Source organism: Saprospira grandis str. Lewin (genome assembly GCF_000250635.1).
In the GTDB taxonomy this organism is placed as follows: Bacteria; Bacteroidota; Bacteroidia; order Chitinophagales; family Saprospiraceae; genus Saprospira; species Saprospira grandis.
On record NC_016940.1, the window covers coordinates 2,373,701 to 2,431,371 of the forward strand.

General features: G+C 47.6%; 42 protein-coding genes (2 of these 42 running past the window's edge). 17 read left to right on the plus strand and 25 right to left on the minus strand.

Annotation, left to right across the window (positions count from 1 at the left end):
• The 3 genes from SGRA_RS10580 to SGRA_RS10590 all read right to left on the minus strand — a co-directional run.
• A protein-coding gene (locus SGRA_RS10580) for a thioredoxin domain-containing protein (protein ID WP_187288168.1) crosses the window boundary here: on the minus strand, positions 1–752 show its start. The gene continues 1,555 nt to the left of window position 1, outside the view; 752 of the gene's 2,307 nt are visible here — the first part of the coding sequence; the start codon lies at positions 750–752; the stop codon falls past the left edge of the window.
• 204 nt (positions 753–956) lie between these two features.
• On the minus strand, positions 957–1,544 hold the full coding sequence (rdgB, locus tag SGRA_RS10585) for an RdgB/HAM1 family non-canonical purine NTP pyrophosphatase (protein WP_015692673.1): 588 nt from the start codon (positions 1,542–1,544) through the stop codon (positions 957–959).
• Between the two features lie 11 nt (positions 1,545–1,555).
• Positions 1,556–1,978, minus strand: a complete 423-nt coding sequence (locus SGRA_RS10590) for a DNA polymerase III subunit psi (RefSeq protein WP_015692674.1) — start codon at positions 1,976–1,978, stop codon at positions 1,556–1,558.
• Between the two features lie 419 nt (positions 1,979–2,397).
• Between SGRA_RS10590 and SGRA_RS10595 the strand changes: the two genes are divergently transcribed.
• Together SGRA_RS10595 and SGRA_RS10600 are read left to right on the plus strand one after the other, a co-directional pair.
• Entirely contained in the window at positions 2,398–3,486 is a 1,089-nt protein-coding gene (locus SGRA_RS10595) for a branched-chain amino acid aminotransferase (protein ID WP_015692675.1), read from the plus strand.
• A 536-nt stretch (positions 3,487–4,022) separates the two neighbouring features.
• Complete coding sequence (locus tag SGRA_RS10600; RefSeq protein WP_015692676.1) at positions 4,023–5,018, plus strand: calcium/sodium antiporter; 996 nt, start codon at positions 4,023–4,025, stop codon at positions 5,016–5,018.
• On the opposite strand, the gene SGRA_RS10605 is transcribed toward SGRA_RS10600, so the two are convergent.
• A complete protein-coding gene (locus SGRA_RS10605; RefSeq protein ID WP_015692677.1) occupies positions 5,015–5,461 on the minus strand; it encodes a hypothetical protein in 447 nt (148 codons plus the stop codon). The genes SGRA_RS10600 and SGRA_RS10605 overlap by 4 nt on opposite strands.
• Positions 5,462–6,002: 541 nt before the next feature.
• On the opposite strand from SGRA_RS10605, the gene atpB reads away from it, so the two are divergent.
• The 6 genes from atpB (at position 6,003) to atpG (ending at position 11,325) form a co-directional block, all read left to right on the plus strand.
• Positions 6,003–7,268: a F0F1 ATP synthase subunit A gene (gene atpB / locus SGRA_RS10615; RefSeq protein ID WP_015692679.1), complete on the plus strand. Its 1,266-nt coding sequence runs from the start codon at positions 6,003–6,005 to the stop codon at positions 7,266–7,268.
• A gap of 55 nt (positions 7,269–7,323) precedes the next feature.
• A complete protein-coding gene (gene atpE / locus SGRA_RS10620; protein WP_015692680.1) occupies positions 7,324–7,518 on the plus strand; it encodes an ATP synthase F0 subunit C in 195 nt (64 codons plus the stop codon).
• A 102-nt stretch (positions 7,519–7,620) separates the two neighbouring features.
• Positions 7,621–8,142: a F0F1 ATP synthase subunit B gene (atpF, locus tag SGRA_RS10625; RefSeq protein ID WP_015692681.1), complete on the plus strand. Its 522-nt coding sequence runs from the start codon at positions 7,621–7,623 to the stop codon at positions 8,140–8,142.
• Positions 8,143–8,170: 28 nt separating this feature from the next.
• Positions 8,171–8,731, plus strand: coding sequence for an ATP synthase F1 subunit delta (gene atpH / locus SGRA_RS10630; protein WP_015692682.1), 561 nt, complete (start codon positions 8,171–8,173; stop codon positions 8,729–8,731).
• Positions 8,732–8,735: 4 nt separating this feature from the next.
• Positions 8,736–10,340 (plus strand): F0F1 ATP synthase subunit alpha, encoded by a 1,605-nt coding sequence (atpA, locus tag SGRA_RS10635; RefSeq protein WP_015692683.1) that lies wholly within the window; start codon positions 8,736–8,738, stop codon positions 10,338–10,340.
• A 79-nt stretch (positions 10,341–10,419) separates the two neighbouring features.
• Positions 10,420–11,325, plus strand: a complete 906-nt coding sequence (gene atpG, locus SGRA_RS10640) for an ATP synthase F1 subunit gamma (RefSeq protein WP_015692684.1) — start codon at positions 10,420–10,422, stop codon at positions 11,323–11,325.
• A 71-nt stretch (positions 11,326–11,396) separates the two neighbouring features.
• On the opposite strand, the gene SGRA_RS10645 is transcribed toward atpG, so the two are convergent.
• From SGRA_RS10645 to SGRA_RS10670, 5 genes are all read right to left on the minus strand, one after another.
• Positions 11,397–11,864 carry a hypothetical protein gene (locus SGRA_RS10645; RefSeq protein ID WP_015692685.1) on the minus strand — a complete coding sequence of 156 codons (468 nt, stop codon included), beginning with the start codon at positions 11,862–11,864 and terminating at the stop codon, positions 11,397–11,399.
• Between the two features lie 33 nt (positions 11,865–11,897).
• Entirely contained in the window at positions 11,898–12,137 is a 240-nt protein-coding gene (locus SGRA_RS10650) for a hypothetical protein (protein ID WP_015692686.1), read from the minus strand.
• Positions 12,138–12,891: 754 nt separating this feature from the next.
• Positions 12,892–13,173 carry a DUF1294 domain-containing protein gene (locus SGRA_RS10660; protein WP_015692689.1) on the minus strand — a complete coding sequence of 94 codons (282 nt, stop codon included), beginning with the start codon at positions 13,171–13,173 and terminating at the stop codon, positions 12,892–12,894.
• Between the two features lie 2 nt (positions 13,174–13,175).
• On the minus strand, positions 13,176–14,252 hold the full coding sequence (aroC, locus tag SGRA_RS10665; protein WP_015692690.1) for a chorismate synthase: 1,077 nt from the start codon (positions 14,250–14,252) through the stop codon (positions 13,176–13,178).
• Entirely contained in the window at positions 14,239–14,856 is a 618-nt protein-coding gene (locus SGRA_RS10670; protein ID WP_245538539.1) for an HD domain-containing protein, read from the minus strand. Before SGRA_RS10670 ends, aroC begins: the two co-directional genes overlap by 14 nt.
• Positions 14,857–15,173: 317 nt before the next feature.
• Here SGRA_RS10670 and SGRA_RS10680 point away from each other — a divergent pair, with 317 nt between their 5' ends.
• Positions 15,174–16,805, plus strand: a complete 1,632-nt coding sequence (locus SGRA_RS10680) for a phospholipase D-like domain-containing protein (protein WP_015692693.1) — start codon at positions 15,174–15,176, stop codon at positions 16,803–16,805.
• Positions 16,806–16,878: 73 nt separating this feature from the next.
• Here the strand turns inward: SGRA_RS10680 and SGRA_RS10685 are convergent, their stop codons facing one another.
• On the minus strand, positions 16,879–17,886 hold the full coding sequence (locus SGRA_RS10685) for a hypothetical protein (RefSeq protein ID WP_015692694.1): 1,008 nt from the start codon (positions 17,884–17,886) through the stop codon (positions 16,879–16,881).
• A gap of 4 nt (positions 17,887–17,890) precedes the next feature.
• Positions 17,891–18,523 (minus strand): WbqC family protein, encoded by a 633-nt coding sequence (locus SGRA_RS10690; protein WP_015692695.1) that lies wholly within the window; start codon positions 18,521–18,523, stop codon positions 17,891–17,893.
• Between the two features lie 668 nt (positions 18,524–19,191).
• Here SGRA_RS10690 and hemA point away from each other — a divergent pair.
• Together hemA and hemC are read left to right on the plus strand one after the other, a co-directional pair.
• The gene (gene hemA / locus SGRA_RS10700) at positions 19,192–20,448 is read left to right on the plus strand and encodes a glutamyl-tRNA reductase (protein WP_041329623.1); all 1,257 of its coding nucleotides are present in this window, start codon (positions 19,192–19,194) and stop codon (positions 20,446–20,448) included.
• 237 nt (positions 20,449–20,685) lie between these two features.
• A complete protein-coding gene (hemC, locus tag SGRA_RS10705; RefSeq protein WP_015692698.1) occupies positions 20,686–21,582 on the plus strand; it encodes a hydroxymethylbilane synthase in 897 nt (298 codons plus the stop codon).
• Here hemC and SGRA_RS10710 read toward each other — a convergent pair.
• From SGRA_RS10710 to SGRA_RS10730, 4 genes are all read right to left on the minus strand, one after another.
• On the minus strand, positions 21,579–22,202 hold the full coding sequence (locus tag SGRA_RS10710) for a hypothetical protein (protein WP_015692699.1): 624 nt from the start codon (positions 22,200–22,202) through the stop codon (positions 21,579–21,581). The genes hemC and SGRA_RS10710 overlap by 4 nt on opposite strands.
• Positions 22,203–22,210: 8 nt before the next feature.
• On the minus strand, positions 22,211–24,523 hold the full coding sequence (gene porZ / locus SGRA_RS10715; protein WP_015692700.1) for a type IX secretion system anionic LPS delivery protein PorZ: 2,313 nt from the start codon (positions 24,521–24,523) through the stop codon (positions 22,211–22,213).
• 395 nt (positions 24,524–24,918) lie between these two features.
• Positions 24,919–26,946 (minus strand): tetratricopeptide repeat protein, encoded by a 2,028-nt coding sequence (locus SGRA_RS10725; RefSeq protein ID WP_015692702.1) that lies wholly within the window; start codon positions 26,944–26,946, stop codon positions 24,919–24,921.
• Between the two features lie 232 nt (positions 26,947–27,178).
• Positions 27,179–30,718, minus strand: coding sequence for a BamA/TamA family outer membrane protein (locus tag SGRA_RS10730; protein WP_015692703.1), 3,540 nt, complete (start codon positions 30,716–30,718; stop codon positions 27,179–27,181).
• 368 nt (positions 30,719–31,086) lie between these two features.
• On the opposite strand from SGRA_RS10730, the gene SGRA_RS10740 reads away from it, so the two are divergent.
• The 6 genes from SGRA_RS10740 (at position 31,087) to SGRA_RS10780 (ending at position 41,853) form a co-directional block, all read left to right on the plus strand.
• On the plus strand, positions 31,087–31,737 hold the full coding sequence (locus tag SGRA_RS10740; protein WP_015692705.1) for an MBL fold metallo-hydrolase: 651 nt from the start codon (positions 31,087–31,089) through the stop codon (positions 31,735–31,737).
• Between the two features lie 218 nt (positions 31,738–31,955).
• The gene (thiL, locus tag SGRA_RS10750; RefSeq protein WP_015692706.1) at positions 31,956–32,984 is read left to right on the plus strand and encodes a thiamine-phosphate kinase; all 1,029 of its coding nucleotides are present in this window, start codon (positions 31,956–31,958) and stop codon (positions 32,982–32,984) included.
• A 49-nt stretch (positions 32,985–33,033) separates the two neighbouring features.
• Positions 33,034–34,431 (plus strand): histidine--tRNA ligase, encoded by a 1,398-nt coding sequence (hisS, locus tag SGRA_RS10755; protein WP_015692707.1) that lies wholly within the window; start codon positions 33,034–33,036, stop codon positions 34,429–34,431.
• Between the two features lie 122 nt (positions 34,432–34,553).
• A complete protein-coding gene (locus SGRA_RS10760; RefSeq protein WP_015692708.1) occupies positions 34,554–35,567 on the plus strand; it encodes a T9SS type A sorting domain-containing protein in 1,014 nt (337 codons plus the stop codon).
• A 928-nt stretch (positions 35,568–36,495) separates the two neighbouring features.
• Positions 36,496–40,380 (plus strand): reprolysin-like metallopeptidase, encoded by a 3,885-nt coding sequence (locus tag SGRA_RS10770; RefSeq protein ID WP_015692709.1) that lies wholly within the window; start codon positions 36,496–36,498, stop codon positions 40,378–40,380.
• A gap of 273 nt (positions 40,381–40,653) precedes the next feature.
• On the plus strand, positions 40,654–41,853 hold the full coding sequence (locus SGRA_RS10780; protein ID WP_015692711.1) for a class I SAM-dependent methyltransferase: 1,200 nt from the start codon (positions 40,654–40,656) through the stop codon (positions 41,851–41,853).
• A gap of 181 nt (positions 41,854–42,034) precedes the next feature.
• On the opposite strand, the gene SGRA_RS10785 is transcribed toward SGRA_RS10780, so the two are convergent.
• The 10 genes from SGRA_RS10785 to SGRA_RS10835 all read right to left on the minus strand — a co-directional run.
• Positions 42,035–43,564 (minus strand): leucine-rich repeat domain-containing protein, encoded by a 1,530-nt coding sequence (locus SGRA_RS10785; RefSeq protein WP_015692712.1) that lies wholly within the window; start codon positions 43,562–43,564, stop codon positions 42,035–42,037.
• An 11-nt stretch (positions 43,565–43,575) separates the two neighbouring features.
• Positions 43,576–44,184 (minus strand): DUF4240 domain-containing protein, encoded by a 609-nt coding sequence (locus SGRA_RS10790; RefSeq protein WP_041329907.1) that lies wholly within the window; start codon positions 44,182–44,184, stop codon positions 43,576–43,578.
• A gap of 181 nt (positions 44,185–44,365) precedes the next feature.
• Positions 44,366–45,823 carry a pyridoxal phosphate-dependent decarboxylase family protein gene (locus SGRA_RS10795; RefSeq protein ID WP_015692714.1) on the minus strand — a complete coding sequence of 486 codons (1,458 nt, stop codon included), beginning with the start codon at positions 45,821–45,823 and terminating at the stop codon, positions 44,366–44,368.
• 29 nt (positions 45,824–45,852) lie between these two features.
• Positions 45,853–46,521 carry a phosphatase PAP2 family protein gene (locus SGRA_RS10800; protein ID WP_015692715.1) on the minus strand — a complete coding sequence of 223 codons (669 nt, stop codon included), beginning with the start codon at positions 46,519–46,521 and terminating at the stop codon, positions 45,853–45,855.
• 1 nt (position 46,522) lies between these two features.
• Positions 46,523–48,004, minus strand: coding sequence for an LptF/LptG family permease (locus SGRA_RS10805; RefSeq protein ID WP_015692716.1), 1,482 nt, complete (start codon positions 48,002–48,004; stop codon positions 46,523–46,525).
• A 284-nt stretch (positions 48,005–48,288) separates the two neighbouring features.
• On the minus strand, positions 48,289–50,292 hold the full coding sequence (gene yidC, locus SGRA_RS10810) for a membrane protein insertase YidC (protein WP_015692717.1): 2,004 nt from the start codon (positions 50,290–50,292) through the stop codon (positions 48,289–48,291).
• A gap of 160 nt (positions 50,293–50,452) precedes the next feature.
• On the minus strand, positions 50,453–51,571 hold the full coding sequence (locus SGRA_RS10815) for a hypothetical protein (protein WP_015692718.1): 1,119 nt from the start codon (positions 51,569–51,571) through the stop codon (positions 50,453–50,455).
• Positions 51,572–51,770: 199 nt separating this feature from the next.
• On the minus strand, positions 51,771–53,411 hold the full coding sequence (locus tag SGRA_RS10820) for a tetratricopeptide repeat protein (protein ID WP_015692720.1): 1,641 nt from the start codon (positions 53,409–53,411) through the stop codon (positions 51,771–51,773).
• A gap of 136 nt (positions 53,412–53,547) precedes the next feature.
• Complete coding sequence (locus tag SGRA_RS10825; RefSeq protein WP_015692721.1) at positions 53,548–56,067, minus strand: hypothetical protein; 2,520 nt, start codon at positions 56,065–56,067, stop codon at positions 53,548–53,550.
• Between the two features lie 386 nt (positions 56,068–56,453).
• A protein-coding gene (locus SGRA_RS10835) for a T9SS type A sorting domain-containing protein (protein ID WP_015692723.1) crosses the window boundary here: on the minus strand, positions 56,454–57,671 show its 3' portion. 183 nt of this gene lie beyond the right edge of the window; only the last 1,218 of its 1,401 coding nucleotides appear in the window; the start codon falls outside the window, past its right edge — the gene reads right to left on this strand; the stop codon is at positions 56,454–56,456.

A 57,671-nucleotide genomic window follows, 5' to 3' on the forward strand; every position in this document is an offset into this window, starting at 1 on the left:
TGTTCTTGGGCAATTTTGCGCATACCCGCCTCTAGTCCAGCCTTGAGGTAATTATTTACCTTCTCTTCGCCCAAAGCCTTTACAAAGTCGGCCTTCTTCGCCAATACCTTATCGTAGATGGGGCTGCTTTGGTCGGCAAAGAGCTCTTCAATGAGGCTAAAGTTTTCCTCTTGGGGCCAGTTCACTTCCTCTGCTTCTTCTAGTTGTTTTTGGGCCACTTCCTGCGCGCCAGCATAATCGCCACCATTCATCAGGGCATCCAAATAATTTTTCATTTCGCCTTTGCCCAATCCCTTTTTCGACTGATACTGCTTTTGTAGAGTATAGAGTTGTTTTTTGGGATCAATAGCGGCTTGGCCATCTTCTAGCAGGGCCTCGGCATCTTTGGCGCCCATTACCTTATGAACGAGCTCTCCTTCGGCAGAGAAAAACAGCAGAGTAGGGTAGGCGCGTACCTTATGGGTTTTGGCAAATTCGGGCCCTTCGCCCTTTTCCATATCAAACTTATAGTTGATAAACTTGGCATTGAAGAGCTCGCCCACGGCCTCATCGGGAAAGCTATTTTTAGCCATCCATTTGCAGGGGCCGCACCAAACGGCATAGGCATCCACAAAGATCATTTTCTTTTCCTTTTTGGCCTTGGCCAGAATATCGGCCCATTGGCCTTCAGAGAATTTAATGCCCTGCGCCCAGCTTTGGCCGGCACTAAAGAGCATAAAGAGCGCTAGGCTCCAAGAAATCAGTAGTTTCATACGAATATAATTATGAATGAGCGGGTAATTGTTTTGATTTGGGGCTGCCCCGCCCTGCGGGCGGGTCGGGCTGTGCGGGGGCTCGCTATTCGCTCGGCCCATCGCTTTTTTTCGCTTTGCTCAAAAAAGCTCGGTCTGGCCTTCGGCCACCCCCTACCATCCCTCAGCCGGGGCGCTTCGCGCCCTGCTAGATCCAATAGTACCTTATAGTTGGGCCAAAAACTGGCTCAGTTGGCGAACTGCCTGCCCTCTATGGCTAAGCTCTTGTTTTTCTGCTAGGGTCATTTGGGCAAAGCTGCGTTCATGTCCTTGGGGGACAAAAATGGGATCATAGCCAAAGCCCTTTTCGCCTAGGCGTTGGGGGGCAATTTTGCCGGGGGCGATACCTTCAAAATAATGGATATCATCTGGACCGAGATAGAGGCAGATGACGGTTCTAAATTGGGCACTACGATCTTGGGCCTGGGCCAATTCTTTTAGTAGCAAATCCATATTATCATCGGGATTTTTTTGTGGCCCAGCATAGCGGGCGGTATATACCCCGGGGGCGCCATTTAGGGCGGCTACTTCTAGGCCCGTATCTTCAGAAAAGCAGGGGTAGCCATAGTGGTCCCAGACGTATTGGGCCTTTTGTAGGGCATTGCCTTGCAGGCTATCTTGCTCTTCGGGAATATCTTCTAGGCAACCAATATCGGGCAGAGAGAGAAAATCGTATTGCTCGCCCAACTGGGCCTTGATTTCACGGATTTTGCCCGCATTGGCGGTCGCCATGACCAACTTTTTCTTTTGCATTGCTTCTGTCGTTATTTTTCTGAAGGGAAAATATCTTGTAAGGCCCGCCAAAGGGCCAGTTTATGCTGCTTTTGTAGGGCAATCTGTTGTAGGCTAATGCCCTGCAATAATTGTAGGCCCTGATAATGGACCAATTGATAGAGGGGCAGCTCGAGCCGCAAGCCCAAAACCGCTGTGCTGAGGCCAAAGAAAAAACAGGGCGCTAGGGGCTTTTCCTGCAACTGAAAACTTTGCTTTGGGGGGCAGGGGACAACTTCTACATCTTTCTCTAAAGATAAGCCCACCGCCTGCATGACCTTAGCCAAAAAATCGAGCTCCTCGGCCGTATGTTCTTGGGCCAAAAAAACATAAGCTTTTTGATTGGCGGCTAGCGAAAGCGGCCGCTGAGGAATCTGATAGAGTTCAGTTTCAAAGAAATTTAAATTAAACTTCATTTTATTGGCTTTTATGAAAGCGAATAGGCCTTTAATTGCTGTTTATCTTCCTCTTTGTCCAAGAAACTAAAGATAATAAACCGTCTGATTGGCCTAAAATATTATCAGTCAATTGGAAGTACTTCAAAATAATGCAGGAGCAATAAAAAGGTTGTACAAAATATTATTCCTATATATAGCTTATTATTTGTTTTTTATTCTAAACAAATGTTAATAGTTTTCTGTTAACAGAATTTTTTGTATCTTCACGATCCGAAAGCCATAGGCTAGTCCTGAGGAAGTAAAGCATTGTAGTGGGAAGCTATTCCGTGGAGATTTCTTTTTCTGTTAGGGTTCAAAAGTACGGAAAAAGCCGAAGAGTTTGGACTATTTGCAAGGCTGCGGCAATCATCTTTAACCTCATCTAATATATATATAGTATGAAATATCCAATTTCAGTGGAGCTGACGAAGCAATCTCGTCTGGCCGAGGTAGATTTTGATAATTTGATTTTTGGTCGTGTGATGTCAGATCATATGTTTGTGGCTGACTACATTGATGGCGAGTGGACCGATTGTAGAATTCTTCCTTATGGCCCCATGCCTATGAGCCCTGCTATTATGGGTTTGCATTATGGGCAGGCTATTTTTGAGGGGATGAAGGCGAACAAATCAACCAAAACGGGAGAGCCAATTTTGTTCCGTCCCGAATTGCATGTGGAGCGACTCAATCGTTCTGCTAAGCGTTTGGCCATGCCAGAAATCCCCGCCGAAATTTTCTTAGAAGGGGTACATCGTTTGGTCGATTTGGATCGTGACTTTATTCCTCAATCAGAAGGATCGGCCCTTTATCTTCGTCCGCATATGTTTGCTACAGATGCTTATTTGGGTGTTCGGGCTAGCGATACTTACCGTTTTGTGATTATGAGCTGCCCTGTAGGGCCTTATTACCCCAAGCCGGTTAAAATTAAGGTAGCCGAGAAATATGTCCGTGCTTTTCCTGGTGGAGTAGGCTTTGCAAAGGCTGCTGGCAATTATGCCGCTACTTTGGCCCCCGCTCTAGAAGCTAAGGAGCAGGGCTTTGATCAGATTTTATGGTTGGACGGTAAAGAGTTTAAGTATTTGCAAGAGTGTGGGACCATGAACATCTTTGTGGTCATTGATGGTAAGGTGATTACGCCTCCTACCACAGATGCTATTTTGGCGGGCATTACTCGCGATAGCTTGATTCACTTGCTAAAGGACAAAGGCTTTGAGGTAGAGGAACGCAATATTTCTATCCAAGAAGTAATTGAGGCCCATCAAGCAGGTAAACTAGACGAAATGTTTGGTTCTGGAACAGCGGCGGTCATTTCTCATATCTCCGACTTTAGCTACAAAGGCAAAAACTTTGAGTTGTCTCCCATCCAGGGCCGCAAAGTTGGTCCCATGGCCAAAAAGTTAATTCAAGATTATAAGGTAGACGCCGTAGAAGATACTTTTAATTGGTTGCTGCCTGTACGTACGACAAATAAAGAACTGTCTAAGTAAGTATAGTCAGTTTTTAGTAGAGCAAAGCTGCTTCTCTATTTTAGGGAAGCAGCTTTTTGTTTTGGGCCAAACTGCATTGTTGACTTAAAAAAAAAGGGGCATTCCTTTAAGGGCCTAGATAAAAAGTTATTTTTGTAGCATCTTGCTTTGGAGCGAGCAGGCGGCGAAGCCGTCTGCAGGCTAAAGGCCAAATAGAAGCCCTGTTACTTCTATCCTTTGATTTAATTTCCTGCTATTCTGCGTTATTTTTCTCCCCCATAGCTAAGGCTATGCCTTTAAAAAATGCCTTGACTAGCCTGAAATTCTAATCAAAGAATGGCCGAAGTGCCAGGACTTCCATTCGGCCTAGCGATGTGCAGCAGTGGCCGTCAGGCCAGACCAAGCGGGCGTAGCCCGCGCAGGGCCGAGCGAGCAGCGAGCTGCGAAACGTAGCGCCGACGAGCGCAGCGAGGCGGAGGCCCCCAAAAAAATAAAAAAACTAAATTTTCATCATTAGGTCCTTTTGGGCCAATTACTCATTGATACTGCTATTCTGTATGGATTTCATGACAATTTTCTTTCTCATTATTGGCTTTGTGTTGCTCATCAAGGGAGCCGATTATCTGGTAGATGGGGCTTCGGCGGTGGCCAAGCGCTTTGGGATTCCGGATATTATTATTGGTTTGACGGTGGTGTCTATGGGGACCTCCGCACCCGAGTTGGTGGTTAGTGTGGGCTCTGCTATGAAGGGGTCTACGGGTTTGGTCTTTGCCAATGTGATTGGGAGTAATATCTCGAATACCTGTTTGATTTTGGGCGTGGCGGGGCTAATTGTGCCCTTAGTGGTGCAATCGACCACCGTAAAATATGAGTTGCCCTTATCAATTTTGATTATTCCCCTGCTCTTTATTTTATCTAATGACGCCATGCTTTGGGGGGCCGAAACAAGCACGCTCAGCCGCATCGATGGCTTTATTTTATTGGGCCTATTTGCGGGCTTTTTGTACTATGTTTTCCGTTCTGCCAAAAACAATCCCGATGAGGTAGAGGCAATTGATCCTTTGCCTGCATGGAAATCGGCTATCTTTATTGTGGGCGGTATTGCGGGCCTTATTGTTGGAGGAGACTGGGTGGTCAGTTCGGCCAAAGAAATAGCCACGACCTTCGGTATGACGGAGCGTTTGGTGGGGCTTACCGTTGTGGCGGTAGGGACCTCCTTGCCCGAGCTAGCGACCTCTGTGGTAGCGGCCATGAAACGCAATTCTGATATTGCGATTGGTAATGTGGTGGGCTCGAATATCTTTAATGTACTCTTGGTTTTGGGCACGAGTGCGGCCATTATGCCCACCAATTACGAGCTAGCCATCAACTTTGATTTATACTTCCTAATGGCGGTCAGTTTTGTCTTATTTGCCTTCTTTTTTGTGGGTACTTTGCGCAAAGAAAGCCTCTATACCCTAGACCGCTGGGAGGCGGCCCTTTTATTGGTTGCAATCATTGGATACTTTGCCTATATCATCGTCAATGACCCAGGCGTAGCTCCTGTAGGCTAGGGTTTTTGCCAAAGGCTATCGATGCCGGGATATTCTTTTTTGGCCCAGCGCCAAAGTCGTTTTTCCCAGCGTTTTAGGGCCTTATTATTCAGTTGATGGGCCTGCCAATGGGCAGAAAAAACAAGAGAATCGCCTTGATAAAAGGCCATAGAAGAAACTGGCGCTCCTGGCATAGGGGGCGGCAGTTCTTTTGTTTGGGGCCTAGGGGCTTTGGGGCCCAATTTACTGGGGCCTTGGGCCAGGAGCTCTTCCTGTTGGTTGGCCGATTTACGGACAATTTGCAGGCCCTGGCTATCCAACTTCATCCGCACCGACTGCTGGTAGGGGGGAGGGAGGCTAGGGTTGCCATTATAATACTCTAGGCGGTCCCAATTGGGGCCTTTATGGCAGGCAAAAAGCAGCAGGCAGGCCAAGAGGCTAGGCCCAAAAATCTTAAAATGCATAAAACTGGATTTAATGTAGGGCTAAGTTAAGAAGTTGTTGGAACATTTAGGGACGCATATTTTTTTGGGGCTGCCGCTACGCCCTTCGGTTGTCGAACTGGCGCCCCTTTGGGGCTGCCCCTCCCTTTGGTCGGGTCGCTCCACTTTGCAGCTCGCAGGCTTGCTCGGCCCTGCAGCCCTTCGGGCTTGGGTCTGCCGCCTTTGGCGGCCCTGCTTCGGCAGCTCAGCCTGCGGGCGCTTCGCGCCCTGTCCACCGCAGAAAAAAAGCAGGACAAAAAGACCGTAAAAGGGAACTAAAAAAGAATTCTTCTAAACAAAATTTAACGATAGTTAAAACCCGCCAAAAGAAATTAAATTTTGGGCAAAGGGGCCTTTTCTTATATAAAAGAGAGTAAAGCTATCATTTTACTGCTAAAAGCTTCTAATTGAAGCAACTGCGGCCTAGAAACTAGGGGGCAAAAAAAATAAAATTCCTTTGCATAGGTGGCGAAACTGCATATCTTTGCAGCGAATTTAAGAAAACCATCATAAGCTAAACAGCATGCTTAAGAAAATTTATAGCCTTCTAGTAATTGCGATTTTGGGCCTTTTTGTAGGTCAGAATCAGGCTTATGCTTCTGGGGGCGATGACCCCATTGAGGCGGTCATGCACCACATTGGCGACGCACATCAATTTCACATTGTAGGTGATATGTATTTGCCTTTGCCTTGTATCGCTTATAGCGATGCGGGTTTGTTCTTTAGCCTATCTTCTGCTTTTGAGTATAGCCATGCCAATCATATGAGCAGCAAAGCCATTGATGGTTATGTCTTGTATCATGATGAGTTGATGCGCATCAAGGGAGATTTTCCTGCTGGTGTTGTAGAACTAAAGACAGATGGACATGCCGATGCACATTCAGATCAGCCCATGCCTGGCCATAGCGATGCTCATGGCGACAAGCAGGTGGTCGATGAGCATGGCGTGCATACAGAGGGTGGCCATGATCGTGATGAAGTGCATGTGATGCACCAGATTACGCATGATGGAAAAACCTATGAGCTAGAGTCGGCTAGCAAGCTACAAGCCATGACTAGCTGGTATGATTTCTCGGTAACGAAGAATGTATTTTCTATGTTTTTGGCCTTCTTGCTATTGGTGCTCATCTTTAGCTCAGTAGCCAAAGCTTATAAAAAGAATCAAGGAAAAGCGCCCAAAGGCCTTCAGTCTTTGCTAGAGCCTATCTTTGTATTTATGCGCGACGAAGTGATTGAGCCTGCAATTGGCCACAAATGGGAGAAATTCTTCCCCTTCTTGATGTCGCTATTTTTCTTTATCTTGTTCTCTAACTTGTTGGGCCTCATTCCTTTCTTCCCTGGAAGTGCCAACATTACTGGAAACTTGGGCGTTACTTTGGTACTCGCCGCCTTCACTTTCTTGGTCACTAATATTAGCGGAAATGGCCACTACTGGCGCCACGTTTTTGCTATGCCTGGTGTACCTCTTCCCATCTTGATTTTGTTGACCCCAATTGAGGTGGTGGGTTTGTTTATTAAGCCAATTACGCTCTTGATTCGTTTGTTTGCAAACATTACGGCGGGTCACATTATCATCCTTTCATTGGTTAGCTTGATTTTCATCTTTTCTAATGGAGGCGAAAACACAGGCGGTGCCGTGGGAGGTGGAGCGATTGCTGTTCCTTTTGTATTTGCCATGAACTTCTTGGAGCTCTTTGTAGCTTTCTTGCAAGCCTTCATCTTTACCTTGCTTTCTTCTATTTATATCGGTGCAGCTGTAGAAGAGCACCATCATGAAGAAGCACACTAGATTTCGACTAACGATTATTATTTATATTTTTTTCATTCTTTAATCATTACTTATTATGGGACCTCTTGGAGCTGGACTAGCTGTTATCGGCGCAGGCCTTGGAATTGGACAAATTGGCGGTAAAGCCATGGAAGGTATTTCACGTCAACCTAAGGCGGCTGGTGACATCCGTACAAGTATGATTATCGCTGCTGCTCTTGTTGAGGGTGCTGCCCTCTTTGCTATCGTAGTAGCTTTGATCAAAGAGTAATTTTAACTCTTCAAGCTGACTCGGCAACGATTGGTTGTCGAGCAGCTTCTTTTCTTTTAGAATTTATACTATTTATTATAATACACATATATACTCTGCCTTATGCTTTATCTAGCAGACTTCTCTGTGATGAATCCAAGCTTCGGCTTGTTGTTCTGGACCAGCATCATCTTTATCTTGGTATGGTTGGTAATCGGCCGCTTTTTCAAGAGTATCAAGAATGCGCTTAAAGATCGTGAAACCGATATCCAGTCGGCTCTAGATCAGGCCAAATTGGCTCGTGAAGAAATGGCTCAACTAAAATCTGAGCATGACGTATTGTTGAAAAAAGCTCGTGAAGAGCGCTTGAAAATTATTGCTGATGCTGAGGCCGCTCGCGAGCAAATTGTAGAAGAAGCCAAAGCTAAAGCAGACCAAAGCAGCCGCCAGATGATTGAGGCCGCTAAAGTAGAAATTGAGAACCGCCGCAAAGAATTGGAGGTGGAGCTCTTTAACGAACTCGGTCAACTTTCTGTACATCTTGCAGAACAACTCATTGGCCGCGAACTAGAAAACAAGCATGAGGATTTCATCCAGTCTAAAGTGACTGAGTTGAAAAATACAGACCTCGCTCAGCTCAACTAATTTTTTCTTCCTCTAACTTTTAGCTATTATGTCTATTAGCCGTATTGCCGCTCGCTACGCCCAATCACTCTTTGATTTGGCCCAACAAGAGCAAGCACTCGATCAAATTCATGAGGATGTAAAAAGTATTGAGCAGGTGGTAGAATTGCCCGATTTTGAGGCAGTCATGAGAAATCCACTGATCTCTACCGAGAAAAAAGAAAACATCTTCGAAGCCGTGTTCAAAGGGAAAATTCACCCTCTGGCCCTCAATACTCTGATGGTCATGGCTGAACACAAAAGAGAACGCTACCTTAGCGCTTTCTGCCACTTCTTCCACAACCTCTACACTGAGTATAAAGAGGTTTCTATCGTTAAACTGACCACGGCCACTGCCGTTAGCCAAGCCGCTATTGACAATATTTTGGCTGGCTTTCAAGAAAAAGGCCTAATCAAAAAAGATATTGAACTAGAGGTGGCTGTAGATCCTAGCCTTGTTGCTGGATTTGTGCTCGAGTTTAATGATAAAGTATATAATGCCTCTGTGGCGCAAAAGCTCTCTGAGCTGAGAACCAAATTTAGTCAAAACCTCTATACTAAAAATATTTAAAGATATGGTTGACGTAAGACCGGACGAAATCTCCGCAATATTGAAAGAGCAAATTACTGGTTTTGGCGCCGGTGCAACGCTCGAAGAAGAAGGTACCGTATTGGAAGTGGGTGATGGTATCGCCCGTATCTATGGTTTAACAAATGTAGCGGCCGGTGAATTGGTCGAATTCAAAGATAAAGGGGTTCAAGCTATCGCCCTTAACTTGGAAGAAGATAACGTAGGGGTTGTACTTATGGGTCCTTCTGAAAAGATTAAAGAGGGAGACAAAGTAAAACGTACTGGCCGTATCGCTTCTATCGATGTAGGAGAAGGTATGCTTGGCCGCGTAATCAATCCTTTGGGCCAACCCCTAGACGGACGTGGCGCTATCACAGGAGAACGCTACGCTATGCCCCTAGAGCGTAAAGCTCCTGGTGTAATTTATCGTCAGCCTGTAAACGAACCGCTCCAAACAGGAATCAAAGCTATCGATGCCATGATTCCAATCGGACGTGGACAACGTGAGTTGATTATCGGTGACCGCCAAACGGGTAAAACCGCTATCGCTATCGATACGATCCTCAACCAAAAAGAATTTTACGATCGCAATGAGCCCGTATACTGTATCTACGTTGCCGTAGGTCAAAAGGCTTCTACTGTAGCTATGGTAGCTAAAACACTAGAAGAAAATGGCGCTCTTCCTTATACCGTAATCGTTTCTGCAGCAGCTTCTGATCCTGCTCCCCTTCAGTTCTACGCTCCCTTTGCTGGTGCCGCTGTAGGTGAGTTCTTCCGCGATACAGGACGCCCCGCTCTTATCGTTTATGATGATTTGTCTAAGCAGGCGGTAGCCTACCGTGAGGTATCTCTACTCCTACGCCGTCCTCCCGGACGTGAGGCTTATCCCGGTGACGTTTTCTACCTTCACTCTCGTTTGCTAGAACGCGCAGCCAAAGTAATCAACAATGATGAGATCGCTCGCGAAATGAACGATTTGCCCGATTCACTCAAAAACGCTAAGGATGCTCAAGGTAATCCTATCGTGAAAGGTGGTGGATCTCTTACGGCTCTTCCTATCATCGAGACACAAGCAGCCGACGTTTCTGCTTATATCCCAACGAACGTAATTTCTATTACCGATGGTCAGATCTTCCTAGAGTCTAACCTTTTCAACGCCGGTGTGCGTCCCGCTATTAACGTAGGGGTGTCTGTATCTCGCGTAGGGGGGTCTGCTCAGATCAAACCCATGAAAAAGGTATCTGGTACCCTTAAGTTGGACCAAGCTCAGTACCGCGAATTGGAGGCTTTTGCCAAGTTTGGCTCTGACCTCGATGCCGCCACTAAGCTCGTTCTCGATAAAGGTGCCCGTAACGTAGAAATCCTAAAGCAACCTCAGTATTCTCCCGTTTCTGTAGAGAAGCAAGTAGCCATTATCTACTGTGGTACTAAGGGCCTTTTGCGTAACGTTCCCGTCGATCGCGTTAAAGAATTTGAACGCCTGTTCTTGATCGAACTCGATCGCCGCCTACCCGATGTACTTACCGCTTTCCGCAACAAAAAGTACAACAAAGAAGATCTCGCTAAGATCGAAGCACTTGCCGCCGAAATGACGCAGCAGTTCGCTTAATCATATACTCTGAGGATTTGGGCTAGCCCCGCTAGCCCAAACCCTTCTTTTCTTATTTTCACCATCTAGATGTCTCGAAATGGCCAACCTTAAAGAAGTACGTGACCGCATTCAGTCGGTAAACTCTACGCAGCAAATTACCAAAGCGATGAAGCTGGTAGCGGCCTCTAAGTTGCGTCGTGCCCAACAAGCTATCACGCAATTGCGCCCTTACTCAGAAAAACTCAATAGCATTTTGTCTAACATTATGCTCACTATTGAAGAAGGAGCAGATGAGTCTGGCTACTCTAATGAACGCCAAATCAATAAGGTCTGCCTAGTGGTGATTAGCTCTAACCGTGGCCTTTGTGGTGCCTATAACTCTAATGTAATCAAACAGGTGATCGGCCTGCTAGAAGAAGGAGGAAAATACCACAAGCAATATGAAGCCGGCAACGTTTCTATGCTCTTTATCGGTAAAAAAGCATACGATATCCTCAAAAAGACCTACACTAAGGCTACTTTGATTACGGATTATCTCGAAATCGTAGGCAAAGATTTCTCTTCTCAAGATTCTATGCCTATCGCCGAAATGCTTATGCAGCAGTATCTAGACGCAGACTATGACGCTATTGATATCGTCTACGCTAAGTTCCGCAATGCCGCTATGCAAGAGTTTGAAGTAGAACAGTTCCTCCCTATCGCCAAAGCAGAAGCCCCAGAAGGTCAAGAAGACTTTTCTGTAGACTTTATCTTTGAGCCCCCTAAAGAGGACCTACTCGAATACCTCACGCCTACTATCCTCAAAACGCAGTTTCACAAAACTATCTTAGACTCTAATGCCTCTGAGCATGGTGCCCGTATGACGGCTATGGATAAAGCTTCTGAAAATGCCGATGAGCTCTTGCGTGAACTCAAAATTAACTATAACAAAGCCCGCCAAGAAGCAATTACTACCGAGTTGGGAGAAATTGTGGGCGGTGCCGCCGCTCTCGAAAGCCAATAGGCCAAAAGAGAGATATACAAACAAAAAAAGGAAGCCGATTGGCTTCCTTTTTTTATTTCACTAGCTTGGTTCTAGTTTGCACCAGGACGACGCTTCTGTGAAGCGGCATCATTGGTATTCGTTGCTCCACCACGCTTCTTCTGTGCATCAGCATCACCTTTGGTCGTTGCTCCACCACGACCCTTCTGAGGATCTTTAGTGGCTCCACCAGAAGTAGCTTCTTCAGCAGGAGTGGTAGATGAACCCTCGCTACCAGAGGTAGCAGATCCAGAGCTAGGCGCAACAGGACGTGTGCTGTTTCCACCACTCTTTACCGTCTCCTCCACAGGAGCATCAGGATTCTCTTCTTTGTACAAACGCATAGCCTCTTCATCAGCAGTTTCTTGGCATTTCTGCATCTGCTCTTCCATGAATTTGGTCTTTAGCTCTTCATATTTGGCGTCAATTTTCGCCTGCTCACCATCATCAAAAGAAGATAGCAAACCAAAGGCACCCAACCCTAGGCAAAAGGCACCTGCAAACAATAGTTGCTTTTTCATAACTATATCGGTTTTATAAAAGTCAAAATAAAATTACTGCTCAGCCTCTCCATCTGCTTGCTCTGCCATAGCCTGAGCAATAGAGTCTTTTTTAGCCGCTACCAATTCGTCGCACTTTTTAGTGGCTTCTTCCATTAGGGTAGCTTCTTCTGTTTTTAGTTTTTCTTCCGCTTTCTTGGCAATATCCGCCTCGCTAGAAGCTCCGCCGCCGCAGCTAACGACAGAAAAGGCCATAAGGCCTAGGCTCAAAGCGCCTACAATTAGTTTTTTCATGATCTTGTACTTTTGATAAAATGATTCGTGAATAGACTCAAACTGCTTGCTAAAAAGCTTTTTGAGCCTATACAAATTTAAGATAAAATATCAGATATACAAGCGCAAGGCCCTGTTTTACTACCTTTCTACAGTTGGCTTTCCTCTTTTTTACAAAATCCTAGGATCCCATCTTCTTTTGCTTTTTCTTTTTGTTTTTTGGGGGCCCGCGGCCAGCTTTGCTGGCCGCCGCTATGCTGCGGGGCTCACAGGTCTGTTCGGCCCTGCAGCCGCCTGCGGCGGCTTGGGTCTGGCCTGCGGCCCCCCCTCCGCAGCGCTGGGCCGCTCATCTGTCTTTTTTTCTTTTGGTCTTCTTCTTCGGCAGTTTTGGGGCCATGGGCTGAAGCCCATGGTTGTGGGTCTATGCAAACTGGCGGACTAAAGCCCTTGTTTGCTGGAAAATGGAAAAAAATTTAGCTCCAAGAAAAAACAACCCTTGTTCAAAGTGGTAGAGGATTTTAATCCTTTCCACACTATAGATGTAGAATGGGATTGTTGTCTGGCTGTGGGTTTCAACCCACAGGTATATATCCACCCTACAGGCCCGAAGGCCCGCAGGCTTAGGGATGGATAGGGGGGCGGCGAAGCCGCAGACCAAGGAGCGAAGCGACGCAGGGCCGAGCAGACCTGCGAGCCCCGACACAGCCCGGCCCGCCTGAAGGGCGGGAAAGCCCCAAAAAAATACAATCTCAAAGATTAGATAACTTCCCTAGCCCTAAAATTCTAAGCCATAGAAGTAGTATAAAAAGAAGCCCAACAAAAGCAGATGCAAGAGAAAGGCGGCCCAAGCCCGCCAGAGAAAGGAGCGTTTTTGGGTTTTGTGTCGAAACCAATAAATGCCCACTAAAATACCCAAGCTACCGCCCAAAAAACCTAGGCGCAAGAGTTGTTTTTCGGGGACTCGCCAAGCGTCTTTTTTGGCCTGTCGTTTATCCCAATACATTTGTATTAGGGCATAAATATTTAGGCTAATGGGGAGGAGGATAAGTAAAAGCATAGCTAAAGGCGAGACTGATGAATAAAATAGTGGTCCAAAATAACCAAAGCCGCCATGGCCTCTACAATGGGGACGGCCCGAGGGAGCACGCAGGGGTCATGGCGTCCCTTTCCAGCTAAAGTAACTGGCTCGCCCTTTTGGTTAATGGTCTGTTGAGCTTGCATAAGGGTGGCCACAGGTTTAAAGGCCAAATTGCAATAAATATCCATTCCATTAGAAATTCCGCCCTGAATTCCGCCAGAATAATTAGTGGTGGTTTTGACCTGTCCATCTTCCAGGACAAAGGGGTCGTTATGTTGGCTACCGCGCATTTTGGTCCCGGCAAAGCCAGAGCCATATTCAAAGCCCTTACAGGCGTTAATGCTGAGCATCGCCTTGGCCAAATCGGCTTGGAGGCGGTCAAAAACGGGCTCGCCTAGGCCTGGGGGAACGCCTTCTATGACCAGTGTAATTTGGCCCCCGATACTATCGCCGGCTTTTCGGACCTCTCGGATGAGGGCTTCCATGGCTTGGGCTGTTTTTGGTTCTGCTGCTCGAACGGGATTTCGTTCTACCTCAGTGGGGTCTAGTTCCCAGTAAGGGCGAGTACATTCTAGTTCGCCTACTGCTTTTACATAGGCCCAAATCTTCATGTCATATTGGGCCAAAATCTGCCGAGCGACGGCTCCAGCGGCTACCCTTGCGGCAGTTTCTCTGGCAGAAGAGCGGCCCCCACCGCGGTAATCTCGGATGCCATATTTTGCGGTATAGCTATAGTCGGCATGAGAGGGGCGATAAAGCTCGGCCCAGCCGCTATAATCCTTAGACTTAGCATTTTGGTTGGGGATAAAAATATGCAGGGGCGTGCCCGTTGTTTGGCCCTCAAAAAGGCCAGATAAAATCTGAAATTCTTCGGTTTCTTGGCGTTGAGTAACAATAGCCGATTGGCCGGGTCGTCTGCGGGCCAAATCGCGGCGTATGAGGTCTAGATCTAGCAAAAGGCCAGCTGGGCAGCCGTCAATGATGACCCCAATTCCAGCCCCATGAGACTCCCCATAGGTACTAATTCTAAAAATTCGTCCAAAACTATTGCCCGCCATCTTCCTCCTCGATATAGCTAGAGTAATCTTCAATTTTTTGGGCCAAGCGGGCCTCCAGATAGGCGTGAGTGCCGCCCAGAACCTCTAAAATCATTCGGGCATCTTCTTGATAGGCCTTTCTTCTTTCGGCGCTCCAATAATGAGGGGGAGGACTCATATTCACTAGGCGGTCGGCCAATTTGACCAAACAAGCTTCTTTAGAGTTGGCCTTGATGCGGTTTAGGGAGTCTGCCATTTGTTGTGCCTTGGGCAGCTTTTTATTTTTGCTTAGGGTTTGTACGGCGGCGCAGACCTCCTCGCCAAACTCGCGGGCGAGTTCTTCGGGCAGGATATCGGTATCTTCTAAAACATCATGCAGGATGCCTACCTGCAAGCAGAGGTTTTCGTCAAAACCTTCTGCCTCATTTTCTAGGGCAAAGTTAATTTCGGCTCCAACATGAGCAAGGTGTAGTAAATAGGGCAATTCACTACCCGACATTTTTTGCCCGGCATGAGCGCGAGCGGCAAAATCTAAAGCTCTACGATAAACATCTACAGGCGTTGGCATATTTTCTATCTTTAGGTCCTTAATGAAGTTCTCCGCATCAAAATTACGGAAGAACAATTGAAAGTTAGTAAACTTCTGGCAAAATCAAGCCTTTTCGCTAAGCAGAGCGTTATTGGGGCGAGATTATTTTTGGTCCAGATAGCTTTTGCTGCCCTTGGGCAGCCTTTGTCGAGCGTTTGGCCTAGCGATGTGGAGGGGTGGCCGAAGGCCAGACCGAGCCAGCTTGCTGGCGAAGGGCCGAGCGAATAGCGAGCCCCGGAACGTAGCGCAGCGCAGCTGAGGCCCCAAAAAAATACAAAAAAACAAGAGCGGCTTTTGTTTGGCCCTACAAATAGCTGTAGCTTTCCAATCGATATTTAAAACCAACACTACTTATGAAAACATTACTACCTATTCTTTTTGTACTGGCTTTTGCGCCTTGGGCTTCGGCTCAGTTTGTCATTTTTGGCGAAGCCGTACAATCCAATATCAGCAATTCTGGATTTACCGTTAGCTACAATACCTCTCAGCCGGGGGAGGGAATTTTGGAGTATGGGCTAACGCCTAGCCTAGAAATGGGTTTTTCTGCTGCTGGTCCCAATGCGAGCAGCCACCAAGTAGCGCTTTCGGGCCTACAGGCTGCAGAGGTCTATTATGTTCGCCCTAGCCTGATTCGGAATGGCGACACCATTCCCTCGACCAAAACGGCCATTATGGCCACGGCTTCTAACTCTACTGGGCAGATCAAAATCTTCTTTAATAAGAGCATTGATGTGAACGTATCTAATGGGACCTATCCGCATATCAACAACTCTTCGGCGGCTATTGTTGCCGAGCTCATTAAGCGAATTGATAGTGCCCAAACGAGCATTGATGTGGCCGCCTATAATATCAACCAAGCGAACATTGTAACGGCCCTAAACAACGCCCAAACTAGAGGCGTTGTGGTGCGCTATATTGCCAATGATGGGACCTCTAACAGTGCGTTGAGCAATGCCAACTTTCCTTATGAGGAAGTGAATAATACTGGCCTGATGCACAATAAATTTCTCGTTTTTGATGCGGGCTCTGTCTATGATAGCTACGTTTGGACCGGCTCGATGAACTTGACGTCTGGAAATATCTATGACGATTTTAATAATGTCGTTTTGGTCCAAGATCAAACTTTGGCCAAAGCTTACAGCATTGAATTTAATGAGATGTGGGGTAGCACGACAACTACCTTTGATGTGGTGGCTAGCCGTGTAGGCGGTCAAAAAGCCGATAATACGCCGCATTTGTTCATGATTGGCGGCAAGTTGGTCGAGCAGTATTTTTCGCCTAGCGATAATACCACCACGGCCATTAAAAATGCTGTACTTTCTGCGGGTGGAGATGTTTCTTTTGCCCTACTCACCTTTACCAACAATGAGTTGAGAGATGCCGTTTTGGACCGTCAACAGTCTGGAGAGCAAGTAGCTGGAATCATTGAAAATATTGGCGATTTGGGCAGTGATTACAATGACCTCAATGCTGCTGGCGTAGATGTTTATGCAGATAATCAGCCTCATGATATCCACCACAAATATGCAATTATTGATGCCAACACCCCCAACTCGGACCCTCAGGTGGTTACGGGCTCGCATAACTGGTCGCAGGGGGCCGAGGATGTCAATGATGAAAACACCCTCATTATCCATGATGCTGAAATTGCCAACTGGTACCTACAAGAGTTTTCGGCTCGCTATTGTGCCAATGAAGGAAGCAGCAACTGCCAATATGATCCCGCTGTTTCGGTTTGGCAAACAGAACTAGAGAGCTTCAAGGTATATCCCAATCCTAGCCAAGGCCAAATTCAAATTGAGTTGGATCAAGAGCAAGTATTAGATTATCAGCTGCTCAATAGCTTGGGCCAAAGCGTTCTAAGTGGCCAAATTCAAGGACAGCAGGCGCAGCTAAGCCTAAATCAACTGCCCAAAGGAAGCTACTATTTGGTCCTCTATAAGGAAGGCCAAGCTTGGGGCCGACAACTCATTCAGTTGTTTTAAGCCTTTGCTTAGCTAATAATAAATAAGCGGCCAACTCTTCTTAAAGAGTTGGCCGCTACTTTTTGACCGACTGCTATTCTTGAATAATCGCCTTGATTTTCTCGGCAATAACCTTGCCCTTGGGACCCAGTGATTTTATAGGTTTACCACTAGCGGCATAGGCCAAAAAGGTGAAATTATCGGCCAAAACCTCATCGGGATGAATGGTATAATTGGTGTTGCGACCAATTTGCTCCCAGTAATTATTAAGCTCTTTTTCCTCTAGGCCCAAATCGGGACTTTTTATGCGATATTGGCCCGCTTGGGGGAGCTCCTCTAGCTCAAAAAACTGAAAAAGCATAGCTTGTAGCATCGGAATGCCCTTATAGGCCCCAAAACGAGAAAAAATAATGGGAGTAGCCAAAAATTCTTGTTCGTTCTTATCTTTTAGCCGAATGGCATAATTTAAATCTAGGCCATCGGGATTATAGAAAATGCGCTTTTGGAGAAAATCAGACAAGATCAGGCTGTCTATTTGCTGATAACCAATGGCCGCATAAAGTGCCTTCCTTTTTTGGGGCGAATAGCGAGAATAAATATGAAAAATCTCATGAATTAGGGTTTGTTCTAGCTTGCTGCTATTGATCAATTGATCGGCTGGAATAACAATGCAGTTTTCTCGAGTATAATAAACCGAGGCCCCATAATAGCTGCCCAAAGTCTTTATTAGCCGCATTTTGGGCAGCTTAATATTAGGCGCAAAAGCAGCAATGCGGTCTAGGGCCGACTGAAAGGTTTTATGCAGCAAAATTTGCTCGCTAGCACTAAATTCCTGAACATCCTTTTGCAGCATTTCTTTGTAGTGGGGCAAGAGGTCTAGCCTTTTGTTTGTGGCCTTTTCTAGCTGCATCTGAATGGCCATTTCTAGGGCTTGTACCTTTTCAAAATAACCCTCCTTACTGTCTTGCACAACAGCGGCTTGGGCCGCTTCTAGCGATAAAATTTCATAGTCGCAAAGGACATGATGCCCCTCTTTTTGGGGAGGCTGTTGGCAGCTGCTCAGCAAAAGGAGGCCAAGCAAAGGAAAAAGAAGAAAACGCATAAAATTAAGGGGTTTTAAATTGTTGGGCCAAATAATAAGGCGCCTCGGGCCCCATGCAAAACAGGAGGTCCAAAGCCGATAAATGAGCTAAAAAACCTAAACGGTCCTCAAAAAGCTGAGGGTAGGGCAGGGGCGCAAAATAGGGATCGGGGGCTTTGGTTTGCTGTGGTCGAATCTGATTCCGAAAATCAATGCCTGCCTCAAATTGATGCGAAAACTGCGCTGTAAAAGAAGGCGTTTCCAACTGAAAATGCTCCAATAAAAACTGCAAAGCGGCCCAATTTAGAGCAAACAAATGGCTGGGCCGACTCTCCAAAATGGCCCGAATTTCCTCCCCATAATAATCAAAAAAAGGAGCCTTGCCATAGGCCGTTTCTATGCTGCGCCAATGCTGTTTGGGCCAGTCCTTTTTGTAGTCAATTTTTACCTCCCGAACCGGCAATTGCTGATGCTTGCCCTTCTCTAAAGGCACCGATAAGGCCAATTTCCCCTGGGCCGTCGCCAAATGATAACGATTGCGAAAAGACCCCTTCCGATAATGCTCCTCGCCTTCCAAAATAACCGAAAAACCCAGCCATTTAGAGAGGTACTGCAAAGAGGGAAAAAGCTGTAATTCTATTAAAAGTGAATCCTGCATAAGTCGTCTTGTTCAATAAAGTTTAGGCAAATATAATGCATTTGAAAAAGGATTTGGGGCTGCCCCTCCCTTTGGTCGGGTCGGGCTGTATCGCAGCTCGCTGTTCGCTCGGCCCTGCAGCGGCAAAGCCGCTTTGGTCTGCCGCCTGCGGCGGCCCTGCTGCCCATCCCTCAGCCAGATTTAATTGCGCTGCTTTGGCCATCTTTGCTATGAATTTTTGGCTAGGCTAGCTATTTTTTAAGGGCATAGCCTTCGCTATGGCCGAGAAAAATAGGGCCGACTAGCAGGAAATTGCTGCAAACTATAAAAGTGAGCGCGTTTAAATCTGGCTATTGCCTGCGGCCCTTCGGGCCTGTCCACCGTAAAATAAACCTAACACTAAAATGTCTTAAGACTGAATATAAATAAGTTCTTAGAGGGCTAAACTTACATAAATATGACAGTAAAATGACGCTCTGCCCGTACTTTTGTAGTGCTTTGCTGTTTACTATAAATGTAGGTCTTTTCTGTATAAGCTAGCCCATTTGCTTGGCCCTATAGCCGCCAAGCAAAAACTGTTTTGCAGAATTTACCGTACTTCAGTAAAACCGGATTGCCATGCTCCCTGGCCCCAAAGCGCTACAATTTGTTGGCGTCTCCCTTTCTTAACAGCTGCTAAAGATATCGCCATGAAGGCCATAGAACAATACAAAATCATCACATTTACCCATCGCCGTACTGATTTAAACGGGATTGGCCAATTTGTACTCCGACCGAAAACAGAGGAAGAATCTGTTTTGGAACAATTGCATGCCTTTAAGCAGCAGATTGGCGCCAAAGAGATCTATTATCTTTCTACTTGTAACCGCATTCTGTTTTTAGTGTTGGCCCAAAAAGAGGATAAAGGCAAGGCCTTTAAGCAAAAGTTTATGCAAACCCTATATGCAGACTTGAGCGAGGCCCTACAAGCTAAGGCCCTTAAGGAGGCTTTTTTGTATGAGGGCCTAGAGGCGATTGACCACTTTTTTCGGGTTTCGGCTTCTATGGATTCTTTGGTGGTGGGCGAGCGCGAGATTCTTCGCCAACTCCGAGAAGCTTATCAAGATAATCTGGAGCAAGGCCTTACGGGAGATGCCATCCGCTTACTGATGCGCTTTACGGTAGAAACGGCCAAAAGAGTCTATTCTTCTACTCGCATTGGCGAAAAGCCCGTTTCGGTGGTGTCTTTGGCGGTTTCTAAACTCATGCAGGCCCAATTGCCACCTAGCTCTCGCTTTTTGTTGTTGGGGGCCGGGCAAACCAACGCTCTTTTTGCCAAGTTTCTAAAAAAGTATGGCTACCATAAAGTCACGGTCTTTAACCGCAGCCTGAAAAAAGCGCAGGAGTTGGCCCAAGATTTTGATGGGGAGGGCCTTTTACTCAGCCAGTTGGGAGAATATAGAAAGGGCTTTGATGTTGTCGTGGCTGCCACAGGCGCCAAATCGGCCCTATTAACGACTGAGCTTTATGGGCAGCTTTTGGGCGAAGAAGCAGCAAGTAGCAAATTACTGATTGATTTGAGTATTCCGAATAATATTGAGCCCGCTATAGCGGAGCAGTACCCCAAGGCGCAGTATATTCCCATTGAGAGTTTGAGAGAATTGGCCCAAAAGAATTTGGCCTTTAGAGAGCAGGAACTAGAGCGGGCCAAAGAAGTCGTAGAAGAGCAGGTAGATATCTTTTATCAGGCCTTTAAGGAGCGTTTGATTGAGCTAGCCCTCCGAGAGGTGCCCATTCAGGTGAAGGCCATTCGGCAGCATGCTCTAAATAATGTATTTAAGAAAGAACTAGCCGATTTGGATGAGGAGTCTTTGGCCCTTTTGGACCGCATGATGGCCTATATGGAAAAGCGCTGCATTGCAATTCCCTTGCAAGTGGCCAAGCAAAATATGTTGAAAGAAGACTAGCCATTCTCGTCTAGGGCGGGGCCGAAGGCCCCGCAAAGGAGCGAAGCGACGCGGCTGAGGGATGGATAGCAGTGGCGCAAAGCGCCAGACCCAGTTTTTTGAGCGCAGCGAAAAAAACGCAGGGCCGAGCAAGCCTGCGAGCTGCGACACAGCCCGACCCGGCCATTGGCCGGGGCAGCCCCAAAAAAAGAAATAGAAAAACTTCAGTATCTTGGCGGCGAACAGAATAAATAGAATATGAGAAAATTGATTATTGGGACCCGAGGCAGCAAATTGGCGCTTTGGCAGGCCTATTATACGCAAGAACAGCTCAAGGCATTGGGTTTTGAGTCTGAATTGAAGATTATCAAAACGCAGGGGGACCGCATTCAGCACCTCAGCTTTGATAAGATGGAAGGCAAGGGCTTTTTTACCAAAGAAATTGAGGCCGCTTTACTAGAGGGCGAGATTGATTTGGCCGTGCATTCGATGAAAGACATGCCCACCACACAGCCCAAAGGTCTAAAATTATCGGCCGTATCTTATCGGGATAAGGTGGCCGATTTGTTATTGATTCGCAAAGAAGTATTGGCAGAAAAAGAGCCTTTGGGTTTGCCGCCCAATGCCATTGTGGGAACCTCTTCTGCCCGTAGAAAGGCCCAGATTTTAGATTTTCGGCCCGATTTGGAGATCAAGGATATTCGGGGAAATGTGCCCACTCGCCTCAATAAGCTCAGAGAGGGGCAGTTTGATGCGATTTTGTTGGCTGCGGCTGGCGTTAATCGCCTAGAAATTCCCTTAGATGAGTTTGAGGTTTTTGAGTTTGATCCTAGAGAATTTGTGCCTGCTCCCGCCCAGGGCGTTTTGGTTTGGCAATGTCGCTCGGAGGACCTACAAACGCAGCGGATTGTAGCCAAATTGCACAAAAAAGAGGTAGTCGCCTGTACCAATGTAGAGCGTCGCTTGTTGCAGCTCTTTGATGGCGGCTGTCAGATGCCTTTGGGGGCCTACTGCTACAGAGAAAATGGCAGTTACCACGCTTATGCGGCAGTAGCCGAAAGCTGGAACAGCCCCGTGAAGCGGGTCCAACTATCGGCCTCTACTCATACAAAATTGGCCGAACGCCTCTATGCGCTCTTGCAAGAAGAAGCCTAATTTTGATAAATTGTATCGCTGCGAAGGGGGAGGAGCATATCGAGCTCATTGACCTTATAGCGGCGGATGACCACCATCGGTTTGCTTCCCATAATGGGGAGGGAAGGAATTGCGAGAACCGATTCGGAGGGTAAAAAAATAAGATATTGGCCCAAAGTCTCTAGTGGATTTTGGGCCGCATCTTCTTTGAGGGCCAAGAGTTGGCCCTCTCTTTCTTTAAAGATATGCAGCTTTTGCTGTTTGCCGTCAAAACTACCACAAACAAAAAGAGAGTCGCTAAATTGGTGCATGGCCCGAAAATCGGGCTGCGGAGCCTCAAAAAGTAGGGCGGCCAGCTTATTTTTTTTGCCCTTTAGGGGCAAGGGCAGGCTCATGTTATTTTTCTGGACCAGCAGGCTATCCCCTTTTATGGCCAACTGATAGCGATTGCGCCCAATCAGGGTATCAATACCCGCATTTTTGGCCGTTCGTTCGCCCGCCAACCGAGGGGGGAGCTTTTGCTGCCTGCTACTGTCTTGGGCCAGTTTCTCCTTAAGTGCTTGGGCCTCTTGGCTAGTATCTTGGCAAGAAAAAAGGGAGAACATCAAAAAGCAGCAGAAAAAAAATCTAGCGAATCGCATGAGATATATTAGTTTACAATAAGAAATTTAGTGTTGAGGCGTTCGGTGCCATCACTATTGACCGTAAAGACCAAATAAACGCCAGGGCTAGCCTTTTGCCCCTGATAATCGTAGCCGTTCCAAACTGCCTGACCACCATAGGCTTTTTGCTCAAAGACCAAGCGGCCCCTTGCATCGGTAATCTTGACATTGACATCCTCGACCAAGCCACTAATCGCAATCTGTCCCTCATAATTTGGGCGAACGGGATTGGGAAAAACCCGCACTGCCGATTTATTGGCAAAGTTGCTGCCTTGAGTTGCCTCGGCTCTAAAGCCTTGTAGGCCGCTTTCTGTGGCCATATATACTTGTCCAGACTCGGGGTCTACGGCAATAGCGCCCACCCGATTATTAAAGAGCGGACTATTTTCCTCGGTAAAATAATAAATTTGGCTATAGTCTTCTCCATCTAATAAGAAGACGCCATTATCACTAGCGATCCATTTGCGGTTGGCCCCATCTACGGCAATGCTGCGAATGTTTTCATTCTCGAGCAAACGGCCATTGAAGTCATCGGGATTGATGATGGGCCGAAGACCAGAACAATTATCATCAAAAACAGAGCAGCTAAAAATGGTCACGCCATTATCTGTGCCCACCCAAATGCTTCCGCTGCGGTCACTGACTACACAATTGACCTTACTAGAGGCCAGCTCACTATTGCTGGGGGTCAGGACTTTATAGCGCTCGTCTCCATCTACTTCTAGCTCTCCGCTATCAAAAACGAGTAAGTTGTTTCCTCTCAGCTGAACAATCCATTTGTAGCCGTAGCGATCTATGGCAATCGGTCCAATTTCAGAAGTGTAGGGGTTGGCAAAACTCTTCCAATCGCCCTCTTCAGTTTTTACCACAATGGGCTGCACGGCCTTATGGTTACTCATCCATAAGTTGTTATCGTCATCAAAGGCGAGGCCCGTGATGCGGGTTCGGTTGGCATCGCCTTGGGCTTCTTGTAGGGCCGTGTTGGGGCTGTCTTTATCCCAAACATAGATGCTATCTTCTTTGGTGATCTGGACCAATCCAGCCAAAAAGGAGCCCATATAAACGCTGCGGTCTTTGGGGCTAATGGCCAAGCAAGAGAGGTTGTCAATGCCATTGAGTTCGGCACGGTTGGCCGGGCGGTAGCTCTGCCAATCAAAGTCTTCATAGCGGTAGGCTCCAAAACCATCAAAGAAAACGCTAACGTAATCAATCAGTCCGCCTGTGGCCCAAAGTACGCCATATTCATCTACGCCCAAACTCGAAACATTGGCATTGTAGGGCCCTTCTGGAAGGTAGGGACTTAGACTGCCGTCGGCATTGTTGCGGTAGAGCCCCTTACCCCCCGCCATCCAAATGGCCGAGCTGCGGTCCGAAAGGGCATCAAAAATATTTCCCGAAATATCGCCATCAAAGAAGTAGCCTTCTAAACGCTCATCCTCAAAAAGGACCTCTACATAGTTGGTCCCTGTGGCCATGGTCAAACGAGTACCAAAGGCATTAACTTGCATGCGCAGCTTAGAGCGGCCCGTATACATATAGTTCTCGCCATTATGAGGCAGATGGCTAAAGTTTTGGCCATCATAGCGCATGAGGGTGTCATTGATATCGGCATACAAACGGCCGTTCATTTTCCCCAAGGCAAAGCTCTCATAAAAGTCTAGGGCCAAACCATCGGCAGTGCCTAGCTTGCTCCAATTATTAAAGTCTTGCAAATTGACACCTTCCACGGGCACTTTGTATAAGCCCATAGCCGTGGCCATAAATAGCTCTTGGCCCAGGCGCTCACTAGCATAAACCTGCATGCTCGTAAAGGTGGTCTGCGCAAATTCTCCGCTTTCTTGCTCATAGCAAACCAAACCAAATTCTGTAGATAAATAGACCTGATTGCTATCGCAAAATATATGGCGAATGCTGCGCCCACTAGTAATATTGGCATTTTGCTTAATGGCGGGCCGGTTCATAATGCGGCCATCACTACCCAAAATATCGAGGTTGCCATTTTCATAACCAATAAAAATGCGCTGGTAGTCTGCACTATAGGCTAAGGTGCTAATCCCCACATCAGAAAGCCCCGTAATTTTATTGTAAAGCACAAATTCTCCACTAGCCTTAAATACGGAAAAAAGCCCGTAGTCCGTGGCCGCATAAATATGGTCTGGGGTTTCTATCAGGGCTTTGGTTTGCCCATAGGGCAGAAAAGATTCCCATTGCCCAATCCCCACTTTTGGGGCCAAAGATTGCGCCTGCAGAAATGAAAAACTTAGCATTAGCCCAAGAAAAAAGAGGAAGGTCGTTCGCATAATTTTAAGTTTACAGCTAGCAAGTTCAAAAAAAAATAGGACAATGCCCCTTACAGCATTGCCCTATTCTAAAAATATCTAGTTCATTCTTGTTGTTTTGCAGTTGCTCCTTACTTCAACTACACTTTTACAAACGCTGGCTTTTTCAAAAGGGTGGGGTTCCTTTTCTTTTTTTTCTTCTTTTTTTTGGGGCTGCCCCGGCCAATGGCCGGGTCGGGCTGTATCGCAGCTCGCTGTTCGCTCGGCCCTGCGGCAGCAAAGCTGCCTGGGTCTGGCCTTCGGCCACTGCTGCCCATCCCTCAGCCGAGGCGCTGCGCGCCTTGGCGGCGGCTTCGCCGCCTATCTGGACCAAAAAAGCGCCCCAAACTGCTGTTTGGGGCGCTTAGGGCCTTTTTCTATTTTGCAATCAAGGGCAAAATGGCCGGAATGCTTTGGTCTTCATAGGCTTGCATGGTCGCCACCGGAAGGTTTCCACCATAAAAGCCTGCTGCCTCTGCTCGAATAATATATTTTTGGTCGGGCCGCAAGGGTAAACTAATTTTACCATTGGCATCGCTTGTAAAGCGCTCTTCACGACCATCTAGTAGGTTGGTCAAGACAACGGTAGCTTGCCCAATCCCGCTTTGGTTGCTTTTCTGCACCACCTGAAGGTCTACGCTCAGCTTTACCTTAACGTCCTCTTTGGTCTCCAACATGGGCGGATCCCCTTCGGTATTTTCATAGTTGTAAGGATCCTCATTACTTGTTGTATTTTCCTCATTAGGATCAGTACTGGGCTCATCTGGAAGGGCCCAGGGGTTGTAGTCGGGATCATCTGGATCTACAGGATCTTTGGGCGCATTGGGGTCGCTCCAGTCCCCATCAATTTGGCCATTATCAACCACCGCTTCGGGATCAAAGTTATCGGAGCTATTGGGGTTGGGCGTAGGCTGGCCTCCTGTTCCTTCATTTCCGTCTAGCTCTCCACCATCTTCTAGCATGGCTAGGTCCATAGAATCCACCTTTTCTTTAGCGGTGGGCTCTTCTACGACGAAACCAGCATTGATGAGGCTGTCGATGAGTTTTTCGTCGTCGATGCCAGAATCGGCGAGGCTGTCGGTAAAATTTAGCTTTCCTCTAGGGGCAATGCCAGGCGGTAGCTCCTGAGGTTCTTCTCCGGTCAAAATAAATTGATAGAGGTCATCGCTTCCATTTCTAGAAGAAGAGAAAAAGCCCTTAGTTTGGTCATCATCTAAGAGGAAGTAAGTATCATCAAAGGCAGAGTTGAGTGGTTGGCCCAAGTTCTCGGCCTCGGTCCAGTCAATTCCGTTACCGGTAGGTCTAGAGCGGAACAAATCGTAGCCACCATAGCCCGCTTTGCCTTTAGAGGCATAGTAGAGCGTACCATTGGGGTGGGCAAAGGGAAAGGCCTCATTGCCTCGGCTATTCACGCCCTCGCCCAAGTTTTGGGGTTTAGACCATTTATCGCCCATTTTGCGGCTCATCCAAATATCCGTTCCGCCAAGTCCACCAGGCATATCAGAGACAAAGAAGAGGACTCGGCCATCGGCCGAGAGGCTAGGGTGCATAAATTGGTAGCCTTGGGTAACAAACTCTAGGACCAAGGGTTTACTCCAATCGCCATCGACCAATTCGCTGGCAAAAATTTGTAGGGTATAGGCTTCGGCATCGGGGGTTTCTTTTACCGAGCGGTTATAAAAGCAGAGCTTTCCGTCTCGGCTAAAGCTAGCTGGACCATCATGTCGGCGACTACCATTGAGTTTGCGGGCAAAAGGAGCTGGCGCCGCCAATTGTCCATCAGCGCTTAGTTCTGCAAAGTAAAGATTGAGGAAAGAGCGTTCTTGCTCTCCCCAATTGGCGCTAATATCAGCGGCTTGGATGCGGTCTGAGCTAAAGACGAGGCCGGTACCATAAAAGGCGGGACCAAATTCGTCGTTCAGGCTATCATTGACTGCCGCTTGATAGTTTATTTGCACATCGGGATAAACGGGAATAATAGACTCAATGGCATCTAGGCGTTTGAGTAATTCTGCTGGGGCGGGATCTTCGGGCCGTTGGTCGGCATACTGCAAAAACTGCGAGCGGGCCTCATCAAATTTGCCCAAAGAGAGTAAAGATTGCCCATAGGCCAATAGAATATCGGGCCGTTCATCGGCATTTGGAAGTAGGTCCTCAAAAAGAGGAACGGCCTTGTCTACATGGCCTGTTTCATTATAGCTTTTGGCCAAATTGATGCGGGCATCTACGCCCATCACCCCTTGGCCCGAAGTGGTGCCCATCAGAAGCTCATATATTTCTTGAGCTTCTACATAACTCTCTTCATCAAAGAGGTTATTGGCTTTTCTAAGTTTGTTAATGCGCTCTTGCCCAAAGCTGGCCCCACTAAAGGCAAAGAGCAGAAAGAGAAGTAAGTAAGTCCTCATAAATTGCTCATTTTTATTAGTCGCTGCTAAGTTAAGTATTATTAAAGAAGTTCTTGTTTAGAACTTGTTTTAATCTGATCTTCTGGGGGAGCTAGGGGCGGGCTGTGATTGGCCTAGCGCTGTGGAGGGGTGGCCGCAGGCCAGACCCAAGCCGCCGCAGGCGGCTGCAGGGCCGAGCAGACCTGCGAGCCCCGCAACATAGCGCCGCAAGGCGAAGCCGCAGCGGAGGCCCCTAAAAATCCTTGCCCAAAGATAAGTAGATTTTGGCTTGTTGGACCTCGCCAGTTTCTACGCCCCAGCCACAATCTACTTTGACAAAATAGCCCAAAACGACCGAACGCAGGCCAAAACCAAAGCCCTGCACAATGGGGCGGCGGTAATAATTGACCCGCAGGCGGATGGGCGAGACCACATTTACCCCAGAGGCGGGGTCGATGGTGGTGCTATTGAGGGGGTTGTCTTTGGAGAAAGGCGAGCTGCCCTGCCAGGCGGTCCCTACATCATAGAAGCCCGTGAGCTGTAGGTTGCGCAACATGCTAGAATTGCTGTTCGAGTTGCCCAAATATTCTGCAAGCGGGATGCGCAATTCGGCATTGATGAGGGCAAAAGAGCTTCCATTTCTGATATTGGCATCGAAGCCGCGCATATTGGCGGCCACCGTTTGGTAGGCATAATCTTGTCCATCGGGCAGGGGAATGGTTTCGGTTTGGCTGCTAAAGAGCCAGTTTTCCATACCGCCCAAATTGTACAAAATCTTTTGTTGGCCAAAAGAGCTAGCGCCCACAAAGCGGAAGGCCAAAATGCTTTTATCGTCCAATGAAATATATTGGCGGGCATCTAGGCCCAGGGCAAAGGTGGGCGTATTGGCTACTTGCCCTAGGCGGTCGCCAGTGCTAAAGGGAACCCCCTGAAAATAATCGCCATAAATGCGCATTCTAGAGCCTTTGCGGGCATTGAGGCCCAAAATAACACTATTGTCATAGACATATTCTAGGCGAATACCTAGGCGATTTTCATCATAAATAGGAACGCTCAGGCTGCCCAAATCCTCGGGGCGGATAGCCACTCTATCGGCCTGAAAACTCAGGGTAGAGCGGATAGAGCGGAAGCGGCCGAGGGGGTAGCTAAATTCGGCCATAGCCAAATGCTTGAGGGTGCGGCCCTCTACCTGTTCCTGAATGGTCCCCGTGCTATCCTCCAAAACATAGTCTTCGCTAAAGCCTCTGCGGTAGAGGCTGTATTTTTGGTCCAGACGATACTTGCGGTTTTCAAAGTTGAGAAAATACTCCATGCCATCAAAGGTAATCGGGATGCGCATGCCGAGTTCTAGGCGGTAGTTTTCTAGGGCATCGGTAAAGTTAATTTGGCCCGATAGGCCAAGAGGCGGCAGGCGGAAGGGGCCTCCCAAATAGAGGTCTAGCCCATTGTAGAGTACGCTATTGTCTAGGTTAAACGCTACGCCCTCAAAGAAGAAGTTATTTTCCTGCTTTTCGCCTTTTTGGGGATCAAAAACAAGCAATTTGTGTTGAGGCGCCTTAATGGTTTTTTCCTCTGGCGTTTCCTTTTCTACAATTTGGCCATTTTGTCCTTCTACCAGCTCAATGGCTTTGGGTGGCGTACTATCCTTTTTGTTGAGTTTTGGCGTTTCTACTTCCTCAAATTCGGTCTGAAACAAGTAGTTATCAATATCTACTTTGGCCGTATCGCTTTGGTTGGGCGGCAGGCTATCGGCCTTGATTTCTTTTTCTACAGCCTTGAGCTCTTCCTCCAAACTCTTATCGGTTTGAGGTACTTCTTTTTCGGGCTTTTTGCTTGTCGTTTTCTCTTTTTTCTTCTTGGCTGCTTGCTTTAGGAGGCCATGTTGCCGCTCTAGAATAAGGCGGTAGCGACTAGGCGCCATTTGCATTTCTCTATCGCTGCGCAAATCTCTCAAAAAGAGCTTGTAGTCGCCGCCGCGGAAAAGCAGGTCGGCTACTTTTTTACCATTGGGCGTAATGCTTTGGGCCAAAATATTGCGGCTATAATTGGTATTGGCCATCAGTTTTGTTTGCCAGCCATAAAGGGGCTGCTGTCCAAAACTATCCATCTGGCTGCTATCGGCTGCGCTAAAGCTGCTATCTAAGGGCAAGACAATAGGGGCCTCTCCCGATTTGGGGTAGCCCAGTAGTTGCTGGCCCAATAATACACTATCTATTTGGCCAATATAGCGGTTGTAAATTCCCGATTGATCGCTGAGGAAGCTAAATTGCCCATCGCCCAAGGCCTGAGGGTTTTTCTCATTGACCAAAAAGCTGTTGGTCAGGCGAATGGGCGCTCCTTTTTCCTCCAATGGCAAGAAAAAGAGATCAAACTGAAGCAAGGGCAGTTGCTGGTCCAAGGGGAGCTTCATCTTGGCCTCTGGGCGGTTAGAGCTAAATAAAACCCCCTTTTTGCCTTGAAAACTCATCAGGGTCGGACTCAAATCATCCCAGGCATCCTGGCTCAGGTTTTTGGCCTGCCCATTACTATACAAAAACAAATCACTTTGTCCCTCGGCCTGAGCCGATAGCAAAAACTGACTGCCCTGATAATGACTAATATGGCCCACCCGCTCAATGTCTTTTATTTCTTGGGCCTTGCCTAGCTTGCCCGTGGTGGTATTCAAAAATTGCAAATAGACCTTCTCGGCCCGCTCAAATACAATGGCGAGCTCTTGATCATTGCGCCAAGCCAAAAGCGGATAATGCTGGTCGCTGCGGTTGCTGTAGTCCTTGGCCCCTTGTCGCCAAACTACTTTGGCTTTCTGGCTTTCGGTCTGCTGCAAAACAACTTGCTGTTTGCCCAATTTCTGCTTTACATAGGCCAGCTGCTTGGCATTGGGGGCCAAAACCAACTGACTAATGGCCTTTTTGCCCACCTTTACTTTGAGCTCTCCCGCATTCGGAAATAACTTACCCGAATTGTCACTCTCATAGCGCTGCATGAAGTATTTGTACCAACTGCTGCCCGCTACCGTATAAAAACTACTGCCAAAGGCATAGCGAAAACCCGCCTCAATACTATGATTGATGCGGCTGAGATACAATAAGTTCGATACGGTGGCCTTGCCATGATTGCGGGCGATATAATGAAATAAGGATTGGCCCGCCAACTGCGGATGCTCCTCGGCCAATTCTAAAAAGTTGGCATAACGCCCCGATAAAAGGGCCTCCCGAAGCTGATCGTCTTTTTCTGTGCTCCATTCTTCTACTGCATGGGCAATTAGGCCCTCCGTAAACCAATCGGGCAGTTCTAAAAGAACCGAATTCTGCACGATTTCTTGCAAATTAGACCCAAATAGCATGCGGTTGAGTACCGCCCGAGCAATGCCCTCCCGCAGGTTTTTGTGCAGATTTTGGTGGTTGCCATCAAAATGAACCAATAGCTTTTTGTCTAAATAGACCTGCTGCCCCGAATTGAGCAAGGCCGGAGCCGATAAACCCACATTAGATTGCATCAAATCACTGTAGTCATCATAAACAATGACCTCAATAGGCTGCCGAATCTGATACTCAAATAAACTCTTGAGCTGCCGATAATCTTGCTCGGCCATGGGCAAAAGCGTCTTCATTAAGCCCTCTTGCTGGCTATGATAATAGAAGGTGAAATTTAAGGTCTCATAACGCTTCCATTGGTACTGCTCCCGCTGCAAACGGTTTTGCCCAAAGTCAGAACTGACCAATTGAGCCGCCACAAACTGAGGGGCCGCCCATAGAAAAATAAAGAAAAGGTAGAGGTAGGGATGTTGTCGCATAAGTTGGTGCTGCTATGGTATTTCTAAATGAGGCCAATGCCATTGTTTTTTTGGGGCCTGCCGCCTTCGGCGGCCCTGCCCTTGCGCCGCTCGCAGGTCTGCTCGGCCCTGCAGCGCTTTCAGCGCTTTGGTCTGCCGCCTGCGGCGGCACGGCTACAGGCCAGTAGGCCAGTCGCTTCGCTCCTCTGCGGCTCGCTGCGCTCGCCTGTAGGACCCAAAAGTAGGGCCCTAGGCCCATTGCCCACAATTTTAGGGCCTCAATAAAATCGGTTCTCTGCTTAAATAAACGTATTTTTGCGGCAAAAGGTCGCTTTTGGCTGTTTTTGGGCCAAAAGCTAGCGTTTAAAACTATCTTAAAATAAGGAATTATGGCTGTGGTTCAAGCTTTCACTTTTAATATGTTTCAGGAAAATACATATATAGTATATGACCAAAGCAAGGCATGTATCATTGTAGACCCCGGCTGCTACACCGCCCAAGAACAAAATCGCCTGAAGCTGTATATTGAGGAAAGGGGCCTTAAGCCCGAGGCCGTAGTGAATACGCATTGCCATTTGGACCATGTCTTTGGAAATGCCTTTGCCTGCAAAACTTGGGATATTCCCCTTTATGTACCCGAAGGCGAGGCCGCTATGCTCGAGGCTTTTCCTAGAGTGGCCCAACAATATGGGGTGCCCAATGTTACGCCTTCTCCAAAACCTAATAAACTCCTCAAAGGAGGCGAGACCTTTAGCTTTGGCCAAACGAGCTTTAAGCTGCTCTATTGCCCCGGCCACTCGCCCGCTAGCCTTTGCTTTTATTCGGAAAAGGACCATCTGCTCCTTGCGGGAGATGTGCTCTTTTTTGGTAGCATTGGCCGAACCGATTTGCCTGGCGGAAATTATGAGATCCTTATGCAATCTATTCAGGAGGAGATTTTACCTTTGCCCGATGAAACCGTAGTCTATTCGGGACATGGACCCAAAACGACTGTGGGCCGAGAACGCAAAATGAACCCTTTCATTAAAGAGATGCGTTAAGCCCCTTTTTGGTTGGTCCAAATAAGGCGAGCGCAGCGAGCCGCAAAGGAGCGCAGCGACTGGCCTAGCGATGTGAAGGGGGGCGGCGTAGCCGCAGACCAAGGCAGCTTGCTGCCGAAGGGCCGAGCGAATAGCGAGCCCCGCAACGTAGCGCCGACGACCGAAGGGAGGCGGAGGCCCCCAAAAAAATTAAAAATTATTAAGACGATTGAATAGCTATGAAGCGAACAGAACTGAAAGAATTGGGAGAATTTGGTTTGATTGACCATCTAACAAAGGCCTTTGCGCATAAGCATGCTTCTACGATTAAGGGGGTGGGCGATGATGCCGCTGCCATTCGCTATGCTTCTGAAGGTCCATTAACCCTAGTTTCTAGCGATATGCTGGTAGAGGGAATTCATTTTGATTTGGCCTATACGCCCCTAAAACATTTGGGCTATAAGGCGGCTGTGGTCAATTTTTCAGATATCTATGCCATGAATGCTCGCCCCAAGCAGTTGTTGGTCAATATGGCGCTCTCTAATCGTTTTTCGGTAGAAGCTATGGAGGAATTGTATGCGGGCATTCAGCTTGCTTGCGATATCTATGGCGTTGATCTGGTGGGCGGAGATACCACTTCTTCACTCAAAGGATTGGTGCTTAGCCTGACCATTATGGGCGAACAAGCCGCCGATAAGGTGGTTTATCGCCGTGGGGCCAAAGCTGGCGATTTGCTTTGTGTAACTGGGCATTTGGGGGGCGCTTATTTGGGCCTTCAGCTGCTAGAAAGAGAAAAGCAAATCTTTTTGGAGCAGCCCGATATGGAACCCGATTTTGATGGCGAAGAGGAGTTGGTGGGCCGCCTACTCAAGCCCGAAGCTCGCCAAGATATTATTGCCTTTTTTGAGGAGCAAAAGCTGGTCCCCACCGCTATGATTGATATTTCGGACGGACTCTCTTCGGAGGCGCTACACCTTTGTAAGCAATCGGGCCTAGGGCTCTTGCTCGAAGAAGTGCATGTGCCGATTAAGGAAAAGGTCTACCGCAAAGCCCTAGATTTTAATCTCGACCCCTTGGTTTGTGCCATGCATGGCGGCGAAGATTATGAGCTGCTGTTTTGCATCGACCCCAAAGATGCCGATAAAATTAAGTACAATATGGATATTTCCATCATTGGGGAAATGGTGCCCGCCGCAGATGGCATCCGCCTACAAACCAAGGGCGGCAAGTTGATGGATTTGGTGGCCCAAGGTTGGACGCATCATTAGGCGATCGATTTTTCCATCTTATTTTTGACTGTTATACCTATCATATATCATGAAACCGAAATTAGTACAAGGTAGCCGCGACTTTGGTCCTTTGCAGCTACGTCAACGCAAATATATTTTTAATACGCTCCGCGATATTTTTAGCCGCTTTGGCTTTCAGGAAATTGAAACGCCAGCCCTAGAAATGCTCAGCACTCTACAAGGCAAATATGGGGATGAAGGCGACCAACTGCTCTTTAAGATCCTCAATAATGGCGATTACCTCAATGGCAAAGAGGTGCGCAAACAAAGCAGCCCTGAGCAGCTCGAAAAGATTTTGGCCGAGAAAGATAGTGCCGCCCTCAGCCCGCTGATCGCTAGCCGTGGCTTGCGCTACGACCTAACCGTTCCCTTTGCCCGCTTTGTGGTCCTGAATCGCAACGATATTGCCTTTCCCTTTAAGCGCTATCAAATTCAGCCCGTTTGGCGAGGCGACCGCCCCCAAAAAGGCCGATACAGAGAGTTTTATCAGTGCGATGTGGATGTGATTGGCTCGGATGCTCTGCTCTATGAGGCCGAACTCCTCCAAATCTATGATCAGGCGTTTGCCGAATTTGATGTGAAGGTCGATATTCGCCTCAATAACCGCAAACTCCTAGAGGCCTTGGCCCAAATGATTGGCCAGCCCGAACTCTTTATGCCGATTACCGTAGCGATTGATAAGCTGGATAAAATTGAGTGGAAAGGCGTGGCCCAAGAACTAGAAAAACTAGGCCTAGACGAGCAGCAACAACAGCAAATCCAAGCCGCTATTCAGGCCAAAAGCCTAGACGAACTAGCTGAGCTTTTTGGGCCAACTAATGAAGTGGGCCAAAAGGGCATTGCCGAGCTGCAAGAGGTGCTGGCTTTCCTAGAAGGCTATAGCTTTAGCAATAATTTGGTCCTCGACTTTAGTCTGGCCCGTGGCCTGAGCTACTACACCGGCTGCATCTTTGAGGTGGTGGTCGATACAACTGCCCCCGGCCAAGAAAAGGTCAAGATGGGTAGCATTGGCGGCGGGGGACGCTATGATAACCTGACCGCGGTCTTTGGCTGGGAAGGAAACTCGGGCGTAGGTTGCTCTTTTGGGGCCGCCCGCATCTTTGATGTGATGGAGGAATTGGGCCGCTTTGAGCAGATTCCCGCCGATGAGGTCGAGCTGTTTTTTCTCTGTATGGATGAGGACTCGCTCAAGTATGGCTTTAGCTGCCTACAAGCTTGCCGAGCCGCTGGCATCAAGGCCGATATTTATCCAGAAGCCGCTAAGTTTAAAAAGCAGATGAAGTATGCCAACAAAAGAGGGCTGCAAAAAGTGGTCATCATTGGCGAGAGCGAAAGAACAAGCGGCCAGCTCCAACTAAAGAATATGGAAACGGGAGAACAGTCTAGCGCTAGCCTAGAAGAGCTGATTGCTCAACTCAAGGCCTAGTTAGTATAACCGTATAGCAGTAAAACAGTCAATAGCTTAGGGTATTGGCTGTTTTTTTATGCCTTAAAATTACTGTTGTAAAAAAAAAACATAACTTTATCCCAAATTAAATCGCAAAGAATATGAAACAAGTTTTATTTATCTTCCTCTTCCTTATTTCTCAAGGCCTAGCGGCCCAACAACAAGATACTAGCGGCTTTTGCCCTACTGGCAGTATCTGGGTCTATAAGCATGCGGTGCAGATGTATTTCCCGCATTATAGCATGTTTAGCTATGAAAAAGATACGCTGCTCAATGGGCAGGCGGTCAAAAAGATTCGCCATGATCGAGTGGCCTATGACTATCAATACCAAAACCAGCAGCCCTATATTGCTGGACATACGATTAGCTGGCAGAACGATGAGTTTCTCTATGAGCAAAATGATAGCATTTATTTCTATTTGGCCGATAGCCAGCAGTTTTATCTCTTACATGATTTTTCGGCCTTAGTGGGCGATAGTTTAGCTATTCAGCAACACCGAAATGCCTGCGGAAACAATAGTAATTACCCGCTGCAAGATACTTTAGCCATTTTGGAACAAGATACTTTGACCCTTGGCCAATGGGCTTTTAAGCGCTCTTATTACAATATTTCTTCTAGCATTCTAGAGGATAGTACTAATCAATATTTTAAGGGGAAAATCATTCACAATATCGGCGGAGAAACTAGCTTTTTCCCTTATCCCAATCTACGCCTTTGCGACCCTAATGTTTACATTCAGGGCCAAACTACGGACTTGGTCTGCTACCAAGATGATGAACGGGGCGTACTCATTGATGAGGTGCAAGAGGAATGGGGCTGCCAGAGCCTCATTACTAGCGTAGCCCAATTGGCCGACCCTTCTATGGCCCAAAATGCTCCGCAGGTTAAACTGTTTCCCAACCCCACTCAAGCGCAGTTTTATCTACAGAGCCAGCAGCCCCTTTTGCGCTACGCCATTTATCAACTCAATGGGCAGCTGGTCCAGCAAGGGAGCCTAAGCAACAGCCAAGAAAACTACCAGATTGCGGTCCCCAATTTGCCCGCAGGACTCTATATCCTACAATTAGAAAACGAACAACAAGAGGTTTTTTATCAAAAGTTTAGAAAGCAATAGCCTATTTCGCAAAGTATAATAGTTAGAGGTCCAAATCTTAGGGTTTGGGCCTTTTTTTATGCCTTTAGGAGCTTGTTTTGGGGCCTGCCGCCTTCGGCGGCCGGGCCCTTGCAGGGCTCGCAGGTCTGCTCGGCCCTTCAGCCCTTCGGGCTTCGGTCTGGCCTGCGGCCACCCTTTCAGGCCCCTAGGCCTGCGGCCCTTCGGGCCTGTAGGACGAATTTTTGGAATGGTCCATCAAAGTCTTGATCTATGGGTTCACAAATTACGAATAGCTTAGCGCAACTGTAAGATGCCATTTTGCATCTGCAGAATAGCTTGCCACAACTGTAAGATGCCGTTTTGCAACTGCAGAATAGGGCATAAATGTTTTGATGGGCCGTTTGGCCTTCGGCCATGGCGGCTTCGCCGCTATCTGCAGCCTAAAGGCCGCAGCCAATCTTGTTGGGCAATCATCTTTCTCGCCGCAGGAGCTTAAAAGCCCCTGCTTTGGTGATAGAAGGCAGGGGCTTGGGTTTTTCAGGACCTGCGGCTTTTAAGCTGCAGGCCAAGGGGCGATAAAGAGCTAGCTGATTGGGTCCTAATCTGGCTGCGGGTTTTAACCTGCAGCTATGGCCGAAGGCCAAACGGCCTAACGATGCGTCGGGGTGGCCTTCAGGCCAGACCAAGGAGCCGAAGGCGACGCAGGGCCGAACGACCCGACCAACGGGAGCCGACGCAGAGAAGCAAGTAACAGCGAGCTGCGCAACGTAGCGCCGACGAGCGAAGCGAGGCGACAACAAGCCCTTTAGGGCGTCTTCGACGACTGAAAGGAGTAACGCCCCAAGCCCTAAACAGACTAGACCTGTAATCAAAATAAAATATCTGTAAACTTACATTAGGCAAATTATTGTTTGTAAATTGAGCTATCATCAATCAAAAAACAATGCATATGCGCATTTTATCCACTATTTTTCTTAGCTGTTTGATGCTGACGGGCTTATGGGCTCAGGGGCAAGAGCTTTGGCAAAGCCAAACAGAGGCGAGCATTCCCGTTTTGGGTGTTCGTTATATTCAGCCGCAGGCCGCAGCTTATTATCAATTAGATTTGGACCAATTGCAGCAGCTCCTAGATGCGGCTCCTATGGAGTTTACGCCTATTGCGCAAATGAGCCAGACCCTCATCAGCCTGCCGATGCCCGATGGCAGTATGCAGAGTTTTGATATACAGGAGTCGCCGATTATGGAAGCGGCCCTATCGGAGCGTTTTCCCGATATCCAAACCTTTAATGGGCGAGGGGTTACGGACCCCAGTAAATCGCTTCGCTTTGATCTTACGCCTGCTGGCTTTCATGCTATGATTTTGCAGGCCGATGGGCCCACCATCTTTATTGATCCCGTCTATTTTAAGGGAGACAAGCGCTATTATCAGGTCTATTACCGTAGCGATTTCCGCTCTACGGTAGCCAAGAATTTTAGCTGCCAAACCGAAACGCCTATGAGCAAAGGCCAAACGAATAAGCGCCCACTTTTGCCTAAGTCTTTTGGCAGCTGTGAGCTACGGACCTACCGCCTGGCCCTAGCCGCCACTGGCGAATATACCCAGTTTCATGGGGGAACCGTAGCCGATGCCTTGGCCGCTCAGGTGGTGTCTATGAACCGAGTAAATGCCGTCTATGAAAGAGATTTGGCCGTTCGGATGGTCATTGTGGCCGATAACTATAAAATTATTTATACCAATGGAAGCACCGACCCCTATAGCAATGCGAGCGGTGGGGCCATGTTGGGCGAAAACCAGACGATCTGCGATGATTCTATTGGTACCGCCAACTATGATATTGGCCATGTATTTTCTACTGGCGGTGGGGGAGTGGCCTACCTACAATCGGTCTGTAATAACAATAAGGCCGGTGGGGTAACCGGTAGCGCTAACCCTATTGGCGACCCCTTTGATATTGACTATGTGGCCCATGAAATGGGGCATCAGTTTGGGGCCAACCATACCCAAAACAATGCTTGTAACCGCAATGGCGCCACGGCTATGGAGCCGGGCAGCGCCTCGACCATCATGGGCTATGCGGGCATTTGTGCACCCAATGTGCAAAACAACAGCGATGACCATTTTCATGGGGTATCCTTAGAAGAAATGGGAGCCTTTATTACGAGTAGCGGACATAGCTGTCCCACAACAACCCCCTTGGCTAACAATTCGCCAGTGGTCAATAATAGTACAAACACCCTAGTGATTCCAGCCAATACGCCTTTCTTCCTTACTGGAGATGCACAGGACCAAGATACCGCCGATGTATTGACCTATTGCTGGGAGCAAATGGATAACCAAACGGCTACTATGCCCCCTCTACCTACTGCTACGGTAGGGCCTAGCTTCCGTTCGATTTCGCCAAGCAGTAACCCTACTCGCTATTTTCCCAATTTGGCCGACCTAAGCGCAGGCATCAGCCCAAGTTGGGAGGTCCTTTCTTCTGTATCTAGAAGCTATAATTTCCGCCTAACGGTGCGCGATAATGCAAGCGGGGGCGGCTGTACCGATCATGTGGACCTCTCGGTCAATGTAGATGCTAACTCTGGCCCTTTTATCATTAACTACCCCTCAGCTACAGGCATTAGCTGGATCGGCACCACCCAAGAAACCGTGCAATGGGATGTGGCCAATACGAATAATGCGCCCGTAAACTGTACCCTAGTGGATATTTTATTGTCTACCGATGGTGGTTTGACCTATCCCACTGTACTCGCTACAGCTACTCCAAATGATGGCTCCGAAGTGATTACGGTCCCCAATACCCCCTCTAGCACCTGCCGCATTATGGTTAGAGCTAGCGGAGGTAACTTCTTTGATATTTCGGATAATGATTTTGAAATCACAGGCGCTAGCTTTGGCTACAACCTCTCTGTGGCTATGGATAGCCTAGCGGGCTGCCCCAATAGCAACGGCAGCTATTTTGTGACGGTAACTGGACTTTTGGGCTATACCGATCCCGTTCAACTTAGTCTAACAGGCCTGCCAACAGGAGCTACGGCCAGCTTTGGCAATGCCAATATTACGCCCTCAGATACCACGACTTTATCTATTGCTTTGGGCAATGCGGCAGCTGGAGACTATAGCCTTAATCTCATCGCTCAGAACGCTTCGGATACGCAAAGCCTCAACCTGATGCTTTCGATTTTGGATGGTAGTTTGGCCGCGCCTAGCCCTCAGCAGCCCGCTAACCAAGCCCAAGGCGTGATTAGTCCCGCTAACTTTAGCTGGACCGCCAGCAGTAGCGCAGGCCAAAGCTTCGGCATCGAGATCGCTACAGATGCTAACTTTACAAATATTGTAGAGTCGGCCAGCAACCTCAGTAGCCCCAGCTATACTTCTGGCAACCTGAGCGCTAATACGACTTATTACTGGCGAGTATCGGCAAGTAATGCCTGTAGCAATTCGCCAAATTCTGCTGTCTTTGAGTTTACTACAGCCGACTGCAGTATTTATGCCGCCGCCGATCTACCCATTGCTATTCCAGCTTCAGGAGCGCCCACCATTAGCTCCAATATCAATATCCCCAATGCGGGAAGTATCATTGATTTGAATGTGGTGAACTTGACGGGCACGCACTCTTGGGTTTCTGATTTGACCTTTGTGTTGAGCAGCCCCAGCAATAGCAGCGCTACGCTTTTTGCCCAAATTTGTGGCGGAGATGATGATTTTGATGTCAATTTTGATGATGCTGCGGCTAGCAGCCAATTACCTTGTCCACCTGTGGGAGGAGGAACATATCAGGCCGAGGACCTTTTGTCTATTTTCAATGGCCAAAACCCTGCAGGAAGCTGGACCCTCAGCGTTTCGGATGGGGCCAACCAAGACGGCGGAAGCCTAGATAGCTGGGGCCTACAGGTTTGTGTAGCTGCGCCTAGCAATGCAAATGATGCCGCTATTTTGGACATTACTAACCTTTCGGGCCGCTATTGTAATCAAGGCGATTTTGTTCCCGAAATCGAAATTGCCAACTTTGGCGCTAGCGCTCTAACTAGCCTAACGATCAACTATACCCTAGATGGCGGCAGCCCGCAAAGCTTCAACTGGAGCGGCAACCTAGCCACCAACGCCACGGCTACAGTGAGCCTGCCGCAGATTAGCGTAGCTGCAGGAACACACAGCTATAGTGTCGAGCTAACAGCGCCCAACGGACAAACCGATGGCGATTTGAGTAATAATACAGCAGCCACTAGCTTTACCTATGTGAGTCCGGGCCAAGATGTAACTGTAGCCATTACTACCGATAACTTTGGTAGCGAAACAACTTGGGAAATCCTCAATGCACAGAGCTTCCCGATCGCTAGCGGTGGTCCTTATCAGGATGGTACGGCCAACCAAACCTTTAGCTTGGCCAATTGTCTGCCCGAGGGCTGCTATACCTTCGTCATCTATGATAGCTATGGAGATGGTTTGAATGACGGACAAAATACTGGAAACTTTCTGCTAAGCGATACTTCAGGTACGGTCTTGGCCGAAATGGGCGCCAACTTTACCGATTCTACCAGCCGCGCTTTCTGTATCCAACCCACGGCGGTGGAGGCGATTGACGGCCTTACTTTGTTTGAGGTATTCCCCAATCCCGCCAGCCAAACTTGCTTTGTGCAGTTGCAGTTGGAGCAGGCAGAACAGGCCCAGCTTTCTTTGGTGAATACCTTGGGCCAAGAGCTTCGCCAATATACTGTAGATCAAAACTGGCAACAGCAAATTGATCTCCGCGATTTGCCCGCTGGAGTCTACTATTTGCGTCTGCAATTGGACCAAAAACAACAGAGCCAAAAGTTGATTATTCATCGCTAATCCAGTCGGCTTAATGCTTATTCATCGCCTGTTTTCATCAGAAGACAGGCGATGTTTTTTTGGGGCCCGCGGCCAGCAAGCTGGCCGCCGCTATGCTGCGCCGCTCGCAGGGCCGGGCGAACAGCGAGCTGCGAAACAGCCCGACCCGAGCGAAGCGAGTGGGCAGCCCCAAAACAAAAGGACCAAAAAAGAACTAATAAAATTAGTATTTTGAGGCCGCTGCTCAAATCGGGTAGTCTGTTATTCTTTAGTTTTTGCATCAGAGGAAGATTTATGTCTGAAAAAGATACTGCCATTCAGCAATTTATACAATTGCTCTCAGCGGCTTTGGCCCAAAAAAATCTAATCAAACTAAGTTTAAGTAAGGGGGCAGAAGGCTGCGCCCAGAAGATTTTAGGCCGCCCAATTGCCCTGAAAAAAGGCCTGGCCCTACAAGCCACCTATCGCTATCCTACACAGGATAAGGTTAAAAACTATCTGCTGGCAGAATTAGAGCAGCAGCTGCAAGCTTGGCTAAAAGAGTATAAAGCCGCTTATATGAAAACGACCACAGAGGAGATTCAACTGCTCTTTAACCGCAGAGGAAAGGCCCGCTTGCAACGGAAAAAAATGGCCCAAAAGGCCGCTCCAGCTCCGCTCAGCCACAACCGCAAAAAGCAATATCTCATTACTGCCGATCGGCCCTTTTTGCAGGCCTTGGGCATTACAGATGCGAAGGGAAGGGTGAAGGATAAACAGCAGGATAAGTTTCGGCAGATCAATAAGTATGTAGAAATTATGCAGGCCCAATTGGAACAAACCAACTTGCTGGGCCAAAAAGAAAACTTGCGCATTGTCGATATGGGCAGTGGTAAGGGCTACCTCAGTTTCGCCTTAGTGGATTTTCTGATGCAGCAAGGCCAAGAAGTGGAGCTTTTGGGGGTAGAGCTTCGGCCCGAATTGGTGGAGTTTTGCCAGCAGTTGAGCCATAGGCTAGGCTGGCAGCAAAATATCCGCTTTATGGCTATGGATATTGCCGATTTTCCCAAGGAGCTAAAGATAGATGTTTTAATTGCCTTGCATGCTTGTAATTTGGCCACAGATTATGCGCTGCATAAGGGCCTTTTGCAAGGGGCCGAGCTATTAGTGGTGGCGCCCTGTTGCCATAAAGAGGTTCGCCAACAGATTCAGGCGGTGGCTCCACAATGGCGCTTTCCGCTCAAACAGGGTATTTTTCAAGAGCGACAAGCCGAGCTATTAACTGATAGCATACGGGCCTTATTATTAGAGCATCAGGGCTATCAGGCCAAGGCCTTTGAGTTTATTTCGGGCCAGCATACCGCCAAAAACCTAATGTTGGCGGCCCAAAAGCGCCCGCAGGGAATAGAAAGGGAGGAGCAGGACCGCATTTTGGTCGAGCTTCAGACATTAGCTGCCGAATTTGGCATCAAGGAACAAGAATTGGCCAAACGCCTAGGGATTGCTTTGGTATAGGCACAAAAAATGAGCAGCAACCTTCCCCAAGGCTGCTGCTCTGTAATCCCCATGATTTACCCCAAACTTAATTGAAGTGCAATTTAAGGAGGTCTTCCCTCCCGATTGCATAACAAAGATAGGGCAAGGGCATCCTTTTTTTACTAGTGAAAGGCCTAAAGGGCCAAATTAGGCAAAAGGCCTATAGCTCTAGGTCCACAATGACTTCCTCAAAATGAGTTTTCCAAAGGGCCAAGGCCGACTCACTCCAGTTGTTTTCTCCCAAATAAAGGGCCTGCAATTGGCCCACTAAAGGCAGCAGAGCCTGAGGAAATTCAGTAAACTGGTTGTTTCTAAGATCTAGCCACTGAATCTGATCCAATTCGGCCAAGCTCTGGGGCAAGCTGTCTAGCTGATTATCCGATAGATCCAATTCTTCCAAATTACTCAAGGGCCGCCAGTCTTCTGGCAGTTGGGCCAGTTGGTTCTTTTCTAGGTTGAGCTGACGCAATTGAGGCAGCTTATCCCATTGTCCCGATAATTCCGTCAATTCATTTTTACTAAGGTCCAATTCCTCCAGTTCTGGCCAGTCTAAGTCGCTGAGGTTAATCTGACGAAGGAAGTTCCCCGCCAAAAGAAGCTGTCGAATCTGACTGAGCCCTTCTAAGGCCTTGGGCCATTTTTGTAATTGGTTGTCTCTAAGGTCTAACCAATTCAGGGCCGTCAGTTGCCCAAAGTTGCTAGGCAAATCCCGCAGCTGATTGGCCGATAGATCTAACCAATGTAGGGCGGGCAAGCTTAGACCTGCGCCCAAATCTACTAGATTACAGTTGCTCATGTCCAATTCCTCTAGGGCCTGAATTTCCTGCAGCAATAAGGGCAGTTCTCCCAAGGGGTTGTCTTCTAAGTTCAAGACCTTGAGTTGCTGACAACGAGCCAAGTTAAGGGGCAACCTTTCTAAGCGATTGTTCCCCAAATCAAGCTGCTCCAAAGCCGAACAATTGCCTAGTTCGGCGGCTAAGCTTTTTAAGCGATTGTAGCCCAAAAATAGGCTCTGCAAATTGTTGAGTTGGCCAATTTCTTTCGGAACTTCTTCTAGTCCCAAGCCTTCGGCCTGTAGTTCCTCCAAATTGGAGAGCTGGCCCAGTACCTTAGTCAACTGAGGCATGGGGTTGGCACTAAGGCTGAGCTGTTTTAAGGATTTGAGCTGCCCAATTTCTTCTGGCAGTTGAGTGAAGGCATTTTCCGATAAATCAAGCTGCTGTAGTTGCTGCAATTGCCCAAAACTAGCTGGCAGGGCCGATAATTGGTTGCGCTCCAATAGTAGTTTGCGCAGGGCCTTGAGTTGCCCAAAATTATTAGGCAGTGCTTGTAATTGGTTGTTCTTTAAATCCAAACGCATGAGCTCTTCCCAAGCCGCCAATTCTTCTCCCAACTCGCTCAATCCATTGTTCGATAGGTCCAACCAACGCAGTTTCCGAAGCTGAAATAGCACTTTGGGTAAGGGCGATAGACGATTGTCCGAAATGTCTAACCACTCCAATTGCCCCAAATTAGCCAGGCTGTCAGGAAGGTCTTTCAAGCGGTTGTCTTCTATATTGAGCTGTTTCATGCCCTTAGAACGCCCAATTTCTTGGGGCAGCTCTTGCAAGCCTTTTCGGCTGGCATCTAGTTTCTTAAGGCTCTTTTGGGCCAGGAGTTCGGCCAACTGAAGTTCGTATCGACTAAGCATAGATGGAACAATTAAGCGGGTTCTGTAGATGGAGATTGCTGCTCTTGGTATTTCTGTAAACGATAGTAGAAGTTCTGAAAAAACTTCTGAAATAAAGCGGGGTAACGCTTCCGTAGTTTATATTCTTGCGCCAATGGACGCATCTTCTCTTCTAAGCTAAATTCAGCTTGCTGCACTTTTTCATACTCGCTAAGCCAGTCATAGGTATGGCAGAGGTTGCGCTGACTCTTCCGCTCATAGGCGGTCTTAAAGGCCGACCAAAATTCATAAAAACTGAGCTCGGGGTTGTCGCCTTCCTCAATATTGACCTGCTCGCAAAGAAATTCCGCAGGATTGGCCAAACAATCATAAAAAAATTGCTTGCCTTGGGCCACTAACCAATACCGAAAGTCCTCAAATCCCCACTCTTCATAGCCGCCATTGATTAAATAATGCGCCGCCCAAACTTCTTCGGTGCTGCTCTGCTGCAAAAGCTGCATCAAATAAACGGCATGCCGCCGAATACTATCCGAGGTCATCGCCTCCAAAAGCTTTTCCAATAAAGCGACATACTTCTGCTGATCATCTCCCGCTGCCTGCTTGACGGCATCTATCAGGAGCCAAAAATCTCTTTCTATCATAGCTGTTGTTTTATGCTGTTGTTTTTTTGGGGCCTCCGCCTCGCTTCGCTCGTCGGCGCTACGTTTCGCAGCTCGCAGGTCTGCTCGGCCCTGCGGCCTGACGGCCTTGGTCTGCGGCTGCGCCGCACTGCTGCACATCGCTAGGCCGTTCTGCCCCTGCGGGCCAGGGCGGCTTCGCCGCCTAATCGGACCATTCGCCACTAGCCAATAAGGCCGCCTTGGCCTCTGCTAGTACTTGCAGGCAGTTGTCTATGGTCTGCAAATGGGTCCTAAAGGAAAGGACCGCCAAACGAAGGTATACTTGCCCCTCTATGGTTGTGGAAGATAAGAAAACTCGACCATCTTGCCGCACTTTTTTGACCAAAGCTAAATTAAAGCTGTTCTGCCCTCCGCTTTTGGGGCAATAACGGTATAACATAACGCTGAGCTGGGGCGGAGGACCCACTTCAAAGCCCAGTTCTTGTATTTTCTGATAAAAATATTGGGTCAATCGCCGCTTTTCTGTCAAGGCCGCAACAAAAGGTTCAAGGCCAAAAAGTTGTAAGGGCAACCACATCCGTAAGCCCCTAAAGTGTTTGGTCAGTTCTGGCGATAAATCCGCAGGCGATACTTCTTCGGTGTCTAAATAGGCATCCTGTAAATAACTGGCCTCTAAATGCTGCGACTCGAAGAGTTGTTGCCCATCCCGAACCAAGACGGCTCCCGTGCCATAAGGCAAAAATAGTCCTTTATGTGGGTCGATAGCTAAAGAATCGGCCCGCTCCAAGCCCTTAAAACTAGGGCGAAGCTCATCGACTAAGTAGAAAAAACCACCATAGGCGGCATCTACATGCATCCAGATGTTTTCAGCCGCACAGCAGTCGGCAATTTGCTCCAATGGATCTATTGCTCCGCTGTCGGTGGTCCCCGCCGAACAAATCACCATAAAGGGAAGGAGACCCTCCGCTCTATCTTTCGCAATTTGTTGGACCAAAATATCGGCCCGCATCCGAAAACGCTCATCCATCGGAATATAACGGATTTGCGCCTCTCGCAAGCCCACCATATTGATAGATTTATGCACGCAATGATGCACCTGCTTGCTGCTGTAAATAACGGCCCGCTCAAAGTCTCTAGCTTTTAGTTGGGCCGCATCCCGAGCACAACCAATAGCTATTTGGTTAGCAATAGAACCTCCCGAACAGAGGTTTCCAGCGGCTGTTTCTGGAAAATTAAGGCTTTTAGCTAACCATTTTAGCAGCTGGTTTTCCATGCGCACCGCCCCCGGCGAGCCATAGAACACCCCCGCATAACGATTGAAAACCGCAGCCAGAAAGTCGCCTAGGGCCGAAGGATAGAGCCCTCCCCCAGGAATATAGCCTAGGTGTCCGCCCGAAGCTGGATTTAGTCCCGGCTTATCTAGGGCTTGCCCCATAAGGGCCAAGAGTTCATTTAACGAGCGGGCTGGACCAATCTCTGCATCAAGCAGCTCTCGGCCCTTTTTTTCGCTTTCTACATAGGCTGGAATCTCCTCGATTTGCCCCAAGAAATCTTCTGCATAGTCTTGTACGGCGGTCCAGTATTTCTGCCGCTCTTGGGCGTCGGGTTCTAGCTGCCGAGCTTTTTGCTCTAGCGCTTTAATTTCTGCTAAAAGGTCCATGAATCATTTTTTTAACCAAAGGTTGTCGCCTAGTTTTTTCCAAAAGGAAGTCGGAGTTGGATCATTGGACCTCCTGTTTTTGCCCAATCTTGGCTAAAGTAGTGAATTAGGCCCGCTAGCAAACTCCCCCAAGCACAACCGCTTAATATATCTTGCAAAAAATGCTGGCCCAAATATACTCTAGAAAAGGCTACCCCTAAGGCAATTAGGGCAAAAAATACCTGCAAACTAGGCCGAGGGCTCCAAAGGGCCAATAAGCCAAACAAGCAGGCCGAAACCATGCTGTGGCCAGAGGGAAAGCTCGATACCCAACTCGTTTTTTGTGGTAGATGTTCTATGGCGGCTAAAACTTCTCCTCTAAAATGGAGAAAATAGGGTTGTGGGCGAGGAAACTGAAAAAAGAGTTTAAGTCCCTGACTCAGGACCAAACTTAGGCCCGTCCCGAATACAAAAAGTAGGCTGTAGCGCAGACGAATAAACAGCAGGGCGCCAAAACAAAAGAGTAGGGCAAAGCCTTCAGTGGCTTGTGTGAACAGCCTAAAAAAGAGGTTGAGTTTTGGCCCTCTAAAGTCTAAAAAGAAGTGAACGCCATCTCCTTTATCAAAGAGTAGAGCGGGAATCCAGCCCAATAAAATGGGCCAAAGCATCAAATGGAAATAGAGCTGATGCTTTTGCCAAAAGGTCCAAAATCCTTGCATCTTAGGCCTTTTTCTTTTGTGGTAAAATACTTTTAATCTTGCTCCAAATGCTAGAGAAGCTAATCAGTTGAGCATCTTTTAGGGCTGCTCTAGAAAGCAGAATGGCCATGGGAAGTAAAACTAAAATAGGGAGCCAAGAGCCTGCCCAACAGGGCCAAACGAGTTTTTTGGCCAAGCGTTCTCCGGTAAGGTGGAGGACAAAAAAGGTCATGAAAAAGACAAAGGCCACAAAAATGGGCCAACCAAAGCCTCCTTTTTTGATAATGGCCCCCATTGGAGCACCTACAAAGAGAAAGAGTACACAGGCTAGGGCAAAAATGATTTTTTTATGCAGTTCATTTTCATGCTCGGCTACATCTTCTTCATAGTGGGGGAGGCCCCGATTAACATTTTGGGCCTGTGTTTTAATGTTTCGGGCAAAACTTTGGGCTCTTTGGTAAAGGGCGTGTCGGTCCATTTTGGGAATTTGCTCCACAATGCTCTTCCAGTTTTTGGAGCTCGCCAAGGGCTGCGCTTGGGCCAAATCAGTAAAGGGGATATATTGTTTATCGGGTCGTTTGCCTAGGCTATCCACTGTTGAGCCGCCCATTTTTCGGAAGTAAAAGAAGTTATCGGTATTGCGTTGTAATTCTTGTAGGCGTCGGGCTCTTTTACTCAAAATAGAGTCAATTCCATTGAGGAGTTGTTTACTATTGAGCAGAGAATAATGATTTTTAAAAAGGTCCTTATCGGTTTCAGAAAAATCAAATTCGGAGAGGTCAAAAACAGAGCGATAGCTTTTAAAATTCATCCGCATAAAGGGGTAGAAGCTGGTCTTTTTATCGAGGCCCTGTTGCATTTCTTCAAAGCGTTTGCCGTCTTCTAGTTCTAGCAGAAGGTAGCGTTTATCTTTAGAGAGGCTAAGTTGGCCAAAGTGGGCGTTGGTTTGGCTGCTATTGCCTCTTTGCTCGCTATGATCGTAGATGCGCATATTTTCGAGCTGGTTGCCATTTTTTCCGCCAATATAAATCGTCATATTCCGAAAATCATTATTGAATTGGCCCACTTGCAGATCGAGGGCGGGCCGTTGTTTTCGGATATCGTAGAGCCGAGTTTTAAATTGCAGGGCGGTAACGGGAATAATCACATTGGAGAAAAAGTAGGAGGCGCCTCCGAGCAGCAGCACAAAGAAAAAGAGAGGTCTAAGGATTCTCATAAGAGAAATTCCTGCGGATTTCATGCTGGCCAGCTCATAGTGTTCAGAGAGGTTGCCCATGGTCATGACCGAGGCAATGACCACCCCAAAGACCAGGGCTTGCGGGACCATAGCCAGGGCTTGATAGAAGAGTAGTTCGAGAATAATGTGCACCTCTAGGCCCTTACCGACAATATCATCTACATACTTCCAGAGGAACTGCATATTGAAGATAAAGACCGCCACCAAAAACCAGATGATTAGAGGGGGGAGAAAGCTAATGACTAAGAGTTTATCGAGTTTTTTCACAGTAGCAAAGTTAAACGGCAGACGAAAACTAATCCTCTTTTTGCGTTCTACAGGCCCGATAGGGCCGCAGGCCTAGCGATGTGCAGCAGTGGCCCGAAGGGCCAGACCCAGCCGCTGCAGGCGGCGCAGGGCCGAGCGAATAGCGAGCTGCGAAACGTAGCGCCGAGGAGCGAAGCGAGGCGGAGGCCCCCCAAAATACAGCAGCTCATTATCTAACTAGACGAAAAAGAGGAGGGAAAGGGACAAAAAAAGCCCCTGAAAAAAGCTTCAGGGGCAAAAATAAATTATTTCTTCTTTTTATTCTTCTTTTGTTCTTCGAGCATTTGGCGTTGTTGCTCCATCATCTCTTGATAGCGAGCTTGCCAGCCAGACTTCTTTTTGGGGTTCGCTTCGCGATCTTGGCGTTGCTGTTCCATTTCGGCGGCTAGTTTATCCTTATCGAGAAGGACCGACTTTACCAAGAAGGTTTGGCCAATGTTAAAGAGGTTAGAGAAGAGCATGTAGCAAGTAAGGCCCGCCGCCCAGCTATTGAGGGCAAAGAAGAAGATGACGGGGAAGGCATACTGCATATACTTCATCATTTTGGCATTGGGATTATCTGCCATCATGTCCATTTGTTGGCGGCCATTGTAGGTGAGGTAAGCAAACATAGACACACACCAAAGGAGGGTGAACAAACTCACGTGATCGCCATAAAAGTCATAGATGATGGGGATATAGCCAAAGTCAAAAATCGAGTCGTAGCTAACGAGGTCATCGGCCCAGAGGAAGCTTTTTTGGCGGAACTCAATAGAGGCCGGGAAAAAGCGGTAGAGGGCAATCCAGATTGGCATAGTGAGGACCATCGGCAGGCAGCCGCCCAAGGGGCTAACGCCATATTGCTGATAGATTTTCATTTGCTCCATCTGCATGCCTTGGGCATCATCCTTATACTTCTCTTTGAGCTTGCTCAGTTGAGGGCGGAGGATGCTCATTTTCACGCTCGACTTGAGCATTTTGTATTGAAGTGGGAACATCAGGCCTCTGATGAGCAGCGTCAGGATGATAATAATGAGTCCGTAGCTAGGAATAAAAGAGGCGAGGAAGTTAAATAGGGGGCGGATCACATGTCGGCTAATAAAGCCGAAGATGCTCCAACCAAACGGAATAATCCGCTCCAATCCTACATCAATGCTGCTTAGGCCGTCATAGTCGTTGGGGCCAAGATAGATGCGCATGTTATAGACCAGATTATTGGCATTGGCGAGGGGGAAATTGAGGCGGGTGGTCAAGCTTTTCAAATGCGCCGAATCATCGGGCATCATGAAGGTTTGCAATTGGCCACTTTTGGGTTTGTTGCTACCGTCAATAATGAGTGAGCTATTAAAGAACTGCTGAGCATGGCTGACCCACTGCACATCTTTTTCGAGGGTCTCTTCAGCATCAGAACCGCAGGTACAGTAGCTTGGGCTGCTTTCTACCTCCTTAAAATGGATAGAAGACATACGGCGCTCATAGCTAGGATTTTTCTCAATTTTATTGAGGTTACTTTGCCAGCTAAAGGGGATGCTATTAGCCGTTTTAGGGATATAGCGATCGAGTCCCTGTAGGGCAAAATCATAATTGAGCAAATAGCCTGATTCGCCAATTTCGTAGCGTTGTTCAATAAACTCCTTGTCGTTGGTGGCATAGGCTCTAAAAACGAGTACATTCCCTTTTGCTTCTGCCTGAAAGCAGAGGTCTTGGGTTTCAATACCGCCTTTGCCTACATTGGCCAAGGGAATAAAGTAGCTAAAGCGATCTTTGGCATTATTGAGTAAGTGTAGGGCTTTTTTATCGCGGCTATCGGCTGTTTCATGGTCGTAGCCCTTAAACTCTTTTAGTTCTACATCTACAATGCGTCCCCCTTTGGTATTGAAAGTAACCTTGATTTTGTCATTTTCAAGGGTTTGCAATTCGCCTTGGCAGCTGGCTGCAGCGGCAAAAGGACCAAAAAGCTCTTTTTCCAAAGAGCTAGCCTGAGGGGCCGTTGGCAGTTGAGCAATTAAGCTATCCTTTTCCGTTTGGCTTAGGCTGCTATCGGCTAGAATTTCATCCTTTTTGCTGCTAGCTTGCGCTTTGGCGGCTTGCATAGCTTGTGCCTGTACCAATTGTAGACTGTCAGCCAGGGCGGTGCTATCATCAAGGCGTTTCTTCTCCTGTGCAGCCGCTTCTATCTCGGCCTGAGAGGGGCTGTTTACCCAAACATAACCCATCCAAAGTAGAAAGAGCAGCGCAAAACCAATGACTGTACTCCTAGAATTTCCCATTATTTTAATTGTAAGTTATTCAATTGTAGGCCAATAGGACCTATACGTTCTTTCAGACTATAAATCGGCTGCAAAGATAGGGAATTCTATACGTAATTCAGGAGGCTGCTTCCTTTTTAGGAGAATCTTATTCGGTCAATTGGGCTTTTTTAGCTACAGATTACTGCCCAAAGGGGACGTTTTTCTCTAGCATATAGTTGCGCTCATAGTAACGAATTAAGGCTATACCCACTTCTTCGCTATAATCTCCATAGCCCAAATACTGCTGTCTAAGCTCAAACTGAATAATTCGAGCTAGGCCTTCCTCTTTTTCATCGGTCGCCATAGCCCCCCGCCAATATCGATAGAGAATGTAGCCGTTTTTATGTCGCTGAACACTAAAATCATCGGAGGTAATATTAAAGTAGAGTAGGGGACCAATATCATAGCCACCATTATTGCTAATAGAAATTAGTTCGTTCAAGCATTTCTCCCGAATCGATTTTGGCAGCTGGCTTTTTCCTTTGGCCGGAAAACGAACCGAACTAGCCCGCTCAAAACGCTCTTTTTTGGCCGCTGCATGCCGAGCCGCCACTTCATCATGGTAGGCTTTTACTTTTTTGTCTCTCTTTTCCAGAATCTCTTTAACAATAGCCTCGGCTCGACCATCAGCATAAAATTGCCGAGCCGCCGCCTTGTCCTTGCCCAATACCGCCAGCACATTTAACACCTGGCTATAATCCTGCTCATCTTCCTTAAAACTGAATAAAATATATTGCCCATCGGCCAGTTGCAACATCCGACGCTCCACTTTTTCATCATATAAGCTGTAGGCTTCTTGCCCATTTTTATACACGCTGGTTTTTGGACATTCTACAGCTAAAAGCAGGCTACCTTCTGGAATAATATCCTTGGCCTGACTATACTTTTCTACATATTCATCGCCTTTTATCGACCCAATTTCGGTCAAATGAAAGATCGGAAAACCTTCTAGGGGCAGGACAAAACGATTGCCGCTAGCCACAGCCGCTGCTAACTTTAATTTGCTTCCATCTGCCATATGTACCCCCAAATCCAGCCCTTCTATAAAGTAGGCCGCGCTATCTGTCCGCAAAGGATATATTCTAGCATATAAATCCGAGCGCTCTTCCTTGCTCATCAATCGAGCTTCTGCTACAGTGGGCGCATCGGGAATAACAGCCGCCTTTTCGCCCCGCTTTACCCGATTGAGCAATTGGGCCTCTGCAGCTTGCATAAATAGTAAACTGATCAATAGGCTAAACAAAAAAATCTTATTCATCTTGAGTTATTTTGATTGTAGGTAAATTTATTAGTTTGGGGCTGCCCCGGCCTTCGGCCGGGTCGGGCTGTGCGGGGGCTCGCTGTTCGCTCGGCCCATCGCTTTTTTTCGCTTTGCTCAAAAAAGCTCGGTCTGGCCTTCGGCCACCCCCTACCATCCCTCAGCCAAGGCGCTTCGCACCTTCTACCTCCAAAAAGAACTAATTCGCCGAGCCAATTTGGCTCAAAGCATCAATTAGCTCAGGTTTTAGAGACTCTTCTTCTTGATACACCATAATGGGTTGCCGCTCTATACAGCAAAGTAGTTCGCCCTCTCTCAAGGCTAGGCGGCAGTTTAGGGGCGTCAAGCCATTTAATGGATAAAGCTGAATGTCCAAAACATCGGGCGCTTGCTGCGCCACCAAAGCATAGGCAAAGCGAATGTAATGGCCCTGCTCATTTCTCCAGATACCAGCCTTTGGACCAAAATAGATGTGTTGCTTTTTCAAACGTTCAAGCTGCTCTTCTGTGGGATGTCCCTCTTCTTGGGGCTCCTCCTTCAATCGGCTAAATTGCCAAGCTTTTCGGGGAACGCCCGCAAAGTCATCTAAAGACAAAAGTGCTTTTATCTCCTCTGCTCTTTCAGCCATAATCTTTTGGGCTTTCTCTTTTAAGTAGCTGCCAAAGTAGTAGGCAATCTGCTCTGCCGCCCGCTCTTCTTCATGCTCCTGCGCCTGATACAAATAATAAAAAGCGGCATCCCAGTTTTCTCGCTTTTGCTCCAAAATGCCCAAGCCATAACTGGCTAAACTGCCCTGCCCTTCTTGCTCTAGCATGCCAAATAGCTGCGCTTCGGCTTCGGCCATTTTGCCCTGCTGTAAGAGGTAAAGGGCCTCTTCTAACAAGCAGTTGTTAAAAATCCAAGGGTTGTCTAGCTGCTTGAGCTTTGCCAAATGGCTAGGGAAACGAGCATGATTATCGGCTCGCTCGGCTTGCAATAACTGCAGCTCATAAATCAGGGCCCCCTCAAAACGCAGCAAAAGTTGCTGCATGACCTCAATGGCCTTGGCAGGCAGTCCCGTAGTCATATAAAGTCGATAAGCAGCTTCCAGAAAAGTATCGCTTAGCTTGTCTTTTCCAAGCAAGTCTATCGCCCGCTGACTATGCTGTAGGGCAGAGACATATCGCTTTTCCTGAATCAATAAACAAGCAGCACTCTGATAGTAGCGCCCATCTTCCGGAAAAGCCAAGCAGAGCGCTTTCCATTGTTCTAGGGCCTGATCAAATTGAGACAAAGCCTCATAACTCTCTGCGAGTAGGCGCAGGACTTCCGCATCTACTTCTTCTCGAAGCGGGAGTTTTTCTAAAAAGAAAATCACTCGTTGATATTCCTCTAAAGCAAAGTGAGCCTGAGCCGTGGATCGTATAGCCTCATAGCTCAGTTCTATTTCTAGGGCCAAATAAAAGAAGTGTAGGGACTTTTGAGCCTCTTCCTTAATCTGCAAAAAGTATTGTCCCGCTCCCAATAGAGCCGCAACATACTGAGGATCTTTTTCCAAAATTTGCTGGTAAATCAAGAGGGCCGCATCAAAGTCTGATTGCTGCCATTTGAGCGCAGCCAACTGAAAAAGCTGCTCCAAAGGCTCTAGCTCCAACTGATATAGCTTAATCCGACAGTCTTCCAACATCTGATAAGGCGGATATTTGCGATTTTGCCCCAGCTCAATAAGATACTGATAACCAAAGGGCTCATTGGGGAAGTCGTTAAGGGCCTGCTGGGCCAGCTCTTCCGCCAAAGATAACTGAGGCGGTTGGCTCATCATGGCTTGGGCCAAGGCCAATTCTAATTCTACTTTTGTCATGGGTAGGGTTTAAATATTGATAAGAAAGAAGGAAGTAGCCTGGCCACAGACATTAGTCCGCTAATCAATAACCCAAATAGGAGATTGAAAACTAATGCTAAGGGGCCAAGCCCTAACTCTTGATTAAATTTTATGCTTAGCTAAAAGAAGGGAGCGCGTTCCACGCACTTACAATGAGATCCCCATAGGCCTTAATTTTCTTTTTGGCAAAATTAAGCATGCTATGTCCGGCATATGTAGATGCTTGCTTAAGGGCATTGGCCGCTGTGCTGAGTGCGACTTTTAAATCAGGGTGCATCTTAAGCTGATAGCCCCCTTCAGGGCTGCTACAGCTGAACTTCAGTTTTTTGATGTCAAAACTAGCCTGATAAACAGGGGTACGAGCAACCAGTAGATTCAAACTGCTGCTAGTATATTCATAAACCTGCCACTTGTCGGCAATGGAAAAGGCCAAGGTCGCATTGGTCGATAAGACCAAACCCGCCTGTACGCGCCCAACCATTTGGCTCACTTCTATGATCGTTAAACCCGCAATGATTTTGCCCGCTAGATTTAAATGGCCAGAGAGTGTAGCTTTTGCCAGACTGTATTTGGTAAGTGGTATTTGGGCCACATTCAGATTGAGGTTAAGACTGAGCTCAGATTCAGCCTGGCCCGAAAGTGTTATGTTTAATGGACTGTTTTTGGCCATGGCAGCCTTCAGCTTGGCCGAAAAGCATCCCGTAACGCTGATGTTTCCCGTAACAAGCCCCATGTAGCTAATAGGAGGCGTGCCCACTTCTCCCAGATTTTGCTTGTAGGCTAAATCTGCTGTTTTTGTCGCAAGGTATTCATTGACCACCTCCTTGAGTTTGGCTTCTATCGCCGAGTCTGGCCGCGCTATGTCCTTAAATAGCTCTTCCGGATTTACCAGTTTGTCAATGTCAACTCTCTCGGCCTTGGCCGCTTCAATCGATTGATCGAGTAGGCTGCCAATCTGAGCTTGCATTTCCTTAATGCTTCCCTTGATTTCCTTGATCTCTTTCTTGATGCCCTGAATATCTTCGGCCGTTTGCCGCTGTTGTGCCGCAATGTCTTCTTGCTTTTGCAAAATTGCATCTTGCTTGGCCTTCATTTGTTGCTGGTTCTGCTGCAGATGGTTCACCTTTTGGTTCACCTTAGCTACCGCCTCTAAAGCCAGATCTTGCTTGTTCGAAATAGCCGAGTATAAAGCCGTGGCTACCACCTGATCATTGGGCAAAAATTGCTGCCAGTTTTCAAAAAGCTCCACTTTCTTGGGGATGTCCTCCAAATGAGTAATGCTGCTTAGGTCCAATTGGCTAATGCTGTTGCTCCAAACGCTTATCCATTGAGCATTAAAAATCCCCAGATCCTTATGCCCACTCAATACAATGTCCTCAATAGGGATAGCCATGATTTGCTGCCGAATAGCATCAAAACGCTTATCTACCTTGTTTGCAATAAAGGTTTTGAATAAATTTGCGCTGAAATCAGCCCCATCCAATAGCAAGACCGTATCTGCACTACTTCCCAAGGCTAGTTGTAAAGTACTTTTCCAATGATTTAATTTTGTACTTAAGCCGGAGTCAAAACCAGACTGCGCAGCAGTATAATAAGGCGAGCTCTTATCTATGGCCTGCTCAAAAATAGCTGCTAATTGCAGGCTGCCCAATCGGTCACTAAAAAAGGTAGTTTGTTGAATATCTTGCAGTTCCTCTGGACTCGCCATTTGATACACCAACTCATCGGTAGAAGAAGAGAGAATCGCAGCAATGAAGTCCTCCAAAATTAAAGGCGATTGCTGATTAGCGGCCTGAAGTAGGCTGCCCAAGTCCTCTGCAAAATTGTTTGCTATAGGGTGCCCCCCCAAGGAGGTCACCGCAGCACATAGCTTAGTAATGATCTTTGGCCCATCTACAGGCACTTTGGCATATTGAGAAGACTGCAAATTTGTGAGCTCTCCCCACCAGTCTCGAACTACTTTACCCAAGTCTGCATGCAGTTCCGTAACCGTCATAGCATTATTATCCTTAAGCAAAGCTTTAAGGCTAGCAAATAAGGCTTGGGCATTTAAGCCGCAGCTAGGCGCTACCTTATAACGACTCTTGTTGTCTAGAAAATGAGTTAAGACCGGAATATCCAATTTGCGAACCGCTCTCAAGCTTGTCGTATTCTTAAGGTTCGAAAAATCTAGATCCGAATAAGCCGCTTCTACCGCCTGCTTTATCGATGAGCTAAGATCTGCCAAATTAACCGGCCCCGATAAACGATCAACGGTCTGCTGAATGGCCTCCCGCGCAGGCTGAAATGCCCTGTCTACATCAGCGGGAAGATGTGCCGCTAGCTTGCTTTTTCCCTCTTCCCAAGATCTGGCGGGCAAAAAATCTTCCGAGCCGAAATCCGTTCCCGCTTCCTTAAAACTCAAAACTAAACCCTCAATCGCAGAGACATACTCCCGAAAACGAGCCAAGGCTTTGCCGTTAAACAATCCTCCTTTGTCCTTTTTCTCTACTTGGCTATAGACTAGCTCCTGCTCCAATTCCTTGATTTGCTCCTTTAAGCCAGGATACATAAGCGCTAAAAATGGATATTCCTTAAAATGATCCAGCAGCTGCTTTAGCTTGGCAATAAGCCGCTTTCTTTCTTTTGGATTCATAATTGGCTGATGACTTTAATGCAGTTTAGCCTGTCTTAAGCTAAAATGCGTAGTTTTATAACTGTTATTTATACAATTATAAGGATAAGTTTTCAAGGCCGCAAAGAAAATCCAACATTTAGGTACATTTTTTTTAAAAATACTTCCTATAGAACTGTTTTGGGGCTGCCCCTCCCTTTGGTCGGGTCGGGCCATTGCGCAGCTCGCAGGTCTGCTCGGCCCTTCGGCGCTTTCAGCGCCTCGGTCTGCCGCCTTCGGCGGCCCTGCTACAGCCCCTCAGCCGCCTCGCTGCGCTCCTTTGCGGCGGCTTCGCCGCCTGCCCAACGCAAAAAGGCCCAAACTAGACTAAGTAGTTTGGGCCTTCTCTTTTTACATCCTGCTATCGCTTAATCCATCAACTGAATTTTGCGATAAACCTGACGATCGCCAATTTGCAATTGTAGGTTATAGATGCCTGCTGGATAAGCAGAAAGGTCTAGGCTTTGCGTTTGTGCGCCAGTTGTTTGGCCCAAAGGCAAGAACAAGAGCTCGCGACCCAATAGATCTACCAAACGAAGGCTGCTGCTCGCCTGCTCTTGGCCAGGCAGCTCAAAGGCTACATTAAGCAACCCTTGGCTAGGGTTGGGGTAAACTTTGAAACTCGCCAAAATGTCCTCTACTTCTTTCACAGAAGTACAATTTTGGACTACTACATATTCTGTTGTCGTAATAGTGTCATAAGTGACCAAAGTATCACGAGTTAAATTAACAGTAAGCGTAAGGGCACCATCTGTTAGGCTAAAGATAGTTGCTGTGGTATCCGCTCCAAAATCAACTACACCACAATCTTGAGTAGAAGGGATGCTAGGGAATACTGAATCATCCTCATCTACATCAATGGTGTAGCGAGTTCCAGAAATTAAGGGAATATCTTGCGCAAAGCTAAAAGCCAAAGGCAATTGACTAGTGGGAACATTGGTCGCTCCACCTCCTGTAATGGTATCAATACCCGATTGGCTGCCTTGTACCGTTAGGAAGATTTCAGGATCGCCAATTCGATCTTGACAACTAGCGGCCGTAATCGTGATTCCGCTAAGGTAGGTAAAGTACTCTGTTGTGCTAATAATAGCCTCTTGAGTAATGGCATAAGTGCCACTATCGGCATAAGTAACTGCCGCAGGGTTTTCATCTGTGCTGCTTTGGCCATTGCCAAAGTCCCAGCTATAAGTAGCCGCCTGATTAAAGTTAGGGTCTACCTGAATACTATTAGTAAAATTGACCTCTAGAGGCGCACAACCCGAATTAGGAGTAAGGGTAAAGCCTGCAGAAGTGTCGGGAGATACCACAAAAGTAAGGGGAATGTCTGCGGGCTGAGGAGGCAAGATACCCGTTTCGGCCAAAACAGAAATGACCACAATAAAGGTATCGGCTTGTAGGGGCGTGCCACAAAGCGTAACACAACCATCACGAGTATCGGGGCTATCCTCATCATAAACGGCCGGAAGTGGGCGGTCAAACAAGAAATTCATGCCCAAAGGAAGGCCAGAAACCCCCACAATCTGAAAACCAGAGAGGTTGATTCCAGAAGGAATCGTAGAATCTAGGGCCACTAATGGCGTAGTGGT

Coding starts and splice junctions, on each gene's coding strand:
- rdgB (WP_015692673.1), bottom strand. CDS start 1,544: ATGCAAAAGAAAAAGTTGGTCATGGCGACCGCCAATGCGGGCAAAATC.
- SGRA_RS10590 (WP_015692674.1), bottom strand. CDS start 1,978: ATGAAGTTTAATTTAAATTTCTTTGAAACTGAACTCTATCAGATTCCT.
- SGRA_RS10595 (WP_015692675.1), top strand. CDS start 2,398: ATGAAATATCCAATTTCAGTGGAGCTGACGAAGCAATCTCGTCTGGCC.
- SGRA_RS10600 (WP_015692676.1), top strand. CDS start 4,023: ATGGATTTCATGACAATTTTCTTTCTCATTATTGGCTTTGTGTTGCTC.
- SGRA_RS10605 (WP_015692677.1), bottom strand. CDS start 5,461: ATGCATTTTAAGATTTTTGGGCCTAGCCTCTTGGCCTGCCTGCTGCTT.
- atpB (WP_015692679.1), top strand. CDS start 6,003: ATGCTTAAGAAAATTTATAGCCTTCTAGTAATTGCGATTTTGGGCCTT.
- atpE (WP_015692680.1), top strand. CDS start 7,324: ATGGGACCTCTTGGAGCTGGACTAGCTGTTATCGGCGCAGGCCTTGGA.
- atpF (WP_015692681.1), top strand. CDS start 7,621: ATGCTTTATCTAGCAGACTTCTCTGTGATGAATCCAAGCTTCGGCTTG.
- atpH (WP_015692682.1), top strand. CDS start 8,171: ATGTCTATTAGCCGTATTGCCGCTCGCTACGCCCAATCACTCTTTGAT.
- atpA (WP_015692683.1), top strand. CDS start 8,736: ATGGTTGACGTAAGACCGGACGAAATCTCCGCAATATTGAAAGAGCAA.
- atpG (WP_015692684.1), top strand. CDS start 10,420: ATGGCCAACCTTAAAGAAGTACGTGACCGCATTCAGTCGGTAAACTCT.
- SGRA_RS10645 (WP_015692685.1), bottom strand. CDS start 11,864: ATGAAAAAGCAACTATTGTTTGCAGGTGCCTTTTGCCTAGGGTTGGGT.
- SGRA_RS10650 (WP_015692686.1), bottom strand. CDS start 12,137: ATGAAAAAACTAATTGTAGGCGCTTTGAGCCTAGGCCTTATGGCCTTT.
- SGRA_RS10660 (WP_015692689.1), bottom strand. CDS start 13,173: ATGCTTTTACTTATCCTCCTCCCCATTAGCCTAAATATTTATGCCCTA.
- aroC (WP_015692690.1), bottom strand. CDS start 14,252: ATGGCGGGCAATAGTTTTGGACGAATTTTTAGAATTAGTACCTATGGG.
- SGRA_RS10680 (WP_015692693.1), top strand. CDS start 15,174: ATGAAAACATTACTACCTATTCTTTTTGTACTGGCTTTTGCGCCTTGG.
- SGRA_RS10685 (WP_015692694.1), bottom strand. CDS start 17,886: ATGCGTTTTCTTCTTTTTCCTTTGCTTGGCCTCCTTTTGCTGAGCAGC.
- SGRA_RS10690 (WP_015692695.1), bottom strand. CDS start 18,523: ATGCAGGATTCACTTTTAATAGAATTACAGCTTTTTCCCTCTTTGCAG.
- hemA (WP_041329623.1), top strand. CDS start 19,192: ATGAAGGCCATAGAACAATACAAAATCATCACATTTACCCATCGCCGT.
- hemC (WP_015692698.1), top strand. CDS start 20,686: ATGAGAAAATTGATTATTGGGACCCGAGGCAGCAAATTGGCGCTTTGG.
- SGRA_RS10710 (WP_015692699.1), bottom strand. CDS start 22,202: ATGCGATTCGCTAGATTTTTTTTCTGCTGCTTTTTGATGTTCTCCCTT.
- porZ (WP_015692700.1), bottom strand. CDS start 24,523: ATGCGAACGACCTTCCTCTTTTTTCTTGGGCTAATGCTAAGTTTTTCA.
- SGRA_RS10725 (WP_015692702.1), bottom strand. CDS start 26,946: ATGAGGACTTACTTACTTCTCTTTCTGCTCTTTGCCTTTAGTGGGGCC.
- SGRA_RS10730 (WP_015692703.1), bottom strand. CDS start 30,718: ATGCGACAACATCCCTACCTCTACCTTTTCTTTATTTTTCTATGGGCG.
- SGRA_RS10740 (WP_015692705.1), top strand. CDS start 31,087: ATGGCTGTGGTTCAAGCTTTCACTTTTAATATGTTTCAGGAAAATACA.
- thiL (WP_015692706.1), top strand. CDS start 31,956: ATGAAGCGAACAGAACTGAAAGAATTGGGAGAATTTGGTTTGATTGAC.
- hisS (WP_015692707.1), top strand. CDS start 33,034: ATGAAACCGAAATTAGTACAAGGTAGCCGCGACTTTGGTCCTTTGCAG.
- SGRA_RS10760 (WP_015692708.1), top strand. CDS start 34,554: ATGAAACAAGTTTTATTTATCTTCCTCTTCCTTATTTCTCAAGGCCTA.
- SGRA_RS10770 (WP_015692709.1), top strand. CDS start 36,496: ATGCGCATTTTATCCACTATTTTTCTTAGCTGTTTGATGCTGACGGGC.
- SGRA_RS10780 (WP_015692711.1), top strand. CDS start 40,654: ATGTCTGAAAAAGATACTGCCATTCAGCAATTTATACAATTGCTCTCA.
- SGRA_RS10785 (WP_015692712.1), bottom strand. CDS start 43,564: ATGCTTAGTCGATACGAACTTCAGTTGGCCGAACTCCTGGCCCAAAAG.
- SGRA_RS10790 (WP_041329907.1), bottom strand. CDS start 44,184: ATGATAGAAAGAGATTTTTGGCTCCTGATAGATGCCGTCAAGCAGGCA.
- SGRA_RS10795 (WP_015692714.1), bottom strand. CDS start 45,823: ATGGACCTTTTAGCAGAAATTAAAGCGCTAGAGCAAAAAGCTCGGCAG.
- SGRA_RS10800 (WP_015692715.1), bottom strand. CDS start 46,521: ATGCAAGGATTTTGGACCTTTTGGCAAAAGCATCAGCTCTATTTCCAT.
- yidC (WP_015692717.1), bottom strand. CDS start 50,292: ATGGGAAATTCTAGGAGTACAGTCATTGGTTTTGCGCTGCTCTTTCTA.
- SGRA_RS10815 (WP_015692718.1), bottom strand. CDS start 51,571: ATGAATAAGATTTTTTTGTTTAGCCTATTGATCAGTTTACTATTTATG.
- SGRA_RS10820 (WP_015692720.1), bottom strand. CDS start 53,411: ATGACAAAAGTAGAATTAGAATTGGCCTTGGCCCAAGCCATGATGAGC.
- SGRA_RS10825 (WP_015692721.1), bottom strand. CDS start 56,067: ATGAATCCAAAAGAAAGAAAGCGGCTTATTGCCAAGCTAAAGCAGCTG.